54 protein-coding genes and 1 pseudogene (2 of these 55 running past the window's edge) are annotated in these 56,333 nt (G+C 62.3%); 23 read left to right on the forward strand and 32 right to left on the reverse strand.

The features are described 5' to 3' along the window. From FJ986_RS12430 to FJ986_RS12450, 5 genes are all read right to left on the reverse strand, one after another. Window positions 1-142: the start of a DJ-1/PfpI family protein gene (locus FJ986_RS12430; protein WP_140499290.1), read on the reverse strand. Its footprint begins 452 nt before the window's first position; only the first 142 of its 594 coding nucleotides appear in the window; the start codon lies at window positions 140-142; the stop codon falls past the left edge of the window. A 67-nt stretch (window positions 143-209) separates the two neighbouring features. Next, complete coding sequence (locus FJ986_RS12435) at window positions 210-1,160, reverse strand: substrate-binding domain-containing protein (RefSeq protein WP_140622782.1); 951 nt, start codon at window positions 1,158-1,160, stop codon at window positions 210-212. 57 nt (window positions 1,161-1,217) lie between these two features. After that, window positions 1,218-2,189, reverse strand: a complete 972-nt coding sequence (locus FJ986_RS12440) for an ABC transporter permease (protein ID WP_140499447.1) — start codon at window positions 2,187-2,189, stop codon at window positions 1,218-1,220. 17 nt (window positions 2,190-2,206) lie between these two features. Then, a complete protein-coding gene (locus tag FJ986_RS12445) occupies window positions 2,207-3,784 on the reverse strand; it encodes a sugar ABC transporter ATP-binding protein (RefSeq protein ID WP_140674413.1) in 1,578 nt (525 codons plus the stop codon). A gap of 6 nt (window positions 3,785-3,790) precedes the next feature. Continuing rightward, window positions 3,791-4,489, reverse strand: coding sequence for a GntR family transcriptional regulator (locus tag FJ986_RS12450; RefSeq protein WP_140517369.1), 699 nt, complete (start codon window positions 4,487-4,489; stop codon window positions 3,791-3,793). A gap of 209 nt (window positions 4,490-4,698) precedes the next feature. Between FJ986_RS12450 and FJ986_RS12455 the strand changes: the two genes are divergently transcribed. From FJ986_RS12455 to FJ986_RS12465, 3 genes and pseudogenes are all read left to right on the forward strand, one after another. Next, window positions 4,699-5,922, forward strand: a complete 1,224-nt coding sequence (locus FJ986_RS12455) for an iron-containing alcohol dehydrogenase (protein ID WP_140674415.1) — start codon at window positions 4,699-4,701, stop codon at window positions 5,920-5,922. Between the two features lie 14 nt (window positions 5,923-5,936). Then, a pseudogene (locus FJ986_RS12460) lies at window positions 5,937-7,423 on the forward strand (NAD-dependent succinate-semialdehyde dehydrogenase). A gap of 11 nt (window positions 7,424-7,434) precedes the next feature. Continuing rightward, window positions 7,435-8,250 carry an alpha/beta hydrolase gene (locus FJ986_RS12465; protein ID WP_140674417.1) on the forward strand — a complete coding sequence of 272 codons (816 nt, stop codon included), beginning with the start codon at window positions 7,435-7,437 and terminating at the stop codon, window positions 8,248-8,250. Between the two features lie 59 nt (window positions 8,251-8,309). Here FJ986_RS12465 and FJ986_RS12470 read toward each other — a convergent pair whose 3' ends face one another. From FJ986_RS12470 to FJ986_RS12495, 6 genes are all read right to left on the reverse strand, one after another. Then, window positions 8,310-8,678 (reverse strand): putative quinol monooxygenase, encoded by a 369-nt coding sequence (locus FJ986_RS12470; RefSeq protein WP_140499304.1) that lies wholly within the window; start codon window positions 8,676-8,678, stop codon window positions 8,310-8,312. 1 nt (window position 8,679) lies between these two features. Further along, window positions 8,680-9,654 carry an ABC transporter permease gene (locus tag FJ986_RS12475; protein ID WP_140499306.1) on the reverse strand — a complete coding sequence of 325 codons (975 nt, stop codon included), beginning with the start codon at window positions 9,652-9,654 and terminating at the stop codon, window positions 8,680-8,682. After that, complete coding sequence (locus tag FJ986_RS12480; RefSeq protein ID WP_246681798.1) at window positions 9,644-11,230, reverse strand: sugar ABC transporter ATP-binding protein; 1,587 nt, start codon at window positions 11,228-11,230, stop codon at window positions 9,644-9,646. Before FJ986_RS12480 ends, FJ986_RS12475 begins: the two co-directional genes overlap by 11 nt. Continuing rightward, window positions 11,227-12,396, reverse strand: a complete 1,170-nt coding sequence (locus FJ986_RS12485; RefSeq protein ID WP_140499308.1) for a Gfo/Idh/MocA family oxidoreductase — start codon at window positions 12,394-12,396, stop codon at window positions 11,227-11,229. Before FJ986_RS12485 ends, FJ986_RS12480 begins: the two co-directional genes overlap by 4 nt. Window positions 12,397-12,460: 64 nt before the next feature. Continuing rightward, on the reverse strand, window positions 12,461-13,582 hold the full coding sequence (locus FJ986_RS12490) for a substrate-binding domain-containing protein (RefSeq protein WP_140499310.1): 1,122 nt from the start codon (window positions 13,580-13,582) through the stop codon (window positions 12,461-12,463). A gap of 40 nt (window positions 13,583-13,622) precedes the next feature. Beyond that, entirely contained in the window at window positions 13,623-14,450 is an 828-nt protein-coding gene (locus FJ986_RS12495; RefSeq protein WP_140499312.1) for a sugar phosphate isomerase/epimerase family protein, read from the reverse strand. 314 nt (window positions 14,451-14,764) lie between these two features. Here FJ986_RS12495 and FJ986_RS12500 point away from each other — a divergent pair, with 314 nt between their 5' ends. The 3 genes from FJ986_RS12500 to FJ986_RS12510 are packed head-to-tail and all read left to right on the forward strand — an operon-like array spanning window position 14,765 to window position 17,434. Beyond that, on the forward strand, window positions 14,765-16,138 hold the full coding sequence (locus FJ986_RS12500; RefSeq protein ID WP_224519041.1) for an ROK family protein: 1,374 nt from the start codon (window positions 14,765-14,767) through the stop codon (window positions 16,136-16,138). A 46-nt stretch (window positions 16,139-16,184) separates the two neighbouring features. Next, entirely contained in the window at window positions 16,185-17,198 is a 1,014-nt protein-coding gene (locus FJ986_RS12505) for a substrate-binding domain-containing protein (RefSeq protein ID WP_140499314.1), read from the forward strand. Beyond that, window positions 17,195-17,434 carry a transporter substrate-binding domain-containing protein gene (locus tag FJ986_RS12510; protein ID WP_181167255.1) on the forward strand — a complete coding sequence of 80 codons (240 nt, stop codon included), beginning with the start codon at window positions 17,195-17,197 and terminating at the stop codon, window positions 17,432-17,434. The genes FJ986_RS12505 and FJ986_RS12510 overlap by 4 nt, the downstream gene beginning before the upstream one ends. Before the next feature lie 192 nt (window positions 17,435-17,626). On the opposite strand, the gene FJ986_RS12515 is transcribed toward FJ986_RS12510, so the two are convergent. Further along, entirely contained in the window at window positions 17,627-18,694 is a 1,068-nt protein-coding gene (locus tag FJ986_RS12515; RefSeq protein ID WP_140671128.1) for an ornithine cyclodeaminase, read from the reverse strand. Between the two features lie 3 nt (window positions 18,695-18,697). Next, window positions 18,698-19,618: an arginase gene (gene rocF, locus FJ986_RS12520; RefSeq protein ID WP_140674419.1), complete on the reverse strand. Its 921-nt coding sequence runs from the start codon at window positions 19,616-19,618 to the stop codon at window positions 18,698-18,700. A gap of 126 nt (window positions 19,619-19,744) precedes the next feature. On the opposite strand from rocF, the gene FJ986_RS12525 reads away from it, so the two are divergent. Next, entirely contained in the window at window positions 19,745-20,182 is a 438-nt protein-coding gene (locus FJ986_RS12525) for an Lrp/AsnC family transcriptional regulator (RefSeq protein ID WP_140499320.1), read from the forward strand. A 226-nt stretch (window positions 20,183-20,408) separates the two neighbouring features. On the opposite strand, the gene FJ986_RS12530 is transcribed toward FJ986_RS12525, so the two are convergent. The 3 genes from FJ986_RS12530 to FJ986_RS12540 all read right to left on the reverse strand — a co-directional run bounded on the left by FJ986_RS12530 (window position 20,409) and on the right by FJ986_RS12540 (window position 23,319). Continuing rightward, window positions 20,409-21,737, reverse strand: coding sequence for a cation diffusion facilitator family transporter (locus tag FJ986_RS12530; protein WP_140584262.1), 1,329 nt, complete (start codon window positions 21,735-21,737; stop codon window positions 20,409-20,411). A 10-nt stretch (window positions 21,738-21,747) separates the two neighbouring features. After that, window positions 21,748-22,029, reverse strand: coding sequence for a metal-sensing transcriptional repressor (locus FJ986_RS12535; RefSeq protein ID WP_140521342.1), 282 nt, complete (start codon window positions 22,027-22,029; stop codon window positions 21,748-21,750). A gap of 219 nt (window positions 22,030-22,248) precedes the next feature. Beyond that, window positions 22,249-23,319: an NAD/NADP-dependent octopine/nopaline dehydrogenase family protein gene (locus FJ986_RS12540; RefSeq protein WP_140499326.1), complete on the reverse strand. Its 1,071-nt coding sequence runs from the start codon at window positions 23,317-23,319 to the stop codon at window positions 22,249-22,251. A gap of 242 nt (window positions 23,320-23,561) precedes the next feature. Here FJ986_RS12540 and FJ986_RS12545 point away from each other — a divergent pair, with 242 nt between their 5' ends. The 10 genes from FJ986_RS12545 to FJ986_RS30770 all read left to right on the forward strand — a co-directional run bounded on the left by FJ986_RS12545 (window position 23,562) and on the right by FJ986_RS30770 (window position 32,476). Further along, window positions 23,562-24,533, forward strand: coding sequence for a LysR family transcriptional regulator (locus FJ986_RS12545; protein ID WP_140552093.1), 972 nt, complete (start codon window positions 23,562-23,564; stop codon window positions 24,531-24,533). Next, on the forward strand, window positions 24,530-25,999 hold the full coding sequence (locus FJ986_RS12550; protein ID WP_140663504.1) for an NAD(P)/FAD-dependent oxidoreductase: 1,470 nt from the start codon (window positions 24,530-24,532) through the stop codon (window positions 25,997-25,999). Before FJ986_RS12545 ends, FJ986_RS12550 begins: the two co-directional genes overlap by 4 nt. Next, window positions 25,996-26,478: a hypothetical protein gene (locus FJ986_RS12555; RefSeq protein WP_140521339.1), complete on the forward strand. Its 483-nt coding sequence runs from the start codon at window positions 25,996-25,998 to the stop codon at window positions 26,476-26,478. Before FJ986_RS12550 ends, FJ986_RS12555 begins: the two co-directional genes overlap by 4 nt. Continuing rightward, entirely contained in the window at window positions 26,475-27,038 is a 564-nt protein-coding gene (locus FJ986_RS12560; RefSeq protein WP_140517387.1) for a peroxidase-related enzyme, read from the forward strand. The genes FJ986_RS12555 and FJ986_RS12560 overlap by 4 nt, the downstream gene beginning before the upstream one ends. 57 nt (window positions 27,039-27,095) lie before the next feature. Beyond that, window positions 27,096-27,836, forward strand: a complete 741-nt coding sequence (locus tag FJ986_RS12565; RefSeq protein WP_140521338.1) for an amino acid ABC transporter ATP-binding protein — start codon at window positions 27,096-27,098, stop codon at window positions 27,834-27,836. A 24-nt stretch (window positions 27,837-27,860) separates the two neighbouring features. Further along, window positions 27,861-28,688: a transporter substrate-binding domain-containing protein gene (locus tag FJ986_RS12570; protein WP_140499338.1), complete on the forward strand. Its 828-nt coding sequence runs from the start codon at window positions 27,861-27,863 to the stop codon at window positions 28,686-28,688. Window positions 28,689-28,754: 66 nt separating this feature from the next. Continuing rightward, complete coding sequence (locus FJ986_RS12575; protein WP_140499340.1) at window positions 28,755-29,471, forward strand: amino acid ABC transporter permease; 717 nt, start codon at window positions 28,755-28,757, stop codon at window positions 29,469-29,471. A gap of 20 nt (window positions 29,472-29,491) precedes the next feature. Then, window positions 29,492-30,184, forward strand: coding sequence for an amino acid ABC transporter permease (locus tag FJ986_RS12580; protein WP_140622759.1), 693 nt, complete (start codon window positions 29,492-29,494; stop codon window positions 30,182-30,184). A gap of 285 nt (window positions 30,185-30,469) precedes the next feature. Continuing rightward, a complete protein-coding gene (locus tag FJ986_RS12585; RefSeq protein ID WP_140663837.1) occupies window positions 30,470-31,774 on the forward strand; it encodes a D-alanyl-D-alanine carboxypeptidase family protein in 1,305 nt (434 codons plus the stop codon). A 327-nt stretch (window positions 31,775-32,101) separates the two neighbouring features. Next, a complete protein-coding gene (locus tag FJ986_RS30770; RefSeq protein ID WP_281405485.1) occupies window positions 32,102-32,476 on the forward strand; it encodes an SH3 domain-containing protein in 375 nt (124 codons plus the stop codon). Window positions 32,477-32,739: 263 nt separating this feature from the next. Here the strand turns inward: FJ986_RS30770 and fdhF are convergent, their stop codons facing one another. The 4 genes from fdhF to glp all read right to left on the reverse strand — a co-directional run bounded on the left by fdhF (window position 32,740) and on the right by glp (window position 38,939). Then, the gene (gene fdhF / locus FJ986_RS12595; RefSeq protein ID WP_140674421.1) at window positions 32,740-35,532 is read right to left on the reverse strand and encodes a formate dehydrogenase subunit alpha; all 2,793 of its coding nucleotides are present in this window, start codon (window positions 35,530-35,532) and stop codon (window positions 32,740-32,742) included. Beyond that, window positions 35,532-37,205: an NAD(P)H-dependent oxidoreductase subunit E gene (locus tag FJ986_RS12600; RefSeq protein ID WP_140674423.1), complete on the reverse strand. Its 1,674-nt coding sequence runs from the start codon at window positions 37,203-37,205 to the stop codon at window positions 35,532-35,534. The genes fdhF and FJ986_RS12600 overlap by 1 nt, the downstream gene beginning before the upstream one ends. A gap of 149 nt (window positions 37,206-37,354) precedes the next feature. Beyond that, window positions 37,355-37,606, reverse strand: a complete 252-nt coding sequence (locus FJ986_RS12605; RefSeq protein WP_224624179.1) for a sulfurtransferase TusA family protein — start codon at window positions 37,604-37,606, stop codon at window positions 37,355-37,357. A gap of 76 nt (window positions 37,607-37,682) precedes the next feature. Then, window positions 37,683-38,939, reverse strand: coding sequence for a gephyrin-like molybdotransferase Glp (gene glp, locus FJ986_RS12610; protein WP_140517401.1), 1,257 nt, complete (start codon window positions 38,937-38,939; stop codon window positions 37,683-37,685). A 150-nt stretch (window positions 38,940-39,089) separates the two neighbouring features. Here glp and FJ986_RS12615 point away from each other — a divergent pair, with 150 nt between their 5' ends. Together FJ986_RS12615 and mobA are read left to right on the forward strand one after the other, a co-directional pair. Further along, window positions 39,090-39,974, forward strand: coding sequence for a formate dehydrogenase accessory sulfurtransferase FdhD (locus FJ986_RS12615; protein WP_140517502.1), 885 nt, complete (start codon window positions 39,090-39,092; stop codon window positions 39,972-39,974). Further along, entirely contained in the window at window positions 39,964-40,605 is a 642-nt protein-coding gene (gene mobA / locus FJ986_RS12620) for a molybdenum cofactor guanylyltransferase MobA (RefSeq protein WP_181167225.1), read from the forward strand. The genes FJ986_RS12615 and mobA overlap by 11 nt, the downstream gene beginning before the upstream one ends. On the opposite strand, the gene FJ986_RS12625 is transcribed toward mobA, so the two are convergent. The 5 genes from FJ986_RS12625 to FJ986_RS12645 all read right to left on the reverse strand — a co-directional run bounded on the left by FJ986_RS12625 (window position 40,589) and on the right by FJ986_RS12645 (window position 45,988). Continuing rightward, complete coding sequence (locus tag FJ986_RS12625) at window positions 40,589-42,538, reverse strand: molybdopterin biosynthesis protein (protein ID WP_140671136.1); 1,950 nt, start codon at window positions 42,536-42,538, stop codon at window positions 40,589-40,591. The two genes, mobA and FJ986_RS12625, sit on opposite strands and share 17 nt — an antisense overlap. A gap of 14 nt (window positions 42,539-42,552) precedes the next feature. Next, window positions 42,553-43,680 carry a molybdopterin-binding protein gene (locus tag FJ986_RS12630; protein ID WP_140565616.1) on the reverse strand — a complete coding sequence of 376 codons (1,128 nt, stop codon included), beginning with the start codon at window positions 43,678-43,680 and terminating at the stop codon, window positions 42,553-42,555. A 42-nt stretch (window positions 43,681-43,722) separates the two neighbouring features. Continuing rightward, window positions 43,723-44,508, reverse strand: a complete 786-nt coding sequence (locus tag FJ986_RS12635) for an extracellular solute-binding protein (protein ID WP_224519050.1) — start codon at window positions 44,506-44,508, stop codon at window positions 43,723-43,725. Between the two features lie 62 nt (window positions 44,509-44,570). After that, complete coding sequence (locus FJ986_RS12640) at window positions 44,571-45,293, reverse strand: ATP-binding cassette domain-containing protein (protein ID WP_140521330.1); 723 nt, start codon at window positions 45,291-45,293, stop codon at window positions 44,571-44,573. Window positions 45,294-45,295: 2 nt separating this feature from the next. Beyond that, the gene (locus FJ986_RS12645) at window positions 45,296-45,988 is read right to left on the reverse strand and encodes an ABC transporter permease (RefSeq protein ID WP_140674425.1); all 693 of its coding nucleotides are present in this window, start codon (window positions 45,986-45,988) and stop codon (window positions 45,296-45,298) included. A gap of 96 nt (window positions 45,989-46,084) precedes the next feature. Here FJ986_RS12645 and FJ986_RS12650 point away from each other — a divergent pair, with 96 nt between their 5' ends. After that, window positions 46,085-46,960: a helix-turn-helix transcriptional regulator gene (locus tag FJ986_RS12650; protein WP_140674426.1), complete on the forward strand. Its 876-nt coding sequence runs from the start codon at window positions 46,085-46,087 to the stop codon at window positions 46,958-46,960. Window positions 46,961-46,987: 27 nt separating this feature from the next. Here FJ986_RS12650 and FJ986_RS12655 read toward each other — a convergent pair whose 3' ends face one another. The 6 genes from FJ986_RS12655 to FJ986_RS12680 form a co-directional block, all read right to left on the reverse strand. Next, window positions 46,988-47,194 carry a DUF6494 family protein gene (locus FJ986_RS12655; protein ID WP_140499366.1) on the reverse strand — a complete coding sequence of 69 codons (207 nt, stop codon included), beginning with the start codon at window positions 47,192-47,194 and terminating at the stop codon, window positions 46,988-46,990. A gap of 310 nt (window positions 47,195-47,504) precedes the next feature. After that, a complete protein-coding gene (ugpC, locus tag FJ986_RS12660) occupies window positions 47,505-48,560 on the reverse strand; it encodes a sn-glycerol-3-phosphate ABC transporter ATP-binding protein UgpC (RefSeq protein WP_140672421.1) in 1,056 nt (351 codons plus the stop codon). A gap of 25 nt (window positions 48,561-48,585) precedes the next feature. Then, window positions 48,586-49,341 (reverse strand): ribonuclease activity regulator RraA, encoded by a 756-nt coding sequence (locus FJ986_RS12665; RefSeq protein WP_140521326.1) that lies wholly within the window; start codon window positions 49,339-49,341, stop codon window positions 48,586-48,588. Between the two features lie 106 nt (window positions 49,342-49,447). Further along, window positions 49,448-50,326, reverse strand: coding sequence for a carbohydrate ABC transporter permease (locus FJ986_RS12670; protein WP_140672422.1), 879 nt, complete (start codon window positions 50,324-50,326; stop codon window positions 49,448-49,450). After that, on the reverse strand, window positions 50,323-51,246 hold the full coding sequence (locus FJ986_RS12675; protein WP_224618856.1) for a sugar ABC transporter permease: 924 nt from the start codon (window positions 51,244-51,246) through the stop codon (window positions 50,323-50,325). Before FJ986_RS12675 ends, FJ986_RS12670 begins: the two co-directional genes overlap by 4 nt. Window positions 51,247-51,248: 2 nt before the next feature. Then, the gene (locus FJ986_RS12680) at window positions 51,249-52,529 is read right to left on the reverse strand and encodes a sugar ABC transporter substrate-binding protein (RefSeq protein WP_181167675.1); all 1,281 of its coding nucleotides are present in this window, start codon (window positions 52,527-52,529) and stop codon (window positions 51,249-51,251) included. Window positions 52,530-52,792: 263 nt separating this feature from the next. Between FJ986_RS12680 and FJ986_RS12685 the strand changes: the two genes are divergently transcribed. Beyond that, window positions 52,793-53,488: an FCD domain-containing protein gene (locus FJ986_RS12685; RefSeq protein WP_224680586.1), complete on the forward strand. Its 696-nt coding sequence runs from the start codon at window positions 52,793-52,795 to the stop codon at window positions 53,486-53,488. A gap of 84 nt (window positions 53,489-53,572) precedes the next feature. Here FJ986_RS12685 and FJ986_RS12690 read toward each other — a convergent pair whose 3' ends face one another. Then, complete coding sequence (locus FJ986_RS12690; RefSeq protein ID WP_140499378.1) at window positions 53,573-54,559, reverse strand: aldo/keto reductase; 987 nt, start codon at window positions 54,557-54,559, stop codon at window positions 53,573-53,575. A 288-nt stretch (window positions 54,560-54,847) separates the two neighbouring features. Between FJ986_RS12690 and FJ986_RS12695 the strand changes: the two genes are divergently transcribed. Both FJ986_RS12695 and FJ986_RS12700 read left to right on the forward strand, forming a co-directional pair. Then, window positions 54,848-56,005 (forward strand): mandelate racemase/muconate lactonizing enzyme family protein, encoded by a 1,158-nt coding sequence (locus FJ986_RS12695; RefSeq protein WP_140674428.1) that lies wholly within the window; start codon window positions 54,848-54,850, stop codon window positions 56,003-56,005. A gap of 60 nt (window positions 56,006-56,065) precedes the next feature. Continuing rightward, window positions 56,066-56,333 carry the start of an NAD(P)-dependent oxidoreductase gene (locus tag FJ986_RS12700; protein ID WP_140674430.1) on the forward strand. The gene runs 629 nt beyond the window's last position, so 268 of the gene's 897 nt are visible here — the first part of the coding sequence; its start codon is at window positions 56,066-56,068; its stop codon lies off the right edge, out of view.

Below are 56,333 nucleotides of genomic sequence, written 5' to 3' on the forward strand. Positions count from 1 at the left end.
TCTTGATCAGGTCGCCCGCATTCTTGTCGGGGCATACGACATGGACCGTGTGACCAACGGCTTCCATCGCTTGCTGGTAAACGAAAATCTCGTATTCCTCGGTGAACTCACCGGTCAGCATCAATATCTTCTTGCCTGGCATAGCTCTTCCTCTCTGTTGTTGGCATGCAAGGCGCATCACGCGCCTTGCCTCATTCGGATTGCGGGCCTCAGAACGGGGAGTCGGGGAAGTAATATTCCTTGGCGTTGGCCTGGGTTATGAGCGGGGCGTCGAGTTTGACGGCACCGCGAACCGGAGCCTGACCGATCAAGTTGGCCACGGTCATGTAGATAGCGGTCTTGATCATCGCCGGCGGATACGGCGTCTCGACCGGTGTCATCGCATCCCCGTCTATCACCTTCTTCACGATGTCCTTCATGCCGTTGCCGCCGAGCGCTAGCTTGATATCGGTTCGGCCGGACTGCTTGACGGCCTCGAGCACACCGAGAAGCATGTCGTCGTCATTGGCCCAGACCGCATCGATGTGCGGGTGCTTGGCCAGGTAATCCTGCATGAGCTTGAAGGCCTCGTCGCTGTTCCAGTGGGCATACTGCATGTCGAGCACCTTCAGGCCGGTGCCCTTGATGGTATCCTCGAAGCCCTTGATGCGCTCATCGTCGATGACGGTGGGAATGCCGCGCAGCACGACGACGTCACCTTTGCCGCCCAGTTTGTCGATCATGAACTTCGCTGTGTTGGTGCCAACCGCGATGTTGTCGCCGGCAAGATACAGGTCCTGAATGGAAGGGTCGGTCAATCCCCTGTCGACGACGGTGATGAACGTGCCCATGTCCTTGATGGCTTTCACCGGCTGGGTCAGTTCCTCGGAGGTGTAGGGCAGTATCACCAGCGCATCCAGCTTGCGGCTGGCCGACAGATCCTCCAGCGCGCTTACCTGGTCGGCCGCCGAGGGCGACGTCTTCACGACGACTTCGACATCCGGGAAGGCCGCGTTGATTTCCTTTGCAGCGGCCTGCGCGTGATAGACGATGCCGGCCGTCCAGCCATGATCCGCCGCCGGGATCGACACCGCGACCACCTTCTTGTCGGCTGCAAGCGCCTGGCCGGCCACCATCAGTGCGCCGACTGCCGCTACGGCAACCCATTTCCTGCTAAACATAAATACCTCCCAGAGATATGGACCACACAACAGGCGCCCGTCCGGTCCGAAGACGGGCTATTTCGAAAATCTTTGCACGAGCATGGCGATGATGATGATGACGCCCTGCACCGCGGCGACGAGGTATTCGGAAACGAAATCCGACAACACCATCAGGTTGGCGATCAGTTCCAGGATCACCGCACCGGCGATGGTGCCCCAGATGCGGCCCTTGCCGCCCCGCAGCGCCGTTCCGCCAATGACAACGGCCGTTATCACCTGCAGCTCCCAAAGCTGTCCGGTGGTCGGGGTGGCGGCTCCGAGACGAGGCACGTAACAGATGGCGGCGACCGCCACGCATGCACCCTGGATGACATAGGCAATGGTGCGCGTCTTGACGACCGAGATGCCCGAATAGCGGGCGACGTCCTCGTTCGCGCCCACCGCCGCGCATTTGCGGCCATATTTGGTCTTGTAGAGGACAAATGCGCCGACCACCGCAACGAGCGCCGACAGAAGGATCGGCACCGGAATGCCCGCGACGGCGCCGAAATAGACCGGCCGGTACGCGTCCCGCAGCGAGCGATCGATCGGGATCGTGCCGCCATCGGTCATATAGGTGATCAGTGCGCGGAAGATACCCATTGTGCCGAGCGTGGCGATGAACGGCTCGATCCTTCCGACCGTGACGATGAGACCGTTCGCGAGGCCGCATAGAAGCCCCGCGACGACTGCTATCACCATGCCTGCCGGGATGGCCCAAAGGCCGAGGCTGGGGGCCATCATGTTCATGAACATGATCGTGACGCCGGCGATGAAGGCGACCATCGAGCCGACCGAAAGGTCGAGCCCGCCTGATGAGATCACGAATGTGGCGCCGACGGCTATGATGGCGACATAAGCGCTGCGCGTGATCACGTTGCCCAGGTTTGTCGCGGAAAGAAAATCCGGATTGATGAGGAATCCCGCCACCAGTAGTGCGAACAGTGCAAGGAAAGGGCCGGCATCCGTCCACGAGAAATGGTGCTGCCTGTCGCTTCGGGCAGACATGGAATGGGTAAGCGCCGTCACTGTCTTCCTCCTTGGGCCGTGTCATGGCCTTTGTCACTGGTCGCCAGCAGCGCGATGTTGCTTTCGATCATCGTTTCGCCCGAGACCTCGCCGCTGATCCTGCCTTCGCGCATGACCAGGACGCGGTCGCAGATGCCGACCAGCTCCTGCATCTCCGAGGAGATGACGATGCAGGCTTTGCCTTGGCTCACGAGTTCCTGGATGAAGGCGTAGATCTGCGCCTTGTTGGCGATGTCGATCCCGCGCGTCGGCTCATCGATGATCACGACCGAAGGATTGGTCAGAAGCACCTTGGCCAGCAAAAGTTTCTGCTGGTTTCCGCCCGAAAGCTGCCCTGCCCTGGCGTTGTGGCTCTTCACCCGGATGTCGTAGCTGAAGACGGCCCGGGCGAGCGCCTCGGATTCGCGACCGCGCAGAACCAGCAGTCCCGGATGCAGAAGGCCAAGCGACGAGAGAGTCAGGTTCGGCGCCAGCCGCTCCTGCAAAAGCAGGCCCTTGCCCTTGCGATCTTCCGTCAGATAGCCGATGCCCGCCTCTATGGCCTCGCGCTGCGAACGTATCTGTATCGGCGACCCGTTGAGCTCGATCGTAGCCGTCGCCGGCCTAAGCCCCACAATGCCTTCGAACAACTCGGTTCGCCCCGCCCCGATCATGCCGGCGAAGCCAAGAATCTCGCCTTTGTGAACGGTAAAGGACACGTCCCGTGCATAACCCGGAACAGTCGCGTTTCTGACGGTCAGCATGGGCCGGCTCGTCTGGACCTCGCGCTTGTGAGGATAAAGCGCGGCGAGTTCGCGCCCGACCATAAGCTGCGCCATGTCGGCCTGGCTCAACGCATGGCCGGGATAGGTGCCGATCATCTTGCCGTCGCGCAGGACCGTGACCTTGTCCGCCAGCCGCTGCACCTCGTCGAGGCGATGGCTGATGTAGAGAACCGCGATGCCCCGCGCCCTGAGCCCGAAGATGATGGCGAGCAAACGCTCGACCTCCCCACCGGTCAGCACCGCTGTCGGTTCGTCGAAGATGACGACCCTGTGGTCGTCGAGCAACGCGCGGGCGATTTGCACGAGCTGGCGATCCGCCAGCGAAATGTCTCGGACCAGCGCGGTCGGCGACACCTCGCAACCGATCTCGGCCAGTTTCGCGGCCGCTATGCGGCGCATGGCGCCATCATCGACGATTCCGCGCCTGGAGAGCTCGCGGCCGAGAAAGAGATTGTCAGTCACCGTGAGCGCTTCGGCCAGGAGGATTTCCTGATGCACCAGCGCGATGCCTGCCGCCTGCGCCTGGTGAGGTGTCCTGAAACTCACGCGGTCACCGGCCATGGACAGGCTGCCGGCGGTCGGTTCGATGTAACCGGAAAGCAAGCGCATGAATGTCGACTTGCCGGCGCCATTCTCGCCGATAACGGCATGGATCTCGCCAGGGAAAATATCCAGCGTGATGTCCGACAACACGGTCACCGGGCCGTATTGTTTGCAAAGCCCTTCCGCGCGCAGCACCGGAGCCACAGCCGGTGTGGGCTCCGGCGGCAAAGCGGTGACGCTTCCGTCGATGCGAGTGGCAACTGACATCGCGGCCTACTCGAATGCAGGCAGGAGCCTGTCCCGCGAATTCTCTATGTGCACGCGCATCGCCTTTTCGGCGGCAACCGGATCGCTGGCCGCGAAAGCGGCGAGGATGGCTTCGTGCTCGTCGAGCGCCTCCTCGGTGACCCGCGAGTGATACATCAGGCGGAAAATGTGGAAGTGGGTGTGCTGGTGGTTCAGCGTTTCGCGGATGAGCTCGTTCTGCGCGAACTCCATGACCTTGTCGTGGAAGATGGCATCCTGGCGGGCGAAGTTCGAATAACGCAGGCGTTCGTCCTTGCTCACGCGCCTGGCCATCACGCCAGCCGCCTCCTGCAAAATCATCAGCCGGGCTTCGTCGAGCGCAGCGGCTGCCTTGGCGGCGGCTGCAGGTTCGAGCAGCAGGCGCAGTTCATAGAGTTCGTCGAAACGGCGCCGTGTGATCTGGGGCGCGGCCCGGTACCCGATCAGATGGGTTTTCACCACCAGGCCCTCGCCTTCCAGCCGCCCAAGAGCTTCGCGGATCGGCGTATGCGAGACGTTGAACTCCTTGACAAGGTTGTCGACGGTGATCCGCGATCCCGGAGCTATTTTCAGCGACATCAGCTGCTGGAAGATCGCCTCGTAGACGTCGCCCGACAGGCTGTTGGCGCGCTGGATGCGGCCTGTCAACCGAGCGTCATTGTCGACGGTAAGGTCTGGATTCTGCATGTTTTGCCTCTTGACAGGGGCGACCTCTAACACGATGCTCCGCGCAATTCAATCCTATATCCTATACGATTTTATAGAGGATATTTCGTGAGGCAGGAAAACTCGACGACGGCTCTGGCCCGTGCCTTGCCCGAACCACGCCACGCACGCTGGGCAAGCGGTGATCTCCGATCCCCCGCTCCCCAATCCATATTCGAAGGACACAGTTCATGACGCTATTTGCAGCAGCCCGGTTGCCGCGTGAGATTCTTTTCGGCAAAGGCCAGCGCCATGCGCTGCCTGATATTGCCGCCAAATATGGCCGGCGCGCATTCATCTGCACGGATGAGCGTTTCGCCGGGACGCCAATGTTCGCGCAGATCAGCGCGGCACTGAGAGCAGGCTCGATCGAAACGCTCGTGTACGATCGCATCCTCCCGGATGTCCCTCGTGACAGCGTTGCCGTCTGTGCCGCCCATGCGAAGGACTTCAAGCCGGACATGGTGATCGGGATCGGTGGCGGCAGCTGCCTGGACATGGCCAAAAGCGCCGCGTTGCTGATTAGCCACGGCGGGCGGCTTCAGGACTACTACGGGGAGTTCAAGGTGGCCGGCCCCACGCTCCCGGTAATCGCGGTCCCGACCACCGCCGGCACCGGTTCGGAAGTGACGCCGGTAGCGGTGATCTCCGATCCGGAGCGAACACTGAAGGTCGGCATTTCCAGTCCCCATCTCATTGCCGCGGTCGCGCTCTGCGATCCGGAACTCACCGCGACATGCCCGCCCTCCCTCACGGCAATCGCCGGAGCCGACGCGCTCACCCACGCGATCGAAGCCTTCACGTCCGCCAAACGCGGCTCCGATCCGCACTTGCCGCAGCGGCATGTCTTTGTCGGCAAGAGCGCGCTGACCGATCATTTCGCGCTGCTGGCCATCCAACTCCTGGGCCGCAGTCTCGAAAAGGCTTACCGGGACGGCTCGGACGAAGACGCACGCGCCGATGTCATGATGGGAGCGCTGGCGGCCGGCTGCGCTTTCGGCACGGCCGGAACGGCGGCTGCCCACGCCGTGCAATATCCCGTCGGCGCGCTTACCCATACGCCGCACGGATTGGGCGTGGCGACGATGCTTCCCTACGTGATGAGCTACAACCTGCCCGCCGCGACCGACGAAATCGCGGCGGTCGGCGCCGCTCTGGGGGTGACGGAGACAAAGAGCGCCGAGGCGACCGCGCGCGCCACCATCGATGAGGTGGCCCGGCTGTTCGCGGCGATCGGCATCACCCGGACGCTGGCCGATCTGGGTCTTCCACACGACAAGATCGACTGGACCGCCGAGCAGGCGCTCGGCATCGATCGACTGATCAAGAACAACCCTCGTCCTTTCGACGTCGCCGCGATGCGGCGGCTGGTGAGGGCCGCCTATGACGGCGACATGGCCGCAAGCTCAGTCTGACCAGAGGTGATGAGATGAACGTACCCCAAGGGCAACTCAACGAAGATCCGGACATGTTCGACTACACCACATTCTCGCACGGCCTCTATATCGACGGACACTGGCGACCGTCTTCCGACGGTCGCCTCATTGAGGTGATCGATCCTTCCACGGAGGCCGTGATTGCGGCTGTCCCGGACGCCACGATTGCCGATGCCGCCGCTGCCGTCGAGGCGGCTGCGAAGGCGGCTGCAAGCTGGCGCGCAACCGCGCCGCGCAAGCGTTCGGAAATCCTGCGGCGTTGCTTCGAATTGATGGTCGAACGGTCCGAGACGCTGGCGGCGCTGATCTCGCTGGAGAACGGCAAGGCGCTGCGGGACGCGCGCGGCGAGGTCGCCTATGCGGCTGAATTCTTCCGCTGGAATGCCGAGGAAGCGGTGCGCATCAGCGGCGAGTTCGGCCTGGCGCCGTCAGGCGCCAACCGGATCGTCGTTGATTATCATCCGATCGGCATCTGCGTGCTCATAACGCCCTGGAATTTCCCCGCCGCCATGGCGACACGCAAGATCGCGCCGGCGCTGGCCGCCGGCTGCACCGTCATTCTGAAGCCCGCCAGCGAGACGCCCCTGACCGCCTACGCGCTCGCCGCGCTGTACGAGGAGGCGGGTGTGCCTCCCGGCGTCGTCAATGTGCTCACCACTTCGAACCCCGGACCAGTGACCTCCGCCATGCTCGCCGACCCGCGCGTCCGGAAGCTATCCTTCACCGGTTCGACCGGCGTGGGTCGTGTTCTGCTGGCCGAAGCCGCCAAGCACGTCATCTCATGCTCGATGGAACTCGGCGGCAACGCCCCGTTCATCGTCTTCGATGACGCCGATTTGGACGCGGCCTCGACGGCGCGATGGTCGCCAAGATGCGAAACGCCGGCGAGGCCTGCACGGCAGCCAACCGCATCTACGCGCAGGCCGGCATCCATGACGCTTTTGCCGAAGGTCTGCGCCAACGCATGGCCGCGCTCAAGCTCGGTTCAGGCACCGACCCGGACACCGAATGCGGTCCGATGATTACCAGGAAGGCCGTCGACAAGATCGATCGGCTGGTCAAGGACGCGGTCGCCCGTGGGGCCAGGATCCTGTGCGGCGGCGCGGTCGCCGACGACAAGGGCTATTTCTATCCGCCGACCGTCCTTCGGGACGTGCCCGCCAATGCCGAGATGGCGCAGGAGGAGATATTCGGTCCGGTGGCCCCGATCAGCCGCTTCGAGAACGAGGACGAAGTCATCGCGCGCGCCAACGACACGGAATACGGCCTTGCCGCCTACATCTACACGCGTGATCTGGCCAGGGGCATGCACGTGGCATCGAAGATCGAAACGGGCATGGTCGCGCTCAATCGCGGCCTGATGTCGGATCCGGCGGCACCTTTCGGCGGCGTCAAGCAGAGCGGCCTTGGCCGCGAAGGCGGACAGAAGCACGGCATTGCCGAGTTCATGGAGGCGAAGTACATCGCCGTGACCATGTGAACGGGCACCCCATGCAGAATGATCCTTTCCGCATCCGCGACCACGTCGCCGAGTTCGACGACATCGTCGCCGAGATCGTTCGTCGCAGCACGGAGGTGCGGGCAACCATGCCGATGGTTGCCGATATCGCCTATGGAGCGGATGCCACCGAGACCATCGACCTGTTCTTTCCGGAAGGCAAGCGCGACCGCCTGCCGGTCCATGTGTTCATCCATGGCGGCTACTGGCGCATGTTCTCCAAGCGCGACTATTCCTATGTCGCCGAGACGGTGACGCGCGCCGGCGCAATCGCGGTCATCGTCGATTATGCGCTGATGCCGGCTGTGAGGATGGCCACGATCGTCGACCAGGTGCGGCGCGCCAAAAGCTGGGTGCTCGACCATATCGGCGATCACGGCGGCGATACCGAGCGCCTGACCGTGAGCGGACATTCAGCCGGCGCCCAACTTGCGACGATGCTTTTCAATGACGACGGCCGGACATCGACAATCAAAGGCGCGTTGCTGCTTGGCGGGCTCTACGACCTGAAGCCGCTTCAGACCTCCTTCCTTGCCGCCGAGATCGCGATCACGGACGAGGATGCAGCCAGGTTCTCGCCGCTCACCCGCCGTTTCGATCCGTCAGTGTCGGTCGAGATCGCTGTCGGCGCCGACGAAACGCCGCCATTCCACAGGCAGGCCGAGGTGTTTGCGCGGCATCTGAAGGAGCAGGGACTACAGGTCTCGCAGACCGCCCTTCCTGGAGCCAATCACATGAGCAGCGTTCTCGACCTCGGCTTGGCCGGCACCGAGGCGGCAACCATGCTGACAAACCTGGTTTCCGGCTGAGGCCATTGGCGTTCCGTCAAAAGCTGGCACTTTCAGCTGTCACCCGCGTCCCGAGCGCTTTACCTGTCTCCATCGGATCTGCTCTCACCGCGCGGGGTTGGAAACGATCGCTCATGCGATGCCAGCGCCAGCTGGCTGAGCATGACGAATTGACGGACATCCACCGGCCGCGCAACGAGGTCGTCGAGCTTCCCGAACAGCGGCATCAGATGTGGCATGGAGAGGTGCCTGTCGAGATCGTCCTTCGAACGCCAGTTCTCGTAAAACATGAATACGCAGGGGTCAGCCGGGTCGACATGGAAGTCGTAGTTGATGCAGCCCTCCTCGGCACGTGTCGGTTCGACGAGGCCCGACAGGATTCTTTGCAGTTCATCGCGGGTTTCGGGTTTGGCAACCACGGTGCCGATGACCGTATAGGGAACCGTCATCTCATTTCCTCCCCTGGCTGAGTGCAACGGCAAGGATGATGATGGCGCCGCGCGCGATTAGCTGCTGGCTGAACTCCAACCCCATCAGAATCAGGCCGTTATTGATGAGGCCGATCATCAGCGCGCCGACAATTGTCCCGATCACCGTGCCGGAGCCGCCGAACAGGCTGGTGCCGCCAAGCACCGCCGCGGCTATCACCGACAGTTCGTCGCCTTGGCCGAGTTGGAAGCGCCCCGATTGCAGCCGGCCGGCGTAAAGCATTCCGGCCAGCGCCGCCGCCATGGCCGAGATGGTAAGCACGCGGAACTTGACCGACTTGGTGTCGATGCCGGAATAACGCGCCGCGATCTCGCCGCCGCCGGTGGCCAGCACGCGGCGGCCAAAGCTCGTTCGCCTCAAAACGACGTGGCCGACGGCTCCCAGCACCAGCATCCAGATCAGCAGCACCGGCACCGGCCCGACATTGCCGCCGCCGAAGATCCAGGAGTAGCTCTTCGAGATGATCGGCACCGCAGCCGTATCGCTGATCCACATTGCGGTGCCGGTAGCGATGCCCATCATAGCCAACGTGGTAAGGAAGGATGGAATTCCGACCCGCGTCGTCAACAGGCCGTTGAAGGTGCCGACGACGGCGCCTGTGGCGAGCCCCGCCATCACACCGGTGATCGGTCCGCCGGCGTCGATCGCCATCGCCGTCGTCACCGAGGCGAGACCCGCGACGGCACCAACGGACAGGTCGATCTCGCCTGCCGACAGAACATAGGTCATGGCGATCGCCATCACCGCGATCATCGCCGTCTGCCGCACGATGTTGAGCAGGTTGTTGAGGTTGAGGAAGCCCTTGTCGAACAACGTTATCGCGAAAATGATGAAGATGACGACGAAACCGATGTAGATGATGTTCTGCCGCCAGTTGGTGAGCCCAAGCCTCGCTGCCAGCGAGGACTGGGACGCGGCAGCCTGACTAGTGGACATGTATTCCTCCCTGGCTCTTGCTCAGCGCTTTCTGGATGACGATCTGCAGCTTGCGCTCGGCCGCCTGGAGTCGCAGAACCGGATCGTTCTTTGGCGCCGAGGGATCGTCGAGATCGGCGCGGCTGACATCGTCCACGACGCGCCCCTCGGAGACGACGATGATACGGTCGCAGGCCGACAGCATCTCGGACAGCTCCGACGAGATCATGATGATTGCCTTGCCGGCGTTGGCGAGCTGGCGAACCAGCAGGATGATTTCCGACTTCGAACCGATATCGATGCCGGAGGTCGGCTCGTCGAGGACCAGGATCTCCGGATTCCTCGAAAGCCATTTGCCGATGACGACCTTCTGCTGGTTGCCGCCCGAAAGTGTGCGCATCGGGCTGTCGCGCGATGCAGTCTTGATCCGCAGCTGGGCGATCTGGCGATCAGTCAGCTCGCGCATCTTTTTCGTCGACACAAAGGCCTTGCTGCTCAACTGGCCGAGCACGGCGAGCGTCATGTTGGAGGCGACCGAATGCTCCGCGATGACGCCCTGCCGTAGCCGATCCTCCGGCACCAGCGCCACACCGGCCTCGATGGCGTCACTTGGTCTGGCGATCGCCACCGGCTCGCCGGCAATGCGGATCTCGCCTTCGACGATCGGATCTATGCCGGCGATGACGCGCGCGATCGCCGACCGCCCGGAGCCCAGCAGCCCGGCTAGGCCGACCACTTCGCCGCTGTGGACGACGAAGCTGACGTTCTTCGGTTTCTCCACCCCTGAAACACCGTCGAGCTCAAGCAGCGGCGCCCCGACATTCGATTCGCCGCGTACCACGTCGGACAGACCGCGCGAGCGTTTGCCGACAATATGCTCAATCATCGTTTCGATCGGCAGTTCCGACATCGGTGCGGTGATGACGTTGCGGCCATCGCGCAAGATCGTGGCGCGGTCGGCGATGCGGGCTATCTCGTCCATGCGGTGCGAGACATAGATGATGGCGACGCCTTCCGATCTCAGTTTGCGCAGGAAGGCAAACAGCCGCTCGACATCGGATACCGCCAGCGCCGTCGACGGTTCATCCAGGACTAGCACTTTCGCATTCTGCGAGATCGCCTTGACGATCTCCGTCAACTGCCGTTGGCCGGCGCCGAGATTGCCGACCGTCGCTTTCGGATCGACCTCGACCTGCAGCATGTCGAACAGGTCCTTGGCGCGCTTTTCGGCAGTGCGATCGTCGATCAGGCCGAACGCGACCTTGGCTTCGCGGGTCAGGAAAACATTCTGCGCCACGGTCAGCGTGGGGATGAGGCTCATTTCCTGGAAGATCATGGCGATGCCCGCCCGCCTTGAAGCTTCGGGCGAGATTTCGGCGAGTGGCTTGCCATCGACTAGAATGGTACCGGTGTCCGGCACATGAACGCCGCTCAACACTTTCAGGATGGTCGACTTACCGGCACCATTGCCACCGAGCAATGCGTGGATTTCGCCTTTCTCTACCCGCAGGTCGACATCGACCAGCGCCTTGACGCCGCCGAAGGATTTGGTGACGCCTTTCATTTCCACCGCATGAACAGGCGCCGCGATTGTCATGGTCGGACCTTGGTCCACTGGCCGGATTGGCCGGATTCGATCAGCGCGTCGGCCACCCGCTCGGTCTTGTAGCCATCCTCGAAATTGGGCAAGGGCTGCTTGCCCGAAACAATAGCCGAGAAGAAATCGAAACACTCCACGATCTTGGTTTCGGAATAGCCGATGCCGAGCGCCGGGATTGGCCACAGACCCGACCCATAGGGGTGCGCCGGACCGGAATAGACGGACCTGAAGCCGCGTGCATCCGCAGGATCATCGGCAAACATCACCTGCAATTCGTCGCGCCGTTCGTAGTTGAAAGCAATGGAGCCTTTGGTGCCGTGGATCTCGAAAGTGATGAAATTGTTGCGGCCATAGGCGTTGCGGGTCGCCTCCAGCGAACCGATCGCGCCGTCGGCGAATTTCAGCAGCGTCATCACCTCGTCGTCGACGTCGACCTCAGCCCGCTCGGTATCGGTATTCCTCTCTGCCGCGCCGAGCCTGTCGAGATTGCCGCGTTGGATCGGTCGCGTTTTGTTGTAGGTGCGCACCAACGCGCTGACCTCGGCGATCTCGCCGACCAGATAACGGGCAAGGTCGACGACATGGGTGCCGATGTCGCCGATCGAGCCGGACCCGGCGATCTTCTTCTGAAAGCGCCAGGACAGAGGCGAATCCGGATCGGCCGACCAGTCCTGCAGATAGGTGCCGCGGAAGTTGAGAATCTTACCGATGCGGCCTTCCTCTATGTACTGGCGGGCAAGCGCCACTGCCGGCGTGCGACGATAGTTGAAGGCAACCATGTGGATGACGCCGGCTTTGTTCACCGCGTCGAGCATGGTCTTTGCCTCGTCGCCGCCGCGCGCCAGCGGCTTTTCGCAGATGATGTGCTTGCCGGCTTCAGCGGCCGCGATCGCGATCGCGGCATGGCTGTCGTTCGGGGTGACGATGTCAATGACGTCGATGTCGGATCGCGTCACCACCGAACGCCAGTCAGCGGATGATTCCTCGAATCCGTAGCGACGGCGGCCTTCGTCGGCCAGTGTCTCGGTGATGTCGACCACCACCTTGCGCACGGGGATGGCGGGGGCGGGCCAGAAGAACATCGGCATCGTCGCATAAGCGAGCGCATGGGCTTTACCCATAAAGCCGCCGCCGATCATCGCCACGTTGAGCGTCTTGGTCATGATGGTCTCCTGTCGAATTGAGAAGAGGTGCGGCCGGCTGGGAGTGCGCCGGCCGCAGGGCGCGCTACATGCTGCCCTTGATCTTGTCGGTCGCCTCGGCGTGATAGACGGCTTTCCAACCCTCGAGCAGCGTGTCCTTGGTGACGGGCAGCGCCGGCAAGGCGACGAAGGCCGGAGCCTCCTTGCCGAGCAGACCGTAGCCTGCGAGCAGGGCTTCGGTGACGCCCTGGTCAAACGGACGCTGGGCGCCCAGGCCCTTCACGAAGCCCCCGCCCGCCATATTGATTGCGACGTTCTCGCCGAGGTCGCAGGTGGTGATGACAAGGTCGTCGCGACCAGCGGTGCGGGCCGCCGAGATGACGCCTTCGGCCGGCACGTCCCACACCGCCCAGATGCCGTTGATGGCAGGGTTGGAAGTGAGGATGGCCGATGCCGCCTTTTCGGCGTCGCCGGTGAAGTCCGGGCCGCCAATGCCTTGTTCGGCGACAATCTTGATATCGGGGTAGTTGTCGGCGATCGTCTTCTTGAAGCCATCATAACGCTGTTTGGTGACAAAGAAGTCGGCGGCGTGGAAGACCAGACCAATGTCGCCCTTGCCCCCCAGCGCCTTGGCCATCAGATGCGCTGCGGCGACGCCGTTGCCATAATTGTCGGCCGAGACTACGGAGACGTAATCCTTGCCCGCGACGAAGCCGGCCGGCACGTTGTCCATGAACACCAGCTTCACGCCCTTATCGGCAACTGCCCTGTACGCGGACGCCGTCGCCGACGGGTCGGTGGGGATCGAAACGATGATCTTGGGATTCTGGGCCATCACAGTTTCGAGGTCGGCGACCTGCTTTTCCGGCTTGAATCCGGCATCGGTCGTGGCGATCACCTCGATGCCCATCTTGCCAAACTGGTCTTTGAGGCCGGCGATCTGCGCGCGTGACCAGTCATTGCCGCCATAGTGCATGACGATCGCCGCCGTCGCCTTCATGTCCTTGATCTTGGCCAGTTCCTCCTGCGTCAGATTGACGGACGCCGCCGACGCTGGAGCTTCGCCGTTCGGCCCCTTGGAGAGCACTGTCTTCTGCAGTTCGGCGAGTGCTGAATCGGGGTCGGCGAAAGCGGGAGCTGCGGTATAGAGGCTGGCGGCCAGCAATGCCGCCGTGAACGTCCCGGCTATTGTGTTGAAACGTGTCATTTGGGTCTCCTCCCTGATGACAGGCTTGGTACCTGTCGGTTCAACTCTGCTTCAAAGCGCTCTTCAGATATTTCATGCTGAGTTCCGCCCCTTGCTTGGGGTCTGGCCAGGCATCCAGCTCGGTTGCGATCCAGCCGGAAAATCCGGTGTCCTCGAGCGCCTGGATGATCGGCTCCATATCAAGGTCGCCGCGGTCGAGCGGCGTGAAGGCGAAGGGATCGCGCTGCCAGCCCTTCAAATGCACATAGCTGATGCGCTTGCTGAATTCGCGAATCTGCGCGGCCGGATCACCGCCAGCGGCTGCCAGATGCGCGGTGTCCGGACAGAAATCGATCGCGGTATGTTTGAAAATCTCGCGAACTTCGTCGGGACCTTCGACGATGGTCGACAGATGCGGGTGATAGTGCGCGCGCAAGCCCGCCTTGGCTGCGATGTCGATGACCTTGTCGAGCGCCGCGCCGAGGCGCTTGAAATCATCTGGCTGCCGGCCTTTGGCTCGCTTGGCGCCACCGCCGACGACCAGATGCTCGCCGCCGAGTTCGGCCACGGCAGCCGCTCCGCGTTCGATCCGCGCCAACTCCTCGCCAAGGATATCGTCGAAGATAAAGTTGGCACCGGAGTAGCCGGCCACGAGCACGACGCCGGACTGGTCCAAGGCAGCGCGCAGCGCGCCATTGCGTCCTTGATAGTCGAGGAGATTGCCGTCGAAGAGTTCTGTTCCGGTATATCCGGCCGATCCAATGTCGCGGATCGCCTGCTCCATGTCACCGAAGGTGCGATAGGTAAGCTGGGTGATCGAAGTGACGCCGACGGCGTTGCCACCGAGCGCACCCCAGCAATTGGCGTGATAGGCCAGTTTCACCGGCATCTCGTATCCTCCCTGCCTGTAGCCGATGCATCACCGCGCGCAGCGCGGGGCCGGCATCTTTGGCTGGAGAAGAATTCGGACAACGGACGTGCGACATCCTTCGCCTTCGCGAGGGCTGTCGACGTTAGGAGCCCTCCTCCGAGCCTGGCTGATACTTATGCCCGCCTTTCGCCGCTCGTCAATCATTAAAATGCAAAAGTCGGCATACTTTTGTTTGTAAAATACATAAGTTCCTGCTTGATCCGTAAATGAGGCCACGGTACCCATGGCTAACGGCGTGATGACCCTGAGCCGGCAGCGATAGAGATCGGGAGATGAGCCTCGGCAAGACTATGGACGAGCGCAGCGCCACAGACCCCGTACAGTCGGACCAACCGCGCCGCGCCGCCGGCCGGCCGCGTGCCAGCGAATCCGCGCATGGCAGCCTGGCCACGCTGCTCAACCTTATACGGACCGAGGCGGCAACGACCCGCCAGGAGCTAGAGAACCAGTCGGAACTGGGGCGCGCCGTCGTCACGGATCGTCTCGCCACGCTGCTTCGGCTAGGGCTGATAGAAGAAGGCGAACTCGGCCCGGCGATCGGCGGACGCGCACCACGCCATGTCCGCTTCCGGCCGCGCATTGGCATGATCCTGGCCGCCGTGCTCGATCATTCCTCGCTGGCAGTCGGTGTATCAGACCTGTCCGGCCGCCTGCTGGCCGAACATCACGAAGCGGTGGAACTGGCCGCAGGTCCCGAGCCGGTGGTCCAGCGGCTAGCAACGCTGTTTGCCTGGATGCTGGAAGAGCATGGCAGTGAGGCCAGCATCTGGGGCATCGGGCTGGCGGTGCCCGGAGCCGTTGAGAAATGCGATGATCAGCGGCTGTTCGCGCCGGCGCTGAATGCGTTCCAGAACTGGGATGGATTCCCTTTCGTCGAGCAGTTGGCCACGCTTGTCGGCGCGCCGGTATGGGTGCGAAGCGGCGTCCAGACGATGACGATGGGCGAACTGAAGTCCGGCAGCGGCCTCGCCGACATGATCTTCGTCAAGCTCGGCCGCTCGATCAGCGCCGGCGTGGTTTCGGAGGGAGCGTTGCACCGTGGCGCGCAGGGCGCTGCCGGCATGATCGGTCATACTTTCATCGAGGGCAGAAATCTCGAAGCTGTTGCCGGCAGCGAAGCGCTCGGACGCGAGGCCCGCCAGGCGGCCGAGAGCGGGAGCAGCCCCTATCTGGCCGAGATGCTTGCGCGCGCCGGCGAAGTGACGGTCACCGACGCTGGCCACGGCGCCCAATTGGGCGATCCGTTCTGTATCGACCTTCTCGGGCGTTGCGGCCGTGCGGTCGGCGAGGTACTGGCGCCATTGGCCAATCTGCTGAACCCGTCATTGATCGTACTCGGCGGCAGCGTGGCCCAGACCGGGGACATACTGTTGGCAGCCGTACGCGAGGCGGTCTATCGCCAGTCGCATCCGATCGTCACCCGCGACCTGCGCATCGTCCGTTCGCAGATGGGCGGCTCGGCCGGACTGGTCGGCGCCGCCCAAGTCGTTGCGGAAGCACTGTTCGATGCGAAATTTCTGCAGGGGTGGATTACGCTCGGTTCACCGCGTGAGCATCCGGAATTCAAGGATTTTCTCGCGCGGGCCGCACTCGGAACCAGCGCTCGCCCGGCAAAGCCACGGCCACCGGGAGGAGCGCTTGCATAGCATCGCCAAGTCGGCCGGGCCGCGTGAACCTGGGGAGGGTTGAGGAATGGCGATCACCGGCCTTGGGCCGCATGGCGAACGGGCGGTTCCAGCCGACCAGGTCGGGTTGTCGAATGCCGACGCCGATCTCGCCCGCAACCGGCGCTTCTCGGTCGCCATCGTTCTCCACACCACCAAGAGCGACTGGGCTAAGGAGGAATTGGCCGGGATCGTCACCACGCTTGGCCGCTACGGAGCGGCGGTGGTCGAGGTCGTCGACTGCGGCTTCGACATCGAGCGGCAAATTTCGGAACTGAAACGGCTGGCCGGCGAAGCCGTGGATGCGGTGGTCTCCATTCCAATCGGCAGCAACCGTGCCGCCGACGCGCATCGTGCAATATCGGCGGCCGGAAAGAAGCTGTTGCTGCTCGACAATGCCCCAACCGGCATGCTGCCCGGCAAGGATTACGTCAGCGTTGTTTCCAGCGACAATTTCGGTCTCGGTCAGATCGGCGCAGAACTCCTGGCGCCACATATACCACAGGGCGGAAAGGTCGGCGTTCTGGCCTATGGCATCGATTTCTTCGCGACGCATGAGCGCGAGATTGCTTTCCGAAAATGGATGGCTGCTCGACGTCCCGACCTGACGCTGGTTCGCGGCAAGTTTGCCGACGTGTCGCAAGCGAGAGCCGCGACCGCCGACTTGCTGCAGGCCAATCCGGAGCTCGCCGGACTGTTTGCCGTCTGGGACGTGCCGGCAATCGCTGCCGTCGCGGCGATCCGCGATGCGGGCAAGGCTATTCCGGTGACGACAGTCGACCTCGGCAACGACGTCGCCACGGACCTCGTTGGTGGAGGCCTGATCAAGGGCATCGCCGCGCAACTGCCTCACGATCAGGGCGTTGCTACGGGCATTGCCACAATTCTCGGCCTGCTCGAACGCCAGCCGCCGGCCTGGATCGCGCTTCCCGGGCTCAGTGTCACGGCCAGCAATGTAGTAGAAGCCTATCAAGTCGTCTGGCGCACACCAGCGCCCGCCGCCTTGCTAATGGCGCGCAAGCCACGAAACAGCCTGCCTTGACCGACAATGTCGTCTTCGCGAGGGACCGCGCGGCAAAGAGCAACGGCACGCTGATCACAAGCGGTCCGCGTCTCGTCGGCGCCATCATGGCGTCAAATGTTTGCCTGGGCATCCGCAAGCAGGAGCCCGAGCTTCAGGCGATCCTCAACAAGGCGCTCGGCGAGATGGCCGCGGACGGTACGCTCGCGCAGATGTCGAAGAAGTGGTTTGAAGTGGGCTTGAGCCCGAAGAGCTAAAACAATTCCAGGAAAAGTGTAGAGCGGTCTCCCGGAAAAGCGTGTAGCGCTTTCCCTGGAGAATTGCATAAAAGTGATAGAGCGCTTCGTCATTTCCATCGAACGATGAACCGCTTTAGGATATCGAGCCGCGCGCCGCTCGGCGCCGCAGCTATTGCGAGGCGGACATTCGGCCGCAGGTTCTGCGAAAACTCAGCTGGATACGGCCGTGATCTGGGCGGCCTTGTCGGCGCGCAGCAGCATGCCGAAGAGGTCGCGTGGCTCATCCGGGTCCGCCAGCAGATCGAGCTCCTCGTAGAGGCCGGTGCGCTGAAGCTGGTCGCGGACGTAGCGCAGCGCGGAAAAGTCCTCGATCGCAAAGCCGACGGAATCGAACAAGGTGATCTGGCTGGCATCCCGGCGGCCGGCGGCCTTGCCGGTCATCACTTGCCACAACTCCGTCACGGGATGGTCCGGCTCGAGTTGCTGGACTTCACCCTCGATGCGCGACTGCGGCGGGTATTCGACGAATATGTCGGAGCGCAGCAGAATATCGCGATGCAATTCCGTCTTGCCGGGGCAATCGCCGCCGACGGCATTTATGTGCACGCCCGATCCGACCATGTTATCCGTCAGGATGGTCGCGGAGCGTTTGTCGGCGGTGACCGTCGTGATGATGTGAGCCCCTTCCACCGCCTCCTGCGCCGAAGCGCAGATCGCGATGTCGAAATCGAACCCCGCAAGGTTTTTCGCGCACTTCAAGGATGCCGACCGATCGATGTCATAGAGGCGAAGCCTGTCGATGCCGAGCAGGGCCTTGAAGGCGATGGCCTGGAATTCCGACTGGGCGCCATTGCCGATGATTGCCATGCAGTCCGCCGCATTGGGAGCAAGGTATTTGGCCGCGACGGCCGACGTCGCCGCCGTGCGCAACGCGGTCAGGATGGTCATTTCCGAAAGCAGCATCGGATAGCCATTGCCGACATCGGCCATCACGCCGAACGCCGTCACGGTCTGGCGCCCGTCGCGCGTGTTTTTTGGATGACCGTTGACATACTTGAAGCCGTAGAGCTGTCCGTCGCTCGTAGGCATCAGTTCGATGACGCCGTCGATGCTGTGCGAAGCGATGCGCGGGGTCTTGTCGAACAATTCCCAGCGTCGGAAATCCTCTTCGATATAGGCAGCGAGATCGATGAGAAAGCGATCGATGCCGACGGCAAGAACCAGCTTCATCATGTGATCGACGCTGACGAAGGGCACGATGTTCAGATGGGGGGTCACAGTTCAATAACTCCGTGTGGGACGGTCCATGATCCGCCGGCCCATCAGGCTCGCGGTCAGGTCCACGAGAAGGGTTGCGGTGCGGTTGCGTTCGTCGAGTGCGGGATTGAGCTCGACCAGGTCGAGGCTGGTGACGAGACGGCTGTCGTGCAACATCTCCATCACCAGATGAGCCTCGCGGAAGGTGGCGCCGCCCGGCACGGTGGTGCCGACGGCAGGCGCGATCGTAGGGTCGAGAAAATCGACATCGAGGCTGACATGCAGCATGCCGTTTTCGGCACTGACCCGCTCGAGAAAGGCGCGAAGCAGCGGGGCCATGCCGTATTCGTCAACCATCCGCATGTCGTGCACGGTGACGCCCGCCTTGCGTAGCGCTTCGCGCTCCGCCGGATCGACGCTGCGGATGCCCAGTGTGCAGATACGGGCCGGATCCACGCAAGCCGCCAGGCTGGGGAAGTAGCCTTCGAAGCCGGGTTGCCCGCTGGCATAAGCCAGCGGCACGCCATGCAAATTCCCGCTGGTCGTGGTGTCGAGCGTGTGAAAATCAGGATGTGCGTCGAGCCACAGCACGAACAGCGGGCGGCCGGCTTCCGCCGCCCGGCGGGCGATACCGGCCAGCGTGCCGGCGGAAATGCTGTGGTCGCCACCAAGGAAGATCGGCATGGCGCCGGCGCTGGCTGCATAGGCCGCCTCGGTAATCGCCGCCGTCCATGCGACGATTTCCGGCAGCGCCTTCAAGGCGGCATTGCCGTGGCTGATCGGGCGCAGATCGGCAGAGGCGACGGTGCCAAGGTCGGCCAGCGTATGCCCGAGTTCAGTGAGCGCTGCCGCCAGGCCTGCGGTACGCAGCGCACTAGGCCCCATCTCGCAACCCATCCGGCCCGAGCCGACCTGGATCGGTGCCCCGACGATCGTACAATGCATCCGTATTTCCCCGCGCGTTTTCTAGGCCTCATTGGAGCGCGGATAACTGGCAGGATGAACATATCAAATTGGCAAATTTGTCGAAATGGGCTATCAAAATGGAATGATTTGATTGCATTCTGAGCCATGGATCAGCTTGACGAACAGCTCATCACGCTTTTGCGGCATGACGCGCGGCGCAGCATCTCGGACCTTGCCATGGATGTCAGCGTCTCGCGGGCAACGGTCAGGTCTCGCATAGAGCGCCTTGAAAAAGCCGGTGCGATCATCGGTTATACCGTCATCCTGCGAGCCGATGCCGTCGACCAGCGTGTACGCGGCATCATGATGGTGGAAATCGAAGGGCATGCCGCCGATCGTGTGATCCGCGCTCTTGGCGGCTTCTCGGAGGTTTCGACGATCCATACCACCAACGGCCGCTGGGACCTGGTGATAGAGCTGGGGACACAGACACTGACCGAATTCGACGCCGTGCTGCGGCGCATCCGCCTGATCCCCGGCATCACCGGCAGCGAGACCAGCCTGTTGTTGGCGACACCCCGGAGCACCAAGGCGCGGCTTTGATCGCTGTCTGCGAATAGCCTAGCTGGCCAAACCGGCAGTGCTGCTCCTGCACCGTTGTGCGGCGCAACCCTAAATGAGCTCGGACTTGGCCAACCTGTGGCAACCTCCAGCGGGGGCGGACCTTGCTGAGAAGAACAGAGCTGCGTGAGCGGCGAGATCTGTCATCGACCCGCGTCACGCGACACCGATTGAGCGAACGCGTCAAGTCGCGCAAGTCTGCCCCGTCCTAGTGTTGGTGGCCTTCCGGCTCAACCATCTTGAACGGCAGGACCTGTTGCTTGCCCTTAGAGGTCAGGATCAGCCTCGCCTCGAACTCGTGCGGCTCGGCGGGGGCGACGCTGCTTTCACGGCGGTGGTGATTGCCGGCGACAGGCCCGAGCGAAAGCGTCTCGGGACCTTCGGACCGGTCGATGATCACGGTCGCCCCCAGATCGTCGGCATGGCTGTCGATGGTGAGACGCAAGCGCTCGCCAGCGGGCGTATCGACGATTTCGAGCGTTCCCGTTGCCAGGTCGCTGACGACCTTGAAAGGCTCCGGCGCATGATCGGCGTGGGCCGAACCGCCCGCCACGGATCCGCCTTCGCCTTCCAGACGGATGTTCGCCTCCGAGAGCGCCGGCAGGTGGTCGAACAGCTCCCCTCTCAAAGCCTCCGCGATGCCGACCACATCCTTTGCGCTCGCTGTCTCGGCCACCTTGATGGCGATATCCGCATGCAGCCTGTGGCCGATCCAGCGCGCCCGCACCTGGGCGACCCGTTGGATGCCCCTCACATGTTCAGCCGCATGATGGATTTCCTCGACGATGCCCGGCTCGACGCCATCCAGCATGCGTGTCAGCACCGCCTTTGAGGACTGCCAGACGATGGCGAGGATAGCCACAGTGATCAAAAGGCCGATGATCGGGTCCGCGAGCGGGAAGCCTAGCCAGACGCCGGCCGCGCCAAGCACCACCGCAAGGCTGGTGAAGCCATCGGTGCGGGCGTGATAGCCGTCGGCGATCAGGGCCGCGCTGTTTATCTCGCGGCCGACGCGGATGCGGAATACCGCGACAGCCTCATTGCCCAGGAAACCGACGAGGCCGGCGGCGGCAACCCAGCCGAGGAAGCTGATGGCTTGGGGATGGATCAACCTGTCGATCGCCTCATAGCCGGCGACGATGGCACTGAAGAGGATAATCAGGACGATGATGATGCCGGCCAGGTCCTCGACCCGGCCAAGGCCGTAGGTGAAGGTCTTGCTGGGCTTGCGCCGCGCCAGCATGAAGGCGATCCACAGCGGGATGGCGGTGACCGCGTCGCCGACATTGTGGATGGTGTCGGCAAGCAGCGCCACGCTGCCCGAGAGGAATACGATGACCAGTTGCAGCACCGCTGTGAGGGCTAGCAGCACGAACGACCATTTGATCGCCCAGATGCCGCGTGTGGTCGTCGCGATTGTGGGATCGACCACGCCATGCGTGTGGCCGTGTCCGCCCTCGCCATGGTCATGGCCATGCCCGCCGAAGCCTTGAGCTGCCGGGCCGAAGCCGAACCAGCCGCGAATGCCGTCCATCATGGAGCGTGTCTCACAAGTATTTGGTGATGTCCTTGAATTCATCGATCGAGCGGCGCTGCTCACGCGGCAGCGGCCCCACGACATCTTCCAGGCAGTTGTTTAGGTGATCCTGGATGAGCGTCTTCTTGGCCTGGGAAACAGCCCTTTCGACGGCATGAAGCTGCTGGGCAATGTCAAGGCAAGGCCGGCCTGCTTCGATCATCTCAATAACGCCCCTCAGATGACCGTCGGCCCGCTTCAGCCGTTTGACGATGTCGGGATGGGTCTCGTGAATGTGGGGACGCTCTTTCATTCTGAAGTGCTATCCCCCCGGAGGGGATATTGTCAATTCAGGATGCTCGATTCCCCGCGGCGTCCCGAACGCTACTTTCGAGGGTTGCATGGCTGGTTCTGGCGATCGCGGCGCCAGCGACATCGCCCTGACGCTGCGCACCACTGTTAAAATGCACCGACGCGATGACGTAGCGCGGCGCCCCTAAATGTGATCATGCCGTATCGGCTGCGGGCGCACTCAAAACCCCGTGCGGCAAAGGTTTTCAAGATCCGCCTTTGCTATTCCCTCGAGGCCGAGCGCGGGAAGAATATCGTTATCCCCCTTGAGATCGCGACCGTAAGCCGCCGATAATATCGAAACTCCAGACTCGTGGAGCGTCGCCGGTTTCTCGGTGATCTTACCCAACAATACGGTCGGCAGCAGTCCAAACGGAACATCCTCGAGAATGTAGCGGCTTTCGATTGTTGTCGGACCAAAGCCGCCACGGCCTTGACGATCCATCTCCTGGTTCATCTCCGAAACGGTTCCCTTCGGAACATGAAACGACAATGAAAAATGCTCCTGGACGGTGCGAACCGCGATACCAAAATGGGCCGCGATGGCTAGCCGTTCGGCATCCAGAGCCTCGATAAGGCGGCCAGCGGCAGGGGTGACGTTTCCCCCCTGGCTCCATTGCTCGGCTTTTTCCATGCGTGTCAGGTTGAGGAGGGCAATTCCCAAGTGGTTTTGCGGATTGAGGTTGCTGAGCGCGATCGCAAGCATGCCGTCGCGCTTGACAAAACGATCACCAAATAGGCTCGTGCAAAATCCGTATCCTTCATCCTGAGCTTTGAAAGGCAGCGTCGCGACATCAAGCTTCTGGCGAATGGTGGTGACATGGACCTCGGTTGGCCCGAGTTGCCGCCCGGTCAACAGTGTTGTGCCCCACAGGACGATCGGCAAGCTGACCTTGCGCTCCGCCAACCGCCTGGAGAGATACAGTGCCCCGAACGAACAATGCGAACTGATGATGACCGGGATTCCATCGATCAGATGGGGGGCGGCAGCATCCATCACCATCCTGTGGCCGTAAGCCGGAAGTGCAATCACCACCACGTCCGCGTTGGCGATGGCATCCTTGCAATCCTTGGCGATGCGCACCGGTACCGTCGCCGCGATGTCCCCCGTCGCTTTCAACAATTCGCCGGTAGCCAACCCCTTGGTGCGCTGCCCCGACGGTGACCAAAGCATTGGCGAATGCCCCGATCCTGCCAAATAGGCGGCAAGGCCATAAGCAATTGCTCCGGCGCCCAGAATACTCACGCGCATAATATTCCTCCTGTCGCAGGCTTTGTGGTTCGAGAATCCTTGCCGCCGTCACCTGAATTCTTTTCTTCAGGAGGCTTCGCAAGCTGGAGCCGCGTCTGACGTCCCTGTCCGCCTCCGACCCGGATTCTGGCGCTGAGGCCGGCATATGCACAAAGCCCGTAACGAACATTCGTTTCCGCTTGACATATATCAAAAACGAATGAGACGATGTCAATCATACGGATTACGCATGTAGGAGAAACATGGAAACCCGGGACCTTCAGACCTTCCTTGCGGTTGCTGCCAGCGGCAGTATCACCAGGGCGGCTGACATGCTCGGGCGTTCCCAGCCTGCGGTGACGCGCACCATTCAGGAGCTCGAGGCCGAACTTGGCTTCGAATTGCTGCATCGGATCGGTCGACGGGTGCAGTTGTCTGAAGAAGGAGTCGCGTTCGAGGAGGAAGCACGACGCCTGCTGATGTCCTTCACCGAACTCGCAGCGCGGGCCAAGATGATCGCCGCCGGCAGAGGGCGAATCCTGCAGATCGTCACCACCTCCGCGATCGGCACCGGCTTGATCCCTACGGCCTTGGCTGAACTCCAAGGTGCCGAGCTTCCGCACGAGACGCATCTCGGGCAGTTCCTTCCCTCGACCGTCGCTCAGGAAGTGCGCAGCGGACGTGCCGAGGTCGGGTTTTCAAGCCTGCCGCTCGATACGCCCGGTCTGGATGTCCTGCGGCTCTATTCGGCGCCTGATGTTGCTGCCGTGCGGGAGGATGATCCGCTGGCCGAACTAGATGTCATACCGCTTTCCGCTTTTGCCGGCCGCCGCGTCGCCACGTTGCTCAACCCGCTGCGTTTCCAGTTGCATGTCTCCAAGGCGTTGGCGGCCAGGGGCATCGACACCGGGCCAGTAATCCGCACGAATACCGCCTATGGCGCGTTGCAGATCGTACGCCGGACTGGTGTTGCGGCTGTCATCGATCCCCTCACCGCCTATGGCGTGGGCTTGCCTGGGGTCGTCATCCGCCCGATCGACGTAACCGTCCTCTTTTATTGGGGTGTTGTGGCTGCCGAAAAACGCCCCCTTCGTCCAGTCGCGCAGGCGTTGGTGGATGCGGTCGAGGCGGTGGCTGAACGGTCGATCGTTGGCTTCAAGAAACTCGATCCGACCCTGGCCGGCCAATTGGTGACCGATCCTGCCTCCGGCACAAATCACGGAACGGGAATATGAAGCACACGCCCAGTTCGCTCCCCCCGAGAGGTCTAGCCGCGCTTGAAGCACAACTTGCTCAGGACCTCGATTTTCTCGAACTGCCTGCCAAGCCATGGGTTCCCGCACGTTCGCGCGATGGCGTGCCGGTCCGTGACGTCGTTGTGATCGGCGCCGGCATGTGCGGACTTGCTGCCACCGCAAAGCTGGTGCTGACGGGGATAACCAATGTCGTCGCCTATGACGCGGCTCCGGCCGGCTTCGAAGGGCCATGGATAACGTTTGCCCGCATGCAAACGCTCCGGTCGCCGAAAACGCTGCACGGTCCGTCGCTCGGTCTGCCGCAACTGACATTCCGCGCCTGGTTCACGGCACAATGGGGCGTCGAGGCATGGCGGTCGCTGGACAAAATCCCCAAAGGCCAGTGGATGGACTACCTGGTCTGGTACCGGAACGTGCTTGGTCTGCCAGTACGCAACAGCGTGCGCATGACAGGCGTTGCAGCCGTTGGCGATCTGATTGCGATCGATGTCGAGGGCGCGGAAACCGGCCGGGTTCTCACCCGTCGTCTCGTTCTAGCCACCGGTCGGTCCGGTCTCGGCGGTTTTGCCGTGCCCGATTTCCTCAGGGGCATCGATCGCTCCTATTGGGCCCATTCTGCCGACGACATCGATTTTGATGCACTGAAGGGCAAGCGTGTTGCGGTTATCGGCGCCGGCGCCTCTTCGATGGACAATGCCGCGACGGCGCTCGAGGCGGGCGCCGGTTCAGTCGACATGTTGATCCGGCGCAAGGAAATGCCGCGGATCAACAAGCTGACCGGGATCGGCAGCCAAGGTGTCATCCTCGGCATGTATCATTTGCCCGATTCCTGGAAGTGGAGATTCTTCGACTACACCGCCTCGACCCAGACGCCGCCGCCGCGTTCATCGACGCTTCGCGTGTCTCGTCATGCGAATGCCCGCTTCTTTCTCGACTGTGGTGTGGTCGCGGTGAAGGAAGATGCCGGAGGCCTTCTGGTCGGAACCACGCAAGGGCCGATGCGCTACGATTTCATGATCGCTGCGACCGGCTTTTCAAATGACTTCAGTGGTCGCCCGGAATTCGCCGCCTTCGCCCCACACATCCGCACCTGGTCGGATGGTCGATATACGCCGGACATGGGGCCGCCGCGCGCAGGCATGTTGGAGGCACCGGATCTCGGCCCCGCCTTCGAATTTCGCGAGCGCGTCCCCGGTTCCTGCCCGATGCTGGCGCATGTCCACTGCTTCAACGACGCCGCCATGCTGACCCATGGCAAGGTCTCCGGCGATATCCCGGCCGTCAGCGCCGGTGCCGACCGTCTGGTCCGCGGCATTGCCGCGTCGCTGTTCGCCGAAGATGTCGAAACCCACTTCGCCAATCTGATCGCCTACGACACCCCGGAACTTCTGGGCGACGAATGGGTCGATTCAACACCCTTGTTGCATAAGGAAGCCGCACTGTGATCGACGCAATGGACAAGGCTGCGGGTCTTTCACCGGACGATGCCCTTTTCGCTGCACGGCGGTTTCGGCCCGAATTCGTGCGAGGGGCTGAGGAATGTCGCCTCTCCGTCCTGCAGCCGGCAAACGATCAGGGGCTGGCACCGAATTTGCGGGTCGCTCTGGCCCGTCGCATGGCAGCTCTGAACGCCGATCCCGTCCTGATGGCCGAATATGATGTACAACTGGCTCAGCTTGGTCCCACGGAGCAGCTTCTGTCCTTGGCCCGGGGGGAAACGGATTTGAATGAACCTCTGGCGACCATCGCCCGACATGTTGACCTGATCACCCTGACGCCGAAAAAGGCGGAGGCGAGCCACATTGCCCTGCTCGCCCAAGCCGGATTGAACGATCCCCAGATCGTTGCGCTCTCCGAATTGATTGCCTTCATCAACTTCCAGACCCGGGTCGCGACCGGCTTGCGATTGATGAGGCGGGCATGATTTCCTCGGTGCGCCTGAAGCCGCTGAATTGGCATCCCTATATCGCACCGGTCGAGCTATCGGAGGCAACGCCGGAACAGCTCGAAGCAATGAAGGTTACGCCGTCGGCCAAGAAAGTTTCGGAATATGTGCGCACCCTTGTGCATGATCCCGAGAGCTATCTTGCCCGCACGGTGTTGTTCAACGCGATCATGTACGTCGAGGGCGGGCTTGCCCGTCCCGACCGCGAGCTTGGCGCACTGGGTGCCTCGATCGTCAATGGCTGCAAATTCTGTGCCGTCGTTCACGCCCGCCGGCATGCAGAGCTGACCAAGAGCGATGAAGTGGTCACGGCGCTGTATCTCGACAAACCTGAAAAGCTTGGGTCGCGCGATGCGGCAATCTACAACTTTGCCCGCCGCCTGTCGGCGGCGCCGTCGGAAGCGACGGCAGACGACGTCGCCTCGCTGCGATCAGTCGGCATGAATGATGCCGAGATCATCGACCTCGTCCACGCCATAGCGATCTTCGGCTGGGCAAACCGGCTGATGCACGTCCTGGGCCATGCGGAGAGCGGGTGATGACGTTGCATCCGGTCAAGCCAGTCCGTCCCACACTTCCCGAAGGGCCAACCAGCAATGCTTGAACTCAAAGATATAAAGCTGTCTTACGGAAGCACGCAGGTCCTGAACGGCGTCAATCTCTCGGTAAAGCGGGGTGACGTGGTGTCGATCATCGGCCCCAGTGGCACCGGCAAGACCACGCTGCTGAAATGCATCAACTATCTGGCCAAGCCGTCGTCAGGAACCATCGCGTTCGATCAGATTCGGATGGACTACCAGCGTGCCGACAAGGCCGCTGTCCAGGCGATCCGGTTGAGGACGGCGATGGTCTTTCAGCAGTTCAACGTCTTCAAGAACATGACGGTCCTCCAGAACGTGATGGATCCGCTCGTTGTGGTGCAGCGCAAATCCAGGGAAGAGGCGCGGGAAATCGCGCTCAGAGAGCTCGATCGGGTCGGTCTCTCGTCGAAGCGAGACAGCTATCCATCCCAGCTCTCGGGCGGCCAGCTCCAGCGCACCGGCATCGCACGCGCGCTGGCGGTGCGTCCTGACGTCATCCTCTTCGATGAGCCTACGTCATCGCTGGACCCTGAACTTGTCGGTGAAGTTTTGAAGGTGATCAAGGATGTCACGTCGTCAGGGATCACGTCGCTGCTTGTGACCCACGAGATGCAATTCGCAAAGAACATCTCGAACCGGATCGTTTTCATGGACCGTGGCGTGGTTGCCGCCGACGGCAGTCCGGCTGAAATCTTCGACGCGCCTTCCAGTCCACGACTGGCTCAATTCCTGCAGTCGGAACTCGCTTTTCAATAGCTCAACAAGAAGGGAACCCAAGAAATGTCTGCAATCACATCCGGTTTTTCCCGCCGCTATGTCCTGGCCGTCGCTGGTGGCATCGCAATTGCCCTCGCAACCGCGGGGACCAGCTATGGTCAGACCGTCCGGACGATCAAGATCGCGACGTCTGCCGAATCCAAGCCGCTGGCCTGGGGCGCCATCGGCGTCGAACCGCAAGGCTATGAGCCCGATCTTCTGAGGGCGATCAATGCGAAGCTACCGCAATACAAGTTCGAAATGGAAGGTGTGTCCGACATCGCCCAGGAAACCGGCCTTGCCACCGGGAAGTACGACATCGCCGTAGGTGGCTACTACAAGTCGCCCGAGCGAGAGAAGCAATTCATCATTCCAGAGAACCCGATGGGCGCCAGTCTGATGAAAATCTACAGCAAGAAAGACAGCGGCATAAAGGAAATGAAGGACCTGGTCGGCAAGAGGATCGTTCCGACCACAGCCGGTGGCGGAACCTACAAGTTCATCATGAACTGGCAGAAAGAGAATCCGCAATACAAGCTCGACGTCACGGCATCGAGCGCCGGGATCCCCTACCCGAACCGCCTGGATGAAGTTCAGAACGGCAAGTTCGACGCATTGGTTCTACCGTCTAACCTCGGTGAGCAGGCGGTCATCGACAACAAGAAGCTCGATATCGTCGCATCCGATCCGGTCTACAGCAACAACACGTACATGCTGATTCACCGGTCAGCGGAAAACAAGATCCTGGCCGAGGACGTCAACAAGGTGCTCAAGGAACTGAAGGACGACGGCACGATCGACAAGCTCTCGCAGAAGTGGTTCGGCGAGGACATCGTGAAATACATGAAGTAACAAGGCGTCCTCAGCTGCATCTGGATAGCCGGCGTTGAGGCAGAACTGCAAGAAGGAGTGTTCCAAGTGGACGTTTCTGCTATGATTCCCGAGTTGCTCTCGGCGTTGCCGCTGACGCTGGCCATCACTTTTACGGCCCTCATTGCTGGGTTCTGCCTAGCTCTCCTTGCGACAACACTCCGGGTCCGCAGGGTGCCAGTGATCAGTCACCTGGCGGATCTCTACGTATCCTATGCCCGGAGTGTTCCCGTCGTCCTCCAATTGTTCGTTGCGTTTTACGGGCTTCCCTTGCTGGTAATCCTGTTCGGCTCCGAAGATTTTTTCTCGCCGACGATCGCTGCGATGGTGGCATTGAGCTTTTATCACGGCGGCTACCTGTCAGAAGTCCTGCGACCTGCATATCTGGCCGTCGATCGCGGCCAGCATGATGCGGCAGACAGTCTTGGATATACCTTTCGCCAGAAAATCACGCGCGTCATCGGGCCACAAGCAGTGCACTTCGCATTGCCGGGCTACGGGAACTCCGTCATCTACCTGATCCATAACGTTGCGCTGGTGATGTACATCGGGGCGGCGGATGTCATGGCGACCGCGCATTTGATCATGGAGCGCGACTATAATCAGTACCAGTTCGAAACCTATCTCGTGCTGGCGGTCATCTATTCGGTGATGTGCCTGATCGCATGGCTCATCGTCCGCTTCTTCGAGCTTCGTTCCCCGATGCAGGCACCGGAGGCTACGACATCTGCTCAGATCAAGAACACACTGATCGCGAGCGTGTGACCTAACAAGGGTATTTGACCATGTTTGAGACCGATATCCTGCTCCAGGACTCGCGGGAAATTCTGGGCGCCGTACCCGTAACGCTTGCAATGGCCCTCACGATCTTCGTGCTCTCGACGATGGTCGGCAGCCTGTTTGCGCTTGTGGAATATAGACGGATTCCCGCACTGCGAGAGCTCGTCATGGCCTACAAGGTCGTCTTCAAGGGCGTTCCGATGGTGATCGTGATCTTCCTCGCCTATTTCGGTCTTCCCCCCGCGCTTCAGTTTCTGTTTTCATTGGTTGGCATAGACTTCAACGCCCACCAAACGCCCAATTGGGTTATCCTTGTCATTGCGGTGACCGGCTGTGTCGCCGCGTTCCAGGCCGAGATTATCAAGGGAGCCCTCAACGCCTTTGACACCGGTCAGGCAGACGCAGCCTATTCGCTTGGCTATACAAGGGGGCAACTGTTTCGACGGGTGCTATTTCCCCAGGTCGCCCTGACAGCAATTCCCGATCTGACAACCTCGATGATGGTTATCATGAAGGCGCTTTCACTCGGATTCGCCATCGAAGTTGTCGATATCTTCGCGCAGTCACAGCTGACCGCCGCGTTGAATTTCTACTATCTCGAAGCCTTCGTAATTGCCGTCGTGATCTACATGGTGATTGCCTATCTCGTCACACAGATCGCCGACAGGCTGGAGCAAGCGCTTAGGGTACGGACGTGAGGATGTAGAATAGAATCTTCTAGCAAGATCGGCTTGTCTTCCGCGGAAGCATCCTGGTAGTCGGCGCCGCAATCGATGCGCGCCTCGAGCCGTGCGGCGTCAAGTTCCGCGAACCGTCACGGCGACCGACCTTATCTGGTGCGGAATCGAGGGATAGAGCCGAGACAATTTGAGGCCTCTCGTTAAGAATGCGATAACCAATTGGTAACGGTGCCTGCCTAGCTTCGTGATCCGATGGCCGGATCGCCCGGCCACATTTTACACGGAGCGGCGACGGGCGGGCGAATGTATCTGGTATTGGAGAAGCTTGTCGCCTTGCCGGCGTCATTGTTGAAATTCGCCTTGAGGATCTCGGTCGTCATCGTGTTTTGCGCCGCCTCTGCTTCCGCCGTGCAGGCCAATTCCAGATTTTCAGCCATTGTCATCGATGCCAAGACCGGCAAGACCCTCTACAGGGATCATGCGGACGTTCCGCGCTATCCAGCATCTCTCACCAAGATGATGACGCTCTACCTCATCTTCGACGCCCTCGAGAGCGGCAGGATCTCGAAAGGCACGGCAATACCGGTATCGGCCAATGCTGCCAACGAGGCGCCCTCCAAGCTCGGACTGAAGCAGGGTCAAACGATCACCGTCGAACAGGTCATATTGGCGCTGGTAACGAAGTCCGCCAACGATGCCGCGACGGCCATTGGCGAGTTCCTCGGCGGGTCGGAGGTCGGCTTTGCACGTCTCATGACGCAAAAAGCACGACAGTTGGGAATGACCTCCACCACGTTCAGGAACGCTAACGGACTGCCCGACACAGCCCAGAAGACCACGGCGCGCGACATGGCACGCCTTGGCCTGGCGCTCAGGGATCATCACCCTGGCTATTATTCCTACTTCAACACCCGATCCTTCAAATACAAAGGTCGGCGCTTCGGCAATCACAACCATCTGCTCGGCCGGGTGAAGGGCGTGGATGGGATCAAAACGGGATACACGAATGCCTCGGGCTTCAACCTGGTTTCTTCCGTCGAGGCGCAGGGCCGCAGCATCGTCGCGGTGGTGATGGGCGGACATACGGTCAGGAGCCGAGATGCACGCATGAAGCGTCTCATCAGCCGCTATCTGGCTAAGGCTTCCAACGGTCCGGACCGGTTCAGGATCGATCGTGGCGGAGAAAGCGCATTGGTCGCCTCCGCGGCTTCGAACGCATCGGTGCCCACTCCGACGTGGAAGCCAGCCCGGGTGGCCGATTCCCGAGCCGCTTTCGCCGCTGAGGCGATGGGCGATGTGTCCAGGGAGCAGGCCTTGTCTGCCGATGCCATCGATCCGATCAGCACCGCTTCCACCCAAGAAGGTCAATGGATCATCCAGATTGGATCGATGCCAAGCAAGGCCGCAGCTCGTGAAATCCTTTCACTCGCGGCTCGCAAAGCGCCAAAACTGCTTTCGAACACTTCTGCTTTTACCGAGGCCTTCGAAAAAGATGGCGATGTGTACTACCGCGCCCGATATGCCGGCTTCGATAACAAGTCGGAAGCGTGGCGCGCTTGCGGGCGACTGGCGCTCAAAAAAATCGATTGCTACGCGCTCACTCGGTAGGTGGGATCGAACGCCCATGCGAACGCTGCAACTCGCCTCTCCCGACGTTGTCTCACCAGGACCACGCGGCAATATCGAAAGATGTCCTCGAGCCCTCTTCAATCCTTCGCATGGGGCTTCGCTGTGAGACGCCGCGGTTGTGCGCCTCGGAGCAACGTCGTCTCGTCGACTTATCAAGACACCGGTTGCGGCTTTTTCGTCACGGGTAGCGTCCTTCGTTGTTGCCTCATCGCTGCACTATGTGTTGCAACTGTCACAAAGGCCGGCCCTCAAGCTGCTGTCAACGGGATTGCCTTGCCCCGCTTCGCGTCGTTGAAGAGTTCTCCTGTGAATATGCGGGTCGGACCGGGCACCCAATATGACGTCGAATGGGTTTATGTCCGGCCCAGGATTCCGCTTGAAATCTACCAGGAATATGGAAACTGGCGGCGCGTGCGAGATTGGCAGGGAACATCCGGCTGGGTCTTCGGTCCGCTTCTTTCGGGGCGAAGGACCGCTGTAACCGCCCCATGGAGCAAGGACAAGATCGCGCTGCGCCGGAAGCCTTCGGTTTCCAGCCTCGTCACCGCCTGGCTGGCGCCGGAAGTAATTGTCGAACTGGTGCGCTGCGACGGGCAATGGTGCAGGGTCGCGGTCAAGTCGCTGGCAGGTTTCGTCAGGCAAACCCGCCTTTGGGGCGTCTATCCTAACGAAACACTCTAACAGCAGCACTCGTCAGAAGGCTGCTGCTGGTCGGCCGGTGATGGCATTTCGCGTCGCCTTCAGCCAAATCAAACCTCGCGAGAAGAACGCCGAGTTGAGGGCGTTCCGCACAACTATGGCTGACATCTGGCCGGCGATAGCGCCCCTCCCACCTGTCGCGAGCCTTCGCGACGGCCTGCCCGACTATTCCGGCGGCCGTCGAGCAATGGACTTCCTCAAGTCAGCCGTCTCCCAACACTACCTCCGCGGGCAGGTTCCAAACGTCATTCGGCAGCTTCGACCGATCTCGATGCCGGCACGATCCGCGCGGCACAATATTTGAACTCGGGGATCTTGCCGTAAGGATCGAGCATAGGATTGGTAAGCATGTTGGCCGGGCTCTCGTTAAAGCAGAACGGCATGAACACCATGCCATCGGCGACCTCTCGATCGGCCCGCAGAATGGCTTCGACAATGCCGCGCCGCGTCTCCACGTTGATCACGTCTCCCTGCGCCAGCCCGCGGCGCTTGATCTCGTAGGGATTCATTGCAGCAATGCCGTAGGGCTCGATCGCGTTGAGCACCCCGGCGCGGCGTGTCATGGCGCCCGTGTGCCAGTGCTCCAGCAGGCGCCCGGTGGTTAGCACCAGAGGATATTCGTCGTCGGGCACCTCGTCGGGAGGCAGGAGGTCGGCGGGCACGATGCGCCCGCGGCCATCCGCGGTCGGAAACCCGGTGGTGAAGACGATCTCGTTGCCAGGAACATCAGGACCATCGGCAGGATAGACGACGGACTCCTCGCGTTCGATGCGCTCCCAGGAAATGTGCTTCAGCGACGGCATTACTTGCGCCATTTCGCCGAAGACGTCCGAAACGTGCCCGTAGTTCCAGTCCAGCCCCATGCGTCTGGCAAGCTCGATGATGAGATCGAGATCCTGCCGCGCCTCGCCCGGCAGGTTGACGGCCGGCCGGCCGATCTGCACCTGCCGATTGGTATTGGTGTAAGTGCCGAGCTTCTCAGCATGCGCGGAGGCAGGGAGCACCACGTCGGCATGCCACGCTGTTTCGGTCAGGAAGATGTCCTGAACAACCAGATGCTCTAGCTTGGCGAGTGCGGCGCGCGCATGGCTCTGGTCCGGATCGGACATGGCCGGGTTCTCGCCCATGATGTACATGCCCCGGATCTCGCCGTCATGGATCGCGTCGACGATCTCGACGACGGTCAAGCCGCGTTTGGGGTCGAGCGTCTGGCCCCAGAAATTCTCGTACTGGCCGCGGATATCGGCATTCTCCACCGATTTGTAGTCGGGGAAATACATCGGGATGAGGCCCGCGTCCGAGGCGCCCTGGACATTGTTCTGGCCGCGCAGCGGATGCAGGCCTGTGCCGGCGCGCCCGACATGCCCCGTGATCAGCGCCAGCGCGATCAGGCAGCGCGAATTGTCCGTGCCGTGGGTGTGCTGCGAAATGCCCATGCCCCAAAAAATCATCGAGCGCTCCGCCTTGGCATAGGTGCGCGCCACCTCGCGCAGTACACCGGCCTCGATGCCGCAGACGGGAGCCATCGCCTCGGGCGAAAAATCCTTCACCTTGGCCTTCAATGCCTCGAAGCCGGAGACATTGGCCTGGATGTACTGCTCGTCATAGAGCCTCTCTTCTATGATGACGTGCAGCAGCGCGTTGAGCATCGCCACGTCGCTGCCCGGCTTGAAGCGCAGCGCATAGCTGGCGTGGCGCATCAGTTCCTGGCCGCGCGGATCCATCACGATCAGCTTGGTGCCGCGCTTTGCCGCTTGCTTGAAATAGGTGGCGGCCACTGGATGGTTTGTCGCCGGCCGCGCCCCGATGATGATCACGCATTCGGCCTTCATGGCGTCCATGAAAGGCGCCGAGACCGCGCCAGAGCCGACGCCCTCCATCAGAGCGGCCACGGAAGAGGCGTGGCAGAGCCGGGTGCAGTGGTCGATATTGTTGGTGCCGAAACCCTGCCGGACGAATTTCTGGAAGAGATAGGCCTCCTCATTCGACCCCTTTGCCGAGCCGAAGCCAGCCAGCGCCGTGCCACCATGCTGGTCGCGGATGCGTTTCAGCCCGCTGGCAGCGCGCTCCAGCGCCTCTTCCCAGCTGGCCTCGCGGAACACTGTCAGCGGGTCGACACTGCGCAGATCAATGTCGCCGGCCTTCGGCGCGTCGTCGCGACGGATCAGCGGCTTCGTCAGCCGTTCGGGCGACATCACATAGTCGAAGCCAAAGCGCCCCTTGACGCAGAGCCGGTTCTCGTTCGCCGGACCGTTACGGCCGTCAACCTGGACGATTTTATTGTCCTTGACAGCGACCTGCGTCTGGCAGCCAACGCCGCAAAACGGGCAAACCGTATCGACGACCTTGTCGAACGCCTGGACGACACGCGTCTTGCCGGTCTCGTCCATCAGCGATTTCTCGTAGAGCGCACCAGTCGGGCAAGCCTGGACGCATTCGCCACAGGTGACGCAGGTCGACAGGCCCATCGGATCGTGCATATCGAAGACAGGAATCGAGTGATTGCCGCGCTCGGCCATGCCGATCACGTCGTTGACCTGCACCTCGCGGCAGGCGCGCACGCAAGCGCCGCAGGTGATGCACGCGTCGAGATTGACGGCAATGGCCGGATTGGTGATGTCGAATTCTGGCGCTAGCCCCTCCTCGGTGAACTTGGAACGGTATCGGCTGCCCGAAATCCCCATCGAACCGGCCCATTGCCAGAATGCCGACTGGTTGTCTGGACCGTCGCTCGCCGGTCGCATGTTGCTTGCGAGAAGCTCGAATACCATCTCGCGCGATTTGCGGGCGCGTTCGGTATCGGTTTTCACGACCATGCCGGCGGAAGGCTGGCGAACGCAGGAGGCAGCCAGCACGCGCTCGCCTTCGATGTCGACCATGCAGGCGCGGCAATTGCCGTCGGGACGATAGCCCGGCATGTCGACATGGCACAGATGCGGAATCTTTGTTCCCTGGCGCTTGGCGACATCCCAGATAGTCTCGCCAGGGGCGGCGCTCACGGTTTGCCCATTGAGGGTGAATACCACGCTCTCGGCCATCAGAGGTCACTCCGGAAATGCGTCAGCAGATGGTTGATCGGATTGGGCGCCGCCTGGCCCAGGCCGCAGATCGACGAATCGCGCATCACGGCTTCGAGGTCGCGAATCTTGTCTTCCGGCATCGGGCCCTGCTCCTGCAAGATAGCCACCAACTTTTCGGTTCCCTCGCGACAAGGCGTGCACTTCCCGCAGCTCTCATGTTTGAAGAATTTCATGAGGTTGAGCGTGACCTGCTTTATATTGTCGGCCTGCGAGAACACGACTATAGCATGGGAGCCGACGAAGGCGCCCTGCTTGGCCAGATCGCCGCCGAAATCGAGCGGAATGTCCCCCAGTGCTGCTGGCAGGATGCCGCCTGAGGCGCCGCCCGGCAAATAGGCCTTGAACTCATGACCGTCCGCCATGCCGCCGCAATAGTCGTCGATCAATTCGCGCACCGTGACGCCGGCCGGCGCCAGCTTGACGCCGGGATTTTTCACCCGGCCGGATACGGACCATGAGCGGATGCCGGGGTGGCCGGGCCTGCCCTGCGCAGCGAACCATTGCGCGCCCTTTTCGACGATGTCGCGGATCCACCAGAGCGTCTCGACATTATGGTTGAGGGTCGGCCGTCCAAACAGGCCGACCTCGGCGATGTAGGGGGGGCGGTGGCGCGGCATGCCGCGCTTGCCCTCGATGCTTTCCAGCATCGCACTCTCCTCGCCGCAGATATACGCACCAGCGCCGCGGCGGAGCTCGATGAAGCCCGGCTTGACGATGCCGGTGGCCTCGAGTGCGGCGATCTCCTGACGAAGAATGGCGAGCACCGCAGGGTATTCGTCACGCATGTAAAGATAGATCCGTTCCGCCTCGACGGCGTGCGCCGCGATCAATGCACCCTCAAAGGCACGGTGCGGATCTCGCTCGAGATAGATGCGGTCCTTGAAGGTGCCGGGCTCCCCCTCGTCGCCATTGATCGACATCAGACGCGGGCCCGGATAGGAACGCACGAACTGCCACTTCTTGCCAGCGGGAAAACCCGCACCGCCCAGACCCCTCAAGCCTGCATCGCCCAGGGTGGCGATGAGCTCGTCCGTGGTCAGCGCCCCAATCCGTACCCGCTGCAAAAGCTGGTAGCCGCCCGCCTGCCGATACGCCTCCAGCCCGACATAATCGGGCAGGCTCACACCGGTCTCCGCTGCCGCGGCCATGCGCCTCAGGCCCTCGGCGGTTGCCTGGTCGACCTCGCGATCACCGATACGCGCGGCAGGCGCGCCAGCGCAACGGCCCATGCAGGGCGCACGCATGACCCTGATCGCCGCTGGATCGGCGCCCGCTTGCAATTCGGCCAGGAGGGTGTCGGCGCCCGCCAGCATGCAACTCACTGAATCGCACACGCGGATTGTCAACGGCGCCGGCGGCATCTCGCCTTCCTTCACAACGTCGAAATGGTCGTAGAAGGTCGCCACCTCGTAGACCTCGGCCTGCGACAAGCGCATATCTTGCGCCAGCGCCCGCAAATGCCGCGCCGACAGGCAGCCATATCGGTCCTGGATCAGATGAAGGAATTCGATCAGCAAGTCGCGCCGTCGCTGGCGCGCGCCCAGGAGCGCCTGGACCTCGGCGAGCGCGGCGTCATCCAGCGGCCTGCCCTTTGGTCCGCGATCACGCGGCCGTCGTTCCTGGATCGTCATGTGCTCACCTCCCCGAGTGAAACGCCCTTACCTCTTAACGATACCCCGCGGACCAGGATGTCGACTATGAGGCACGACATGTCCCCTGCACGACCAGCGCAAGCATTGCCTCGCAAATCTTGGGACCGCCGCCGACGGGGTGCAACTCGTCACATCGTCGCGGGCTGCGTCTTTTCGATCATGAACACGACGCGATCGCCGTCGCGTTCCGTCGCTTCAAGTCGCTCGCCCATTTCGTTGAGCAGATTGGGGATATCGATGACCGCCAGCGGGTCCGTGCAGTGAACCTCGAGCCGCTCGCCTGGCTTCAAGGCTTTCAGCGCCTTACGAGTCTTCAATGCTGGCAAAGGGCACTTAAGCCCGGTCAGATCCAACTTCGTCGTGGTTATCATGGTCGGCATGATGCCCGACGGGACCTGGCCGCGTCAATCGAGCCTGGGTTGCGGCTCTCGTTTCGAGGACGCGATCCGACGGCGCTCACATAAGACTGGAATAGGGGAGGAACTGGACCGTGTGACCTGGCTCGACACGGACTATCTCCTCTCCCAACTCGACGAGACCGTCGGTCGCGACCAGGGATGATAACAGTCCTGCGCCTTCCCTGGGAAACTTCGTCGCTTCGTAGCATCCATCCGCGGCCGCGCGTACGCTTGCTCGCACATACTCCCGCCGTCCCTGCTTTTTGCTATAGGAAAAGGCGGCCCGCATAGCGATCGGGGTCGGCGGTGGCTGGAGGGCTCCCGCAAGGGCGAGGATTGCCGGGCGGGCAATATGCGCGAAGGTGACGAAGCTCGCCACCGGATTGCCAGGAAGTCCGATCAGCGGGGTTCCATCGATCACCCCCATGGCGACCGGCCGGCCAGGCTTGATCGCGACGCGCCAGAACACCAGGGTTCCGGCACTCTCGACGGCGGCCTTCACGCAATCTGCCTCGCCCGTCGACACACCGCCCGAAGTCAGGATCAGGTCATGGCTTAATGCCGCTTCGCTCAGCTTTTCAGCGATCAGTCTGCTGTCATCCACGAGGATACCGAGATCGGTGATGTCGCAGCAGAGTCGAGCGAGCATCGCCGTCAGCATGAAACGGTTGGAGTCGAAAAGCTGCGCCGGTCCGCGCATGTCTCCCGGCGCGACGATTTCGTCCCCGGTCGAGAACACTGCGACGCGTATCCTGCGCCTAACCTGGAGTTCCGTGAACCCCAATGCGGCGGCGAGCGCTATATCTTGCGGCCGCATCCGATGGCCCGCCGGGAGGACGGCCTCGCCCAATGCGACATCTTCACCCGCAGGGCGCACATTGGCACCCTTTTTCAGGCCGGGCGGGAGAAGGATCCTGCCGGAGCCGTCGATGCTCACGTCTTCCTGCATGAACACCGTGTCGACCCCGTCGGGCATTGGAGCGCCAGTGAAGATGCGTACCGTCTGGCCCGGCTGCACAGGTTCATTCGCCGCCATGCCGGCCTGAACCCTCCCGGCAACGGCGAATGCCGTCTCGACGGTCTGCGGCAGATCTGCCCCTCGCACGGCGTAGCCGTCGACCGCGGAATTCGTGAAGGGCGGCAGCGGCAGCGATGCCACCATCTTTTTTGCCAGGACGCGCCCATCCGCCAGCAAGAGCGGGACCGTCTCGACCTCCTGTACGGCGCTGAGTTTCGAGGCGATCAGCGCGGCAGTCTCGTCGATGGGCCGCATCTGTCCGCCGAAAGCGAAGCAGTCATCCGAGATTTGCGCCATTTATATTCCCACTCTACGAGCGTGTCGGCTTCTTCGTAATCGCATCAATCCGGCTTTTTTTAATCAGCTTCGGTTGAACAGCCTGTAAGATACGGCAAGCTAGCGCAGGCGCGAGCCAGAATACGACGTCAGGAGACTGCCATGCCTTTGATGCTACGCCAACCGGAACACGCTATCATCACACCCGATCCGCAAGACCAACGGCTGACGGAGCTGGTTGCGGGCATCGACCATACAGGCGCGGCGGTAGAGGTCCGCGTACCGATCGAACGTGCCCTGACGCTCTATCTCAACGCTCAGGAGATCGTCACGATGATGACGGTCAACGACTATCCTGAATATCTTGCGCTCGGCTATCTGCTGAACCAGAACATGCTTCTGCCCACCGATGTGGTGACGGACGTCGAGTATGACGAGGACCTCCAGGTCGTGGTCGTTCGCACCGAGCGCAACACCGACTACGAGCAGAAGCTCAGAAAGCGAACGCAGACTTCGGGTTGCGCCCAAGGCACCGCCTTCGGCGACGTGCTGGAGGCGATCGAAGACATCACGCTCCCGCCCGCTGAGCTTCGCACCTCCTGGCTCTACGAGCTGACGCACAAAATCAACACCATGCCGTCGCTCTATCTGGAGGCAGGCGCGATCCATGGCTGCGTCCTTTGCGGAGAGGGCACGCCAATCTGCTATATGGAAGACGTCGGCCGCCATAACGCTGTCGACAAGATCGCCGGCTGGATGTACCGCCACGCCATCGATCCGGGGGATAAGATCATGTACACGACCGGGCGGCTGACCTCCGAGATGACGATCAAGACGGTTCGGATGGGCATTCCCATCCTGGTTTCGCGTTCCGGCTTCACCGCCTGGGGCGTGGCGCTGGCCCGCCAAGTGGGGCTGACGCTGGTCGGCCGGGCGCGCGGCAAGCGCTTCACCGCACTTTCGGGCCAGGAGCGGATCGTCTTCGACCAGGATATCGCTTCGGTCGATGAGGAAGCGCCGCGCCACCGCCGCAAGGGTGCCGAGCATGACGACTGAGCGGCCCATGACGCTGGGCGTCGTGCTCGCCGGCGGTCTGGGTCGGCGCATGGGCGGCGGGGACAAGCCGACGCGCGTGATCGGCGGACGCACGATGCTCGAGCATGTCATCGAACGGCTAGGACCTCAATGCGAGGGGCTCGTGCTTAATGCCAATGGCGACCCCGTTCGCTTTGCCCGTTTTGGCCTGCCAGTCGTTGCCGACACGATCGAGGATTATCCTGGGCCGCTCGCCGGCATGCTCGCCGCGCTCGATTGGACGGCGGACAACAGGCCCGACGTCGAGTGGGTGGTCAGCGCCGCCGGTGATTGTCCTTTCCTGCCGCGCGACCTCGTTGCACGCCTCCAGCGGGCGCGCATGACCGAGGGGGCGGATTTGGCGGTGGCGGCATCTGGCGGTCAGGCGCATCCGGTCATAGGTCTCTGGAAAGTCGCCCTGCGGGGCGAATTGCGGCATGCGTTGACCAACGAGGGCCTGCGCAAGATCGACCGGTGGACCAGTCGCTACGGCCTTGCCACCGTATCCTGGCCGGCAGAGCCGGTGGACCCGTTCTTCAACGCCAACACAGTCGAGGACCTCGCCGAAGCCGAGCGGCTGGCCGCGTTGCTTGCCGCTAACCCGGCCGGCTGAACCCCGCATGCTCCAGCGCCGAATGCACCTCGTCGGTCTGGAGGACTTCGAGAAACGCGTGCACCGCGGGCCGATCCTTTCGCGCGCAAACCAGCGCGAAGTCGTAGTGCTCTTCGGTCAACGGGATAAGACCGAGCCCGGCCGCACGCGCGACCGGCGCAATGGTGACGCCCCAGTCAGCGCGCTTCTGCGCTACCGCCGCGGCCACGGCATTGTGTGTGCGCGGCTGGTTCCAGTAGCCGTCCGGGCGTTCCGCGCCGAGGAGTTGGTCGATCAGGATACGCGTTCCCGAGCCTTGGTTGCGGTTGACCATCATGCAATCGGGATCGGCGAGCGCGGCACGGACCGCGTCCTCCGCGCCGAGGCCCTCGAAGCGCTCGTCCCCTCGGCGGAACACCAAACCTTGCATGCGGCGCCAGCCTGGCACGAGTTCGAGACCGTCACCGAGGAAGGGCGCGTTGTAGTTCCGCGTCTTCGGGTCGAAGAGATGGATGGGAGCGAGATCGCACTCGCCGCGCTTGGCCGCCGCAAGACCGCCCAGGCTTCCCACAGACAGCGAGCGCACCGAAATACCGCGACGCGAAAGTTCGCCAACGACCAGATCGAGGCCGACGCAATGACTGCCGATGACGACGAGGTCGGGAACGCGGACCCGCGGCGTGAACAGCGTCACCGGCACGTCGGCACCGGCAGGCACGTGATCGGCCAGGGCCTCGATGCGGATGAAGCCATCCGCCTGGGTAAAGGATGTTATCGCTCCCGAGCCCTTACCAGTCGGATAGGCCGTCAATCCTCCCTGCCCTTGCACAAGGGAGACCATCGCGAATTCGGTCCGTCCGAGTTCTGAAGGAACCCGCAACGGAAGGCTTGCGGTGACCTGAGCATCGACGCGCGGCGGCAGCCCCGCCATGCGCCGCAGGGCGGGTACCACCATGTCATGGAAGGTGAACATGGCCGAGGTCGGAAATCCCGGCAGGACGATGACCGGCTTGCCCCCGCACACCGCAAGGCAAAGCGGCTTTCCGGGCTTCAGCGCCACGCCGTGGGCGATGATGCCGGGTTTGCCCAGTCGGCCGATAATGCGATGCGTGACATCCCCTGCCCCTTTGGACGTGCCGCCCGACAGGATCATTACGTCGTGGGCGGCGAGCGCCTCGCGCATAGCCGTCTCAAGCGTTGCCTCGTCGTCCGGGAAGGCGCCGAGAAAATGCGCTTCGCCGCCATTTTCAGTGACAGCCGCAGCGATGATCGGCCCGTTGGCGTCATAGATGCCGGCCGCCCGCAGCGGCTCGCCCGGCTGAACGAGTTCATCGCCAGTGGAGAGCACGGCCACGCGTGGCCTGCGCGCCACGGCCACTTGTGCGATTCCGCACGCGGCGAGCATGCCGATTTCGCGCGAGCCGATTTGCGTTCCGGTGCGCAGCACGACCTCTCCTCGCGCCATGTCGGATCCTGCATTGGAGACAAACTGGCCGGGCGAGATGCCGCGCCCCACCTCGATGGCACTCAATCCCACCGGATGCGTATGCTCCACCATGATGATGGCGTCCGCGCCACGCGGCAGCGGCCCGCCGGTTGCGATGGGTGTGGCGGTTCCGGTCAGAACGGGGAGTTGCGGAACCGTGCCGCAGGCAATCGCTTCCGCATTCAGCTCAAGCCGAACGGGACGGGTTTCAGAGGCGGCAGCCAGATCGGCCGCACGTACCGCGAAGCCATCGACATTGGAGCGGTCGAAGGGCGGCACGTCGACCGGCGCCGCCACGTCCTCGGCAAGAACCAGCCCGAGCGCGTCGGCCAGCGTCCGCGTCTCGGTCGGCAACGGGCGGGGAAACAGCGCTGCCTCGAAGCGAGCCAGCGCAGCTTCGCGCGACAATATCGTCAGGAACTGCTCCTGCCCGCTGTTCTGCCGGGCCGATGATGGAGAATTCGTCATAGCGGCTCACTCGATCAAAAGTTGCGGAGCGGAAAGGCGGAGACGGGCGTACCGGCGGCATACCCTTCGCTATCGCCCGGGACCGCAAGCCAGGCGTCGGCAAGCCGCATCGCGTCCAGCGAAAAGTCGCCGACCGCGAGCGGCGTCCACATGTCCCTTTCCTTCCCGAGCAGAACGAGCTCGTAAAGTCCGACCGCGGATGAGATTTTCCGCGAGAGCGGCAAGATGATGCCGGGCCGTTCAGATCTGCCCGACAGGCGGTCCAGGACTGGCTGGACAAGCGCAAGGAACCCGGCGAAAGCTTGGTGCGGCGATCCGGCCAATGCGACCACCGGTGTCTTGCCGAGCCGGCCTATTGCCGTTGTCCCTCCGGGCCGTAAGGCAATGCCGTGCCCAATCAACACCCCGCGCCGCGCCAGAGCCTCGGCGGTCACGTCGGCGTGGCCGTCACCAGTACCGCCGATCAGGAGCAGAAAATCGCAGGCCTCGCCGTCAAGAGCGACAATGATCGATGCCGCGTCGCGCTCTACGGTCTCTATACCGACGATCGAAACGCCCGAGGCACTCAGGCTCTCGACCACGAGCCGCATGGAGAATGTCTCGTGGCTGTCGGCAGCGACATCGATCACGCGCACGCGCGGGCTCCGTATGGCAAGCTGGCTCAGTCCCACTTTGCGGGCGACCAGCAGGTCGGCGACGCCGATCGCCTTTCCCTCAAGCATTGGCGGGCGGGCCGCCGCCATATCCTCGCCCGCCCGGCGCACACCCTGACCGGGCACCGCTTCAGCTGCTGCTTGGATCATCGGTCCACTGCAATCGACGAGGCCGGCCTGCAGCACACAGTCGCGATCTTCAGGCATGGCCTCACCCGTCTCGACCCAGATCGGCGCGACCGGCAAAACTAAGGGCGAATAGGCTGATGCCCCCATGAGGTCGAGGGCGCGACACGCCCAGCCGTCGACGGCAGCGATGTCTCGCACAGGCTGAGCCGGCACGACAGGCGGCATCCCGGCAGCGACATAGCCCAAGGCTTGTTCAGGCGGCACCAAGCGGGGGGTGACGGGCATTACACCATCGAGCAGCGCGTCGAGCGCCGCTTCCAGGGGAGTCAGCGGGCCCGTCGAAGAAAACGTTCTCGTCATGGCGCGATATTGAAGCAGACGCGAGCCTGTTTGCAACCAGCTTCAGGAACGCCCGCGCTGCGCGTTCGGGAAGAAGAGCTGCTGGCCGTCGATCTTGTACTCTCCGATCGCCTTCTGGCCTTCCGGAGAAATCAGCCAATCGATGAAGCGCTGGCCGGCCTCCACTTTGACGCTTGGATGCTTGTGAGGATTCACCAGCATCACGCCATACTGATTGAACAGCCGCTTGTCACCCTCGACGGCGATGTCCAACTCGCCACGATTCTTGAACGACAGCCAAGTGCCACGATCGGAAAGCGTATAGGCGTTCATGGCTGCCGCGGCGTTGAGCGCCGCCCCCATGCCCTGCCCGATCTCCTTGTACCACGGGCCCCTGGCCGCCTCGATGTCGATGCCGGCCGTCTTCCACAGACCCAATTCGGCCGAATGGGTGCCGGACCTGTCACCACGCGACACGAAGGCCGCCTTCTTGGCTTTGATGGCGATCAGCGCGGCTGCGATGTCCTTGGTCCCGCTGACGCCCGCCGGGTCGCTCTTGGGGCCAACGAGGACGAAGTCGTTGTACATCACGTCGAAGCGCTTCACCCCGAAGCCTTCCTCGATGAACTTCTCCTCCTGCGCCTTGGCATGGACGAAGACCACGTCGGCATCGCCACGCCGACCGGTGTCGAGCGCCTGACCGGTGCCCTGAGCGACAATCTTCACGCCGATGCCGGTTTTCTTCTCGAACAGCGGCAGGATGTGATCGAACAGGCCGGAATCCTGGGTCGAGGTCGTCGACGCCACGACGATCGACTGGTCCTGGGCAGGCGCGCCGCCTGCTAGCATCAGAAGCACCACAAGCGCAGAGAATATTCGGCGGGTCAGCATCTCAATCTCGGTCCAGTTGATCAAAGCACGAGCTCGCCGCGCACGAAGGCAGCGGCTTGCGGGGTCGCGGGGCGGTCAAGGAAGTCGTCGGCGTCGGCATGCTCGCAAACGCGCCCTCGGAGCAGAAAGACGACGTCTCCCGCGATCCTGCGTACCTGGCCGAGGTGGTGCGACGCCATGATGATCTTCGTGCCCGATTGGGCAGCCGTGATGATGATCTGCTCGACAAAACGCGTCGCCGCCGGATCGAGGCTGGCTGTCGGCTCGTCGAGCAGCAGGATCTCGGGCTGGCGCGCCAGGGCGCGGGCGAGGGCCAGCCGCTGCTGCTCGCCACCGGAGAGATGCCGTGCCGGACGTGTCGCGAGATCGAGAAGACCGACGCGCTCGAGCAGTTCCTCCACGCGCGGGGCCCGGAGCCGGCGCGGACAGCCCGCTTGAGCCAGTGCATAGGCGACATTCGCGGCCGCCGAGCGACGCAGCATCACCGGCTTCTGGAACAGGATTGCACGCCGTGTCGGCGGGGAAAACGTTCGTCCCCCCCAAGTCAGGGTTCCAGCAGAAGGTGCAACAAGCCCCATGCAGAGCCGCAGCAGGGAGGTTTTGCCCGACCCGTTCGGGCCGACGACCAGAGTCGGCGCGCGCGGCCCGATCGTCAGGTTCACCCGGTCCAGGATGGTCGTCGCACCGGCGACCAGCGACACGTCATCGAGGACAAGTGGAAGATCGCTCTGAGCAGCCCGCATCCCTAGCCAGCCCGTTGCTCGGACCAAACTCGCACGCCCCAGGCGGCGGCGTTGATCAGCAAGATGAGGAAAATCAGCATCAGGCCGAGCCCCATGGCGAGCGGCAGGTTTCCCTTCGAGGTTTCAAGTGCGATTGCCGTCGTCATGGTGCGGGTGAAGCCATCAATGTTGCCGCCGACGATCATCACGGTGCCGACCTCGGCCGCCGCCCTGCCGAAACCCGCGAGCAGAGCCGTGACGAGGCTGAAGCGGCCGTCCCACAAAAGCGTGGCGACCAGGCTCGCCGGCCCGACCTGCATCGCAGTCAGTTCCTCACGGTACTCGCGCCACAGATCCTCGACCGTCTGGCGAGTCAGCGCGGCAACGATGGGCAGCACCAATAGCGCCTGTGCGATGACCATGGCGGCGGGTGTGAACAAGAGGCCGAATTCACCCAGCGGCCCGGATCGCGATAGCAGCAGATAGACCGTCAGCCCGACCACCACCGGCGGCAGGCCCATGAAACCGTTCAGCAGCACGACGATCGCCGAACGACCGGGAAAACGTGCCAGCGCGATAATTGCGCCCAGCGGCAGGCCTGCGACCATGGCGATCGCGACAGCCGAAAGGCTCACGGCGAGCGACAGGCGCACGATGGCAAACAGCGTGGCGTCGCCGCTCGCGATCAGTTGCCATATGCCCAGCCCTTCCGACATTGCTCCTCGCAGTCCTGTCCCGTGTTCAATGTCCTGCAACTCCTCCGTCACTGTCAAATCCTTGAACCTGAACAGGAATATGCATATCAATGCAGGATGGATTTGCTGACGACGTCCGAAGCCGCCGACTATCTGCGCATTGGTGAGCGCAAGCTTTATGAGCTGATTGCGGAGGAGCGTGTCCCGTGCAGCAAGGTGGCGGGCAAGTGGCTGTTTCCTCGGCATGAACTCGACCGTTGGGTCATGTCGGGGTTGATCCGGCCCGCAGGAATGACGCAATCCGAGCCGCCGCCGATCGTCGGTGGCAGCCAGGACGACCTGCTCGAATGGGCTCTCCGCCAATCAGCCTCCGGCCTGGCCTTTCTGACGGAAGGCACGGAAGCCGGCGTGACACGCCTGCTGCGCGGCGAGGTGTCTGTCGCCGCGATTCATTTCCACAGCCCCGACCCGGACCCGAATGTCGCCGCGATTGCGGCCAGACCGCGGCTTTACGATGCGGTGCTGGTCGGATTCGCCCGCCGCGAGCAAGGCCTGCTGCTCGCGCCAGGCAATCCAAAATCGCTCAACAACCTGACCGACGTACTTGCGACCGGCGCACGCATCGCGGTTCGTCAACGCGGCGCAGGCGCGGACATGCTGCTCACGCAATTGCTGGCGGACTCCGGCGCGAAACAGGACGACGTCAACCGGTTGGAGCCGCCCTGCCTGACCGGACCCGATCTCGCGGCTGCCGTGCGCATTGGTAGGGCCGATTGCGGAATTGCCACGCGCGCGGCCGCCCGCGCCGCTGGCCTCGATTTCGTTCCATTGGCCTGGGAAAGCTTCGATCTCCTGATGCGGCAGCGGACCTACTTCCAGCAACCGATCCAGGCGCTCCTGCGTTTGCTAGGGCAGGAAATCTTCGCCAGCCGCGCCGCCGAGCTTGGCGGATACGATCCATCGCCCGCCGAGCAGATACGGTTCTTCAAGTAGCAGCCGACCCCGATCAAGCCGCAGCTCTCATCCAAGATCGATCTCGCCCTCCACGACATGGCGCAAGCCTGCCGGCTCCGAGGTGATGACGGCCCTCACGGTCAGTCGGCCCTGTCCTTTCAGGCCCTTCTCCGCCACGGCTTTCTCGATTGCCTGCTGCGAAGTCACGCCGACCTGCTTCAGGAACTTGCGCATGGAGACGTTGAAGGGATCGGTTTCCATATTCTGGGTCATATGATTGCCTCGAACGGTGTGGACGATATGGCCGGTCCGGCAAGCTTGGTGCCCGCAACGGCGGCGCTGCGCCAACGGAGCACGGAATGGCCCGGGGTGCAATGAGGACGACGCTCGCACTATGTCTGACGCGGTCCGTTCCTCTGTGGCGTAACAACGCGTGGTGCCGAGATCCCTGGTCATGCCGGAGCGCCGCGGGCGATTGCCGTGACGGCCGATGGGCAAACGGCGATCACCGGTGGTTTCGCAGCAAGTGGCAACTGATGAAGGGCATGATGGGATGGGCTGTTTTTTCGCCCGTCAGCGCGCGCTAAGCAATCCTGGTGCCACTACGAGCATCGAACAGATGCACCTTGGATACCATGATCTCCAACCCAACCTCTTGATCAAGTTTGAAGGGCGGCTGATCCCGCACCTCGGCCACGAGGTCGACTCCACCTGCACTTAATGTAAGCTCCTGGGCCTCACCGGTCGGCTCGACCACTTGCACCCTCGCCTGAGAGTGGTTGCCACCAACCGAAATGTGCTGCGGACGAATCCCGTAAACTACCCCATCCCTGTCGCCCATCCGAGCATCCGCCGGCAAAGGTAAGCGCAAGCTGTCATCGGCGACGAATGCGCCGTTGTCGATGCGGCCCTCGATCAGGTTCATTTCCGGCGAGCCGATAAAGCTTGCGACGAACAGATTGGCTGGGTTCTCGTAGAGCTCGGAGGGGCTGCCGATCTGTTCGATCCGGCCTTTGTTCAACACCACGATGCGGTCGGCGAGCGTCATCGCCTCGGTCTGGTCATGCGTGACATAGATGCTTGTTCGGCCGAGCCGTTGGTGAAGCTTCTTGATTTCGGCGCGCATCTTGACACGCAACTTGGCATCGAGGTTGCTAAGCGGCTCATCAAACAGGAAAGCGGCTGGATCGCGCACGATGGCGCGGCCCATGGCGACACGTTGGCGCTGGCCGCCGGACAACTGCCGCGGCATGCGGCCAAGCAGATCCTGCAGGCCAAGGATTTCGGCCGCCGCCTTGACCCTCGAGACAATCTCTTCCCTAGGGACCTTCGCCAGTCGAAGCGCGAAGCTCATATTGTCGGCCACGCTCATATGCGGATAGAGCGCGTAGCTCTGGAAGACCATGGCTATGTCGCGCGACTTGGCCGGCATCTCGTCGACGACACGCCCGCCGATGCGGATCTCGCCGGTCGTCTGCTCTTCCAGCCCGGCGATCATGCGTAGCAGCGTTGACTTGCCGCAGCCTGACGGACCGACCAGCACCACGAACTCGCCACTGGCGATCTCGATATTGACATCGCGCAAAACTTCCACGGCGCCGAAGCTCTTGCCGAGCTGTTCTATCTCAATTGCAGACACCTATTGTCCTCCCGTCCGGCACCACTCATTTTTGTTGAGCATGCCGCCATGCTCGGTATTCGGCCTCGCCCTCGGGGCTCAACGGATAGTATTTCCGCAGGTCTCCCCCTTGCGCCAGGCGCGAGCGCGAAAACTCTTCCCACTCAATATGCGCGCCGGCGAGCTCGACCAATTTTGGAGCAAGGGCGACCGGCACGACGACCACGCCGTCATCGTCGGCGACGATGATATCGCCCGGGATGACCAGCACGTTCGAGCAGGCGATGGGGACGTTGACGGCGAACGGCACGATGTTGGTTTGGGCGTGGAAATTCGGCGTGACGTCCCTCACCCAGATGCCGATGTCCAAAGCCGCCGCCTGGGCGGAATCGCGGATGCAGCCGTCGACAACCACGCCGGCCCCGCCGCGCCCGGCGAAATAGGTCAGCATCATCTCGCCGAAGATGCCGCTTCCCAGATCGCCGCGCGCATCGACCACCACCATGTCGCCCGGCTGCGTGGGATAGAGCACGTGACGGTGCAACTGCCGCTCCGGCTCCTCATATTCGGTCTCGTTGTAGAGATCCTCGCGCTTCGGCATGCACTGGAGCGTGAGAGCAGGCCCCGCCGCCGTGCGGCCCAGCCTCAATGGACGCGGGCCCCGTATCTGCGGGTCGCGAATGCCCATCTTGTGGTAGAGTTCGCTGGCCAGCGTCGCCGAGCCGATCGCCGCAAGCGCATCGACCAATTGTCTCGGCGGCCGCGAAATGTCCGATATCGCCGGTATCTGATCAGCTGCCATTCCGTATCCTCCGATTGCGCGGCGAGGTCCCTGACCCCACCGATCGTCACTCAGTTGCATATCCCGTCGTCGAAGCCGTCGAGCGTTCTGGGTGCATGTCCGCCATTCAGCCGCGGACGGCACCGGTGGTGAGACCCTTGACCAGCAGCCCCTGGGCAAACCAGACAAACACCAACGTCGGGATGACCATCAGGACGCCGGCTGCCGACATCGCGCCCCAGTCGATGCCGAATTGCGAGACGAAGTTGGTGAGCCCGACCGGCAGAGTCTGCGCGGCCTTGCTGGAGGTCAGGGTCAGGGCAAGCAGCAGGTCGTTCCAGGTGAAGAGGAAGGTGATGACCGCGCTGGCGCCAATACCAGGAGCAATCAGCGGCGTCACGATCTGGACCAGCGTGCGCACCGTGCCGGCGCCGTCTGACTGGGCAGCCTCCTCGATCTCTTTCGGCACGTCCTGGATGAAGCCCAGAAGCAGCCAGATGGCGACAGGCAGTTTGGCCGCCGTATGGCTCAGGATCAGCGCCCAGATGGTGTCGAGCATGCCCATGGCGGCAAACACGGCAAAGAGCGGAATGGCAAGCGCTATGACCGGGATCATGCGCATGATCAAAAGCAGCCCGAAAATCAGCATGGCGCCCGGCATCCTGAAACGCGACAAGGCATAGGCGCAAGGAATGGCCAGCAGATGGACGAGGATGACCGTCGCCGCCGAGACGATGACGGTGTTCCAGACATAGTCCATCGTGTCGTACTCCGCGAAAACGGAGACGTATTGTGTTAGCGTCGCGGTCTCGGGAATGATGTGCACCGGCACCGAGAAGATGTCGGCCGAACTGCGGATCGACGTTAGGAACAGCCATACCAGCGGAAAGACGGTGAACGCGACGGTCAGGGCCAGCGCCATATACTGGCCGGCGGTTCCCACCGTAAATCGACGGCGCCGGCGCTTTGGCCTGGGACGTGCGCTAACGATTGCGGCTTCGCTCATATCGCTCTCCGTTTCGCAATCAGCCACGGTATTCCGTAGAGGAGCCCGAGCACGAACAGCGACATCCCCAAAGCAATGTAGGAGACGGCCGCCGCATGTCCGAAATCCACCGCCTGAAACGCCAGCAGGTAGGAATAGACGGTGAGCAGGTTGGTGGCGCCGCCCGGCCCGCCCTGCGTCATCAGCCAGACGACGTCGAAGGTCCGGAACGTGTCGATGATGCGAAGCATCAGGGCGATCATGATGATCGGACGCATCAGCGGCAGCACGATATGCCAGAAGCGCTGCCATGGCGTGGCGCCGTCCACGGTGGCCGCCTCGAGCGGTTCCTGCGGCAAGGACTGCAGGCCGGCAAGGAACAGTAGCACCATCAACGGCGTGTTCTGCCAGACATCGGCGACGATCACCGAGACGAGCGCCCAGGTCGGATGGTTGAGCCATGGAATGTCGGGCAGGTTGAACATGCGCAACAGCGCGTCGACCAGGCCGTACTGGGTGTTGAACAGCCACCGGAAATTCAGGCCCACCACTGCGGGCGCGATCATCGGAGGCACCAGGAGCAAGGTGCGCGCGAGCCGCATGCCGCGCAATTTGCCATTGACGAGCACGGCGATCGCCATTCCAGCCACCACTTCAATCGTGATCGAAATGATGCTGAATATGGTCTGATTTCGCAGTGCCTGGTTGAACTGGCGGCCGAAGAGTTCGTCGGTGTAATTTGCCATCCCGATGAAGGGCGCCGAACCGCTCAGATCCCAGCGGAAGAAACTCATGGTGAAAGAGTATCCGAGCGGATAGAGCAGGATGGCCAGCATGACGAGGAGCGCCGGGCTGGCCAGAAGGTATCCTCTCTGCCAGGTGTAGGGCAGCGGCGAACGTCGCCGACGCCTCGACACCGTATGCTGCGCGACGGACGGCATCGTCAATCGTAAGCTCCGGCCCGACGCATGATCTCCTCAGCCTCCGTCGCCGCCTGGTTGAGCGAGTCCGCGGGAGAGACCTGGTCGGTCAAGGCCTGTTCGATGGCCGAAAACATCAGCGTGCAGACTTTCGAGAAGCCGGCTAGCTTCGGCCATTCCTTGCCGTTGGCTATCGTCGTCTCGAGCTGCTGCAGCCACACGGCCTGAGGCCCCTTTGCCGCTGATATCACTTCCTTGGCGATCGCCTGGCTGCTGGGAAAGTTGGTGAATTGGTCGAACTGCAACCGCTGCGCCTCCGGACCGACCGTATACTTGATGAATTCGACGGCGGCGTCCTTGCGTCCGGATTGTCCGTTGAGCGCCATGGCATGCGAAATGGCGCATGAAATCGCGGCCTTGTCCTTGACGTAGGGCGCAGTCGACCACTTGCCGACGACACGTGAGGTCTCCGGATTCGATAGGGTCGCGAAGGCGCCCGGCCAATCGAAATTCGCATAGACCGTGCCGGACGAGAATTCGGTCGAATTCTCGTTCCACTGATAGCCGACCGCATCGGGTGGCACGATTTTGTGCTTCTGGATGAGATCGCGATAGAAGGTCAGGGCCTTGATGCCGGCTTCGGAATTGAAGGCCGGCTTGTTGGCCTGGTCCACCCAATCGCCGCCGGCTTGCCAGAGCAGATCGCTGAAGGTGCGTTGTGCTGGATCGCCCTGCCCCGGCACGACCAGCCCATAATGGCCATTGCCGGTCAGTTTCAGCCCGACGTCGACGAGCTCCTCCCAGGTCTCAGCCGGCTTCAGGCCTTTTTCCTGATAGATGTCGCTGCGGTAGTACTGGACGCGCGAATCCATGTTGCGCGGAATGGCCGCCAGATTTCCAGTCTTGGGATCGCGCAGATACTTGACAGCGACCGGGTAGAATTCCGCGAGTTCGCTGTCGCTGAAATAGCTGTTCAGCGGCGCAAAATGGTTGAAGTAGGAATCGATCTGCGCCGTATGGGTGCTATAGACGTCGTATTGGCTCGATCGCGCTGCGCTCAACGTGACCACCTTCGCGGTCAGCGGGGTGAATTCCAGCAAGTCGTAGCGAACCTTGATACCGGTCTTGGCGGTGAAATCCTGAACGATCTTTTCCCAGTATTTGGGATAGAGCGGGCCGCCGGTGATCAGCAGTGCGGTGATCTCGTTCGCGTCTGCCCTGGCGATCCATGGCGCGGCTAGCGAGCCGGCCGTCACTGCCGCGCTCGCGGCCAGGAATTTGCGTCTCGATAGGTTTGCGGACATCATAATCTCCTCCTTGGTTTGATTGGTCGGCCCATCCAAGGGTCGGCCGATAACTTCAACCTTTCCGGCAAATCCGCGGCGGCTTGCTCCTCCCGCAGCGAGACTGCCTGGACTACGTCCCGAACGACGCTTGCGAGCCCGCCGGGCACCGTTCGATCCTCCCTTCCCGCAGGCCGAGTTATAGGCTACTGAGCACCATGAGATAAGTTGACTGCATATCTAGCTATCAGCCTATAAGCTTATCAGACAAGTGGATGTTAATGATGGATGCCATGGAGGTCAAGCTTCAAACTTTGCCCAAGCAGGTGGCCGGCGTGCTCGCGCGCCGCATCGCCAGCAGCGGCGTCGCCGGCGGCCAGGGACCGTCGGAGCAGCAGATCCTTCAGGAGTTCGGGGTTTCGCGCGCGGTGGCACGGGAAGCGCTCAAGATCCTGGCGTCTCTCGACATGATCGAGATCGCGCAGGGACGACGCGTGGTGCTGCGTCCGGCAGACGAATGGGACTATCTCAGTCCATTGCTTATCGACTGGCTGCCGCCCGAGCAGACCCGCGAGATCTTGGCGGAAGCGCACGCGACGCGGATAATCATCGAACCGGCCATCACCGCCATCGCGGCCAAGCATATGACCAAAGAAAACCTCGAGCGTCTTGGCACCCTGCTGGCAGCGATGTCGGCCAGCGAAGACAATGCGGACGCCTATCTGAAACTCGATCTGGATTTCCACATGGAGATTTGCCGGGCAGCCAAGAATAGGATCCTCGACCGCTTCATGTACTCCTCCCGGTGGTGGCAGATGGCAAGCAGGCGCATCAGCAACCAGGTGCCTCATGCCCTGCCCTCGGCGACTGAGATGCACAGAGCGATCTACGAGGCGCTCGTGGCGCGTGATGCAAAACGGGCGGAAGAGGCGATGCGCCGGCACCTGAAGATCACCACGGCCGTTGGCCTGCCCCCATAAGAAATCGCCAGCCGATGCTCCCGAGCGGCGCAGCCAGCAATCGGGCTGGCCGCGCCGCTGCGCGCCGGGAGGACGCGGCCGATATCAGGCGCTTTTTGCTTGCTGTTCCTGGCGCTGGCGCGCGCGAAAACCGAACATGTCGCCCTTGTCTTTGATTTCCGCCCATACCGGTCCGGTAATCTTGTCGATGGCAGCGATGTCCGCGTCGGAAATCGCCCAGCCTGTGCTCTCAGCATTTTCCTCGAGTTCCTTGACCGTGCGCGCGCCGACCAGCGGCGAACTCACGCCCGGCCTGTTGGTAAGCCACTGGATCGCAAGCTGCGGAACCGTCTTGCCGTAGCGCGCCGCAATCGGCTTCAGGGCGTCGACGGCGTCAACCGCGCGCTCGTAGGTGCCCGGCTGGAACAGAACGGTGGTGCGGCGCTCATCGCCTTCGACGAATTTGGTGTCCGGCGACAACAGCCCTGTAAGCAAACCCTGGGCGAGACCGCTATAGGGCATCACGCCGATATTATGCTTGCGGCAATAGGGCAGCGTCTCAGCCTCAACCTCGCGCCACAGCATGTTGTAGGGTGGCTGGAGCACGTCGACGACGCCATGCTGACGGGCGCTGTCCATGTCGGCGGTGCTGAAATTCGAGACGCCGACTGCCTTGATACGCCCGGACGACCGCAGCCGCTCCATCATCTCCATGGTCGGGCCGATCGGAAAATCCGAGTTCGGCCAGTGGACAAAATAGACATCGACATAGTCCGTCTGCATCCGCTTCAGCGAACCGTCGAGCGCCGCCTCAATCGCGGCGGGTTCGAGGTGATTGGGCGCAACCTTGGTCGCGATAACAGCCTTGTCGCGACGGCCGGCCAGTGCCTTGCCGACGATCTCCTCGGCATGGCCATGTCCATAGGCTTCGGCCGTGTCGATCAGCGTTATGCCAAGCTCCGCGGCGCGTCGGATCACCCGGATCGATTCCTCGTCGTCGGCCGCGCCCCAAAAGGCGCCGGACATACCCCAAGTGCCTAGACCGATCTCCGATACCCTGACCGGCGACGATCCCAACTGTCGCTGTTGCATCCTGTTCCTCCTGATTGGCAGGCAGGGCTATCACCCTGCTGATGTCCAATTTATACGCTTATATACTCGTCTAACAAGTAGGTCCCGGCGGATTTATGGCGATTGGCGCGGAGTGACGAATTTCCCAAGTAATTCAATGATACCTGCCGTTTCAAGGTGTATTTGCGCAAAATCGTTCAAAGGGGGTTTACGTCCCATCTTCTCATCTTGTATGCTTATTGGACAAGTTGACCTAACTGACCATATGCATTTGAAGGCGCCGCGCGCCATCACGGGGAGGAGGTTTCGATGAAGATCACGGACATCAGGACAGCGGTCGTCGCCTATCACGGCAAGGCGACCCTGATCCGCATCGATACGGACGCCGGCATCTCCGGTTATGGCGAGGCAAATCCCGATGCAGGCGCCGCCGCAATCGTCGGGCTGATTTCGGAACTGAAGTCGGAACTGATCGGCCAGGATCCGCGCAATGTCGAATATTGCTGGGACAAGATTCGCCGTGACCATGTGTTTTCCGGTGCGCAAGCCGGCGTCTTTCTCATCGCGCTGACCGGGCTGGAGATGGCGCTCTGGGACGTGGCGGCGAAAGCCGCCGGGCAGCCGCTTTATCGCTTGTTCGGCGGCAAGTTCCGCGACCGGATAAGACTCTATGCAGATTGCGGCGATGGCGATGAGGAATCGGGATCGCCGCAGGGATGCGCGGCACGCGCGCGCCGCATGGTGGCGGAAGGCTTCACGGCGCTGAAATTCGACATCGACAATCTGCGCCACCCGGCGAAGTTCGACGCGGTGAACCATACCATCAACGGCGCCGAACTGCGCTTCATGGTCGAACGTGTTGCAGCGGTCCGCGATGCGATCGGCCCCGACGTCGATCTCTGCATCGACCTGCACGCGCGCTACGACGTGCTCAGCGCCAGCCGCATAGCGGCCGAGATGGAACGGTTCAACCTTCTCTGGCTGGAAGAGCCGATCCCGGCGGAAAATGTCGAGGCCCTGAAGCAGATCCGCATGCGGACCAAGACGCCGATCTGCGTCGGCGAAAATCTCTACCTGCGCTGGGGCTTCCGCGAACTGTTCCAGAACTATGGCGCCGACGTCATCATGCCCGACGTGCCGAAATGCGGCGGTCTTGCGGAAAGCCGCAAGATCGCGAATCTCGCCGAGATGTACTATGTGCCGTTCGCGCCGCACCTGGTGTCGACACCGCTGGGCACGATGGCGACATGCCATGTCTGCGCCAGCGTTCCGAACTTCCTCGTGCTGGAGTGGCACGCGCTTGAAGAGCGGGAGGCGTGGGACAGTTATGTGCGCCTTCCTGACGGCGCGAAGTCGATCGTCGAAGACGGCCACATCGTGGTGCCTGACGTGCCCGGCATTGGCGTCGAGCTCGACATGGAAGGCGTCCGTAAGCGCGCCGTGCCAGGCTTCGGCATCTTTGAATAGCTGACGACCGGGCCGGGCGGATTGAACTGCTCGATCAAACAAATCCGTTGTGAGGAAGCCATGGGCAAGCGGATCATCTTCACCGGCGGCAGCGGCAAGATCGGCCGTCACGTCATACCCTACCTGCTCGAGCGCGGGCATCAGGTTCTGAATCTCGACCTGACGCCGCTCGATGTGCAGGGCGTCGACACCGTCATCACCAATCTTGCGGACGCTGGCGAGACCTACAATGCACTGACGCTGCATTTCGGGTTCAACGAATACTTCGGCGGAAGGAGCCGCGGCCCGGTCGACGCAGTGGTCCATTTCGCGGCGATCCCGCGGATAT

It is taken from the genome of Mesorhizobium sp. B1-1-1, assembly GCF_006442955.1.
Classification (GTDB): domain Bacteria; phylum Pseudomonadota; class Alphaproteobacteria; order Rhizobiales; family Rhizobiaceae; genus Mesorhizobium.

What these genes read in the sequence shown, in the direction of transcription:
- FJ986_RS12435 (WP_140622782.1), bottom strand. Translation starts at nt 1,160, where the DNA reads ATGTTTAGCAGGAAATGGGTTGCCGTAGCGGCAGTCGGCGCACTGATG.
- FJ986_RS12440 (WP_140499447.1), bottom strand. Translation starts at nt 2,189, where the DNA reads ATGTCTGCCCGAAGCGACAGGCAGCACCATTTCTCGTGGACGGATGCC.
- FJ986_RS12445 (WP_140674413.1), bottom strand. Translation starts at nt 3,784, where the DNA reads ATGTCAGTTGCCACTCGCATCGACGGAAGCGTCACCGCTTTGCCGCCG.
- FJ986_RS12450 (WP_140517369.1), bottom strand. Translation starts at nt 4,489, where the DNA reads ATGCAGAATCCAGACCTTACCGTCGACAATGACGCTCGGTTGACAGGC.
- FJ986_RS12455 (WP_140674415.1), top strand. Translation starts at nt 4,699, where the DNA reads ATGACGCTATTTGCAGCAGCCCGGTTGCCGCGTGAGATTCTTTTCGGC.
- FJ986_RS12465 (WP_140674417.1), top strand. Translation starts at nt 7,435, where the DNA reads ATGCAGAATGATCCTTTCCGCATCCGCGACCACGTCGCCGAGTTCGAC.
- FJ986_RS12470 (WP_140499304.1), bottom strand. Translation starts at nt 8,678, where the DNA reads ATGACGGTTCCCTATACGGTCATCGGCACCGTGGTTGCCAAACCCGAA.
- FJ986_RS12475 (WP_140499306.1), bottom strand. Translation starts at nt 9,654, where the DNA reads ATGTCCACTAGTCAGGCTGCCGCGTCCCAGTCCTCGCTGGCAGCGAGG.
- FJ986_RS12480 (WP_246681798.1), bottom strand. Translation starts at nt 11,230, where the DNA reads ATGACAATCGCGGCGCCTGTTCATGCGGTGGAAATGAAAGGCGTCACC.
- FJ986_RS12485 (WP_140499308.1), bottom strand. Translation starts at nt 12,396, where the DNA reads ATGACCAAGACGCTCAACGTGGCGATGATCGGCGGCGGCTTTATGGGT.
- FJ986_RS12490 (WP_140499310.1), bottom strand. Translation starts at nt 13,582, where the DNA reads ATGACACGTTTCAACACAATAGCCGGGACGTTCACGGCGGCATTGCTG.
- FJ986_RS12495 (WP_140499312.1), bottom strand. Translation starts at nt 14,450, where the DNA reads ATGCCGGTGAAACTGGCCTATCACGCCAATTGCTGGGGTGCGCTCGGT.
- FJ986_RS12500 (WP_224519041.1), top strand. Translation starts at nt 14,765, where the DNA reads ATGAGCCTCGGCAAGACTATGGACGAGCGCAGCGCCACAGACCCCGTA.
- FJ986_RS12505 (WP_140499314.1), top strand. Translation starts at nt 16,185, where the DNA reads ATGGCGATCACCGGCCTTGGGCCGCATGGCGAACGGGCGGTTCCAGCC.
- rocF (WP_140674419.1), bottom strand. Translation starts at nt 19,618, where the DNA reads ATGCATTGTACGATCGTCGGGGCACCGATCCAGGTCGGCTCGGGCCGG.
- FJ986_RS12525 (WP_140499320.1), top strand. Translation starts at nt 19,745, where the DNA reads ATGGATCAGCTTGACGAACAGCTCATCACGCTTTTGCGGCATGACGCG.
- FJ986_RS12530 (WP_140584262.1), bottom strand. Translation starts at nt 21,737, where the DNA reads ATGATGGACGGCATTCGCGGCTGGTTCGGCTTCGGCCCGGCAGCTCAA.
- FJ986_RS12535 (WP_140521342.1), bottom strand. Translation starts at nt 22,029, where the DNA reads ATGAAAGAGCGTCCCCACATTCACGAGACCCATCCCGACATCGTCAAA.
- FJ986_RS12540 (WP_140499326.1), bottom strand. Translation starts at nt 23,319, where the DNA reads ATGCGCGTGAGTATTCTGGGCGCCGGAGCAATTGCTTATGGCCTTGCC.
- FJ986_RS12545 (WP_140552093.1), top strand. Translation starts at nt 23,562, where the DNA reads ATGGAAACCCGGGACCTTCAGACCTTCCTTGCGGTTGCTGCCAGCGGC.
- FJ986_RS12550 (WP_140663504.1), top strand. Translation starts at nt 24,530, where the DNA reads ATGAAGCACACGCCCAGTTCGCTCCCCCCGAGAGGTCTAGCCGCGCTT.
- FJ986_RS12560 (WP_140517387.1), top strand. Translation starts at nt 26,475, where the DNA reads ATGATTTCCTCGGTGCGCCTGAAGCCGCTGAATTGGCATCCCTATATC.
- FJ986_RS12565 (WP_140521338.1), top strand. Translation starts at nt 27,096, where the DNA reads ATGCTTGAACTCAAAGATATAAAGCTGTCTTACGGAAGCACGCAGGTC.
- FJ986_RS12570 (WP_140499338.1), top strand. Translation starts at nt 27,861, where the DNA reads ATGTCTGCAATCACATCCGGTTTTTCCCGCCGCTATGTCCTGGCCGTC.
- FJ986_RS12580 (WP_140622759.1), top strand. Translation starts at nt 29,492, where the DNA reads ATGTTTGAGACCGATATCCTGCTCCAGGACTCGCGGGAAATTCTGGGC.
- FJ986_RS12585 (WP_140663837.1), top strand. Translation starts at nt 30,470, where the DNA reads ATGTATCTGGTATTGGAGAAGCTTGTCGCCTTGCCGGCGTCATTGTTG.
- fdhF (WP_140674421.1), bottom strand. Translation starts at nt 35,532, where the DNA reads ATGGCCGAGAGCGTGGTATTCACCCTCAATGGGCAAACCGTGAGCGCC.
- FJ986_RS12600 (WP_140674423.1), bottom strand. Translation starts at nt 37,205, where the DNA reads ATGACGATCCAGGAACGACGGCCGCGTGATCGCGGACCAAAGGGCAGG.
- FJ986_RS12605 (WP_224624179.1), bottom strand. Translation starts at nt 37,606, where the DNA reads ATGCCGACCATGATAACCACGACGAAGTTGGATCTGACCGGGCTTAAG.
- glp (WP_140517401.1), bottom strand. Translation starts at nt 38,939, where the DNA reads ATGGCGCAAATCTCGGATGACTGCTTCGCTTTCGGCGGACAGATGCGG.
- FJ986_RS12615 (WP_140517502.1), top strand. Translation starts at nt 39,090, where the DNA reads ATGCTACGCCAACCGGAACACGCTATCATCACACCCGATCCGCAAGAC.
- mobA (WP_181167225.1), top strand. Translation starts at nt 39,964, where the DNA reads ATGACGACTGAGCGGCCCATGACGCTGGGCGTCGTGCTCGCCGGCGGT.
- FJ986_RS12625 (WP_140671136.1), bottom strand. Translation starts at nt 42,538, where the DNA reads ATGACGAATTCTCCATCATCGGCCCGGCAGAACAGCGGGCAGGAGCAG.
- FJ986_RS12630 (WP_140565616.1), bottom strand. Translation starts at nt 43,680, where the DNA reads ATGACGAGAACGTTTTCTTCGACGGGCCCGCTGACTCCCCTGGAAGCG.
- FJ986_RS12635 (WP_224519050.1), bottom strand. Translation starts at nt 44,508, where the DNA reads ATGCTAGCAGGCGGCGCGCCTGCCCAGGACCAGTCGATCGTCGTGGCG.
- FJ986_RS12640 (WP_140521330.1), bottom strand. Translation starts at nt 45,293, where the DNA reads ATGCGGGCTGCTCAGAGCGATCTTCCACTTGTCCTCGATGACGTGTCG.
- FJ986_RS12645 (WP_140674425.1), bottom strand. Translation starts at nt 45,988, where the DNA reads ATGTCGGAAGGGCTGGGCATATGGCAACTGATCGCGAGCGGCGACGCC.
- FJ986_RS12650 (WP_140674426.1), top strand. Translation starts at nt 46,085, where the DNA reads ATGGATTTGCTGACGACGTCCGAAGCCGCCGACTATCTGCGCATTGGT.
- FJ986_RS12655 (WP_140499366.1), bottom strand. Translation starts at nt 47,194, where the DNA reads ATGACCCAGAATATGGAAACCGATCCCTTCAACGTCTCCATGCGCAAG.
- FJ986_RS12665 (WP_140521326.1), bottom strand. Translation starts at nt 49,341, where the DNA reads ATGGCAGCTGATCAGATACCGGCGATATCGGACATTTCGCGGCCGCCG.
- FJ986_RS12670 (WP_140672422.1), bottom strand. Translation starts at nt 50,326, where the DNA reads ATGAGCGAAGCCGCAATCGTTAGCGCACGTCCCAGGCCAAAGCGCCGG.
- FJ986_RS12675 (WP_224618856.1), bottom strand. Translation starts at nt 51,246, where the DNA reads ATGCCGTCCGTCGCGCAGCATACGGTGTCGAGGCGTCGGCGACGTTCG.
- FJ986_RS12680 (WP_181167675.1), bottom strand. Translation starts at nt 52,529, where the DNA reads ATGTCCGCAAACCTATCGAGACGCAAATTCCTGGCCGCGAGCGCGGCA.
- FJ986_RS12685 (WP_224680586.1), top strand. Translation starts at nt 52,793, where the DNA reads ATGGATGCCATGGAGGTCAAGCTTCAAACTTTGCCCAAGCAGGTGGCC.
- FJ986_RS12690 (WP_140499378.1), bottom strand. Translation starts at nt 54,559, where the DNA reads ATGCAACAGCGACAGTTGGGATCGTCGCCGGTCAGGGTATCGGAGATC.
- FJ986_RS12695 (WP_140674428.1), top strand. Translation starts at nt 54,848, where the DNA reads ATGAAGATCACGGACATCAGGACAGCGGTCGTCGCCTATCACGGCAAG.